The organism is Mycobacterium sp. 155 (genome assembly GCF_000373905.1).
GTDB lineage: Bacteria > Actinomycetota > Actinomycetes > Mycobacteriales > Mycobacteriaceae > Mycobacterium.
The window spans coordinates 1323312-1379652 of record NZ_KB892705.1; the positions used below are offsets into that span (position 1 = coordinate 1323312).

At 65.5% G+C, this 56341-nt stretch carries 57 protein-coding genes and 2 pseudogenes (1 of these 59 running past the window's edge); 29 read left to right on the forward strand and 30 right to left on the reverse strand.

Annotation, left to right across the window (positions count from 1 at the left end):
- Positions 1-302, reverse strand: the start of a protein-coding gene (locus tag B133_RS0106120; protein ID WP_026256038.1) for a hypothetical protein. It extends 331 nt beyond the left edge of the window; 302 of the gene's 633 nt are visible here — the first part of the coding sequence; it begins with the start codon at positions 300-302; its stop codon lies off the left edge, out of view.
- 238 nt (positions 303-540) lie between these two features.
- On the opposite strand from B133_RS0106120, the gene bfr reads away from it, so the two are divergent.
- Together bfr and B133_RS0106130 are read left to right on the forward strand one after the other, a co-directional pair.
- Positions 541-1020: a bacterioferritin gene (bfr, locus tag B133_RS0106125; protein ID WP_026256039.1), complete on the forward strand. Its 480-nt coding sequence runs from the start codon at positions 541-543 to the stop codon at positions 1018-1020.
- A 156-nt stretch (positions 1021-1176) separates the two neighbouring features.
- Complete coding sequence (locus tag B133_RS0106130) at positions 1177-3228, forward strand: MDR family MFS transporter (protein ID WP_018599842.1); 2052 nt, start codon at positions 1177-1179, stop codon at positions 3226-3228.
- 124 nt (positions 3229-3352) lie between these two features.
- On the opposite strand, the gene B133_RS0106135 is transcribed toward B133_RS0106130, so the two are convergent.
- Positions 3353-4279, reverse strand: a complete 927-nt coding sequence (locus B133_RS0106135) for an SDR family oxidoreductase (protein ID WP_018599843.1) — start codon at positions 4277-4279, stop codon at positions 3353-3355.
- A 101-nt stretch (positions 4280-4380) separates the two neighbouring features.
- On the opposite strand from B133_RS0106135, the gene B133_RS0106140 reads away from it, so the two are divergent.
- From B133_RS0106140 to B133_RS0106160, 5 genes and pseudogenes are all read left to right on the forward strand, one after another.
- Complete coding sequence (locus B133_RS0106140; protein ID WP_018599844.1) at positions 4381-5292, forward strand: dienelactone hydrolase family protein; 912 nt, start codon at positions 4381-4383, stop codon at positions 5290-5292.
- A gap of 161 nt (positions 5293-5453) precedes the next feature.
- A pseudogene (locus tag B133_RS22415) lies at positions 5454-6389 on the forward strand (glycosyltransferase); the annotation flags it as partial.
- A gap of 60 nt (positions 6390-6449) precedes the next feature.
- Positions 6450-6830, forward strand: a complete 381-nt coding sequence (locus B133_RS0106150; RefSeq protein ID WP_018599846.1) for a cupredoxin domain-containing protein — start codon at positions 6450-6452, stop codon at positions 6828-6830.
- A 392-nt stretch (positions 6831-7222) separates the two neighbouring features.
- Positions 7223-7738, forward strand: coding sequence for a protein disulfide oxidoreductase (locus tag B133_RS0106155; protein WP_018599847.1), 516 nt, complete (start codon positions 7223-7225; stop codon positions 7736-7738).
- Positions 7739-7744: 6 nt separating this feature from the next.
- Positions 7745-8644 (forward strand): cytochrome c biogenesis CcdA family protein, encoded by a 900-nt coding sequence (locus B133_RS0106160; RefSeq protein ID WP_018599848.1) that lies wholly within the window; start codon positions 7745-7747, stop codon positions 8642-8644.
- On the opposite strand, the gene B133_RS0106165 is transcribed toward B133_RS0106160, so the two are convergent.
- Positions 8586-8912: a hypothetical protein gene (locus tag B133_RS0106165; protein WP_026256041.1), complete on the reverse strand. Its 327-nt coding sequence runs from the start codon at positions 8910-8912 to the stop codon at positions 8586-8588. The genes B133_RS0106160 and B133_RS0106165 overlap by 59 nt on opposite strands.
- Positions 8913-8929: 17 nt before the next feature.
- Positions 8930-9133, reverse strand: coding sequence for a hypothetical protein (locus B133_RS0106170; protein ID WP_018599850.1), 204 nt, complete (start codon positions 9131-9133; stop codon positions 8930-8932).
- A 280-nt stretch (positions 9134-9413) separates the two neighbouring features.
- On the opposite strand from B133_RS0106170, the gene B133_RS0106175 reads away from it, so the two are divergent.
- Both B133_RS0106175 and B133_RS0106180 read left to right on the forward strand, forming a co-directional pair.
- Positions 9414-10364 (forward strand): threonine/serine dehydratase, encoded by a 951-nt coding sequence (locus B133_RS0106175; protein ID WP_026256042.1) that lies wholly within the window; start codon positions 9414-9416, stop codon positions 10362-10364.
- Positions 10365-10679: 315 nt separating this feature from the next.
- Positions 10680-11465, forward strand: coding sequence for a L,D-transpeptidase family protein (locus B133_RS0106180; protein WP_018599852.1), 786 nt, complete (start codon positions 10680-10682; stop codon positions 11463-11465).
- A 255-nt stretch (positions 11466-11720) separates the two neighbouring features.
- Here B133_RS0106180 and B133_RS0106185 read toward each other — a convergent pair whose 3' ends face one another.
- The gene (locus tag B133_RS0106185; RefSeq protein WP_018599853.1) at positions 11721-11999 is read right to left on the reverse strand and encodes a hypothetical protein; all 279 of its coding nucleotides are present in this window, start codon (positions 11997-11999) and stop codon (positions 11721-11723) included.
- Positions 12000-12202: 203 nt separating this feature from the next.
- Between B133_RS0106185 and B133_RS0106190 the strand changes: the two genes are divergently transcribed.
- From B133_RS0106190 to B133_RS0106210, 5 genes are all read left to right on the forward strand, one after another.
- Positions 12203-12850, forward strand: coding sequence for a hypothetical protein (locus tag B133_RS0106190; RefSeq protein WP_157625792.1), 648 nt, complete (start codon positions 12203-12205; stop codon positions 12848-12850).
- Between the two features lie 292 nt (positions 12851-13142).
- A complete protein-coding gene (locus B133_RS0106195; RefSeq protein ID WP_018599855.1) occupies positions 13143-13895 on the forward strand; it encodes an HAD family phosphatase in 753 nt (250 codons plus the stop codon).
- A 412-nt stretch (positions 13896-14307) separates the two neighbouring features.
- Positions 14308-17031 carry a sugar-binding domain-containing protein gene (locus B133_RS0106200; RefSeq protein WP_018599856.1) on the forward strand — a complete coding sequence of 908 codons (2724 nt, stop codon included), beginning with the start codon at positions 14308-14310 and terminating at the stop codon, positions 17029-17031.
- Positions 17032-17040: 9 nt separating this feature from the next.
- Positions 17041-17265: a hypothetical protein gene (locus B133_RS0106205; protein WP_018599857.1), complete on the forward strand. Its 225-nt coding sequence runs from the start codon at positions 17041-17043 to the stop codon at positions 17263-17265.
- A 77-nt stretch (positions 17266-17342) separates the two neighbouring features.
- The gene (locus B133_RS0106210; RefSeq protein WP_026256043.1) at positions 17343-18626 is read left to right on the forward strand and encodes a competence/damage-inducible protein A; all 1284 of its coding nucleotides are present in this window, start codon (positions 17343-17345) and stop codon (positions 18624-18626) included.
- A gap of 21 nt (positions 18627-18647) precedes the next feature.
- On the opposite strand, the gene B133_RS0106215 is transcribed toward B133_RS0106210, so the two are convergent.
- The 7 genes from B133_RS0106215 to B133_RS0106250 form a co-directional block, all read right to left on the reverse strand.
- Entirely contained in the window at positions 18648-20039 is a 1392-nt protein-coding gene (locus tag B133_RS0106215; RefSeq protein ID WP_018599859.1) for an aminotransferase class V-fold PLP-dependent enzyme, read from the reverse strand.
- 44 nt (positions 20040-20083) lie between these two features.
- A complete protein-coding gene (gene yaaA / locus B133_RS0106220; protein ID WP_018599860.1) occupies positions 20084-20830 on the reverse strand; it encodes a peroxide stress protein YaaA in 747 nt (248 codons plus the stop codon).
- Positions 20831-20965: 135 nt separating this feature from the next.
- The gene (locus tag B133_RS0106230) at positions 20966-23875 is read right to left on the reverse strand and encodes an RND family transporter (RefSeq protein ID WP_018599862.1); all 2910 of its coding nucleotides are present in this window, start codon (positions 23873-23875) and stop codon (positions 20966-20968) included.
- Complete coding sequence (locus B133_RS0106235) at positions 23872-24345, reverse strand: MmpS family protein (RefSeq protein ID WP_081618276.1); 474 nt, start codon at positions 24343-24345, stop codon at positions 23872-23874. Before B133_RS0106235 ends, B133_RS0106230 begins: the two co-directional genes overlap by 4 nt.
- Positions 24346-24660: 315 nt before the next feature.
- Entirely contained in the window at positions 24661-25125 is a 465-nt protein-coding gene (locus B133_RS0106240; protein ID WP_026256046.1) for a DUF5078 domain-containing protein, read from the reverse strand.
- Positions 25126-25171: 46 nt separating this feature from the next.
- Positions 25172-25507 carry a DUF732 domain-containing protein gene (locus B133_RS0106245; RefSeq protein WP_018599865.1) on the reverse strand — a complete coding sequence of 112 codons (336 nt, stop codon included), beginning with the start codon at positions 25505-25507 and terminating at the stop codon, positions 25172-25174.
- Between the two features lie 84 nt (positions 25508-25591).
- Complete coding sequence (locus B133_RS0106250) at positions 25592-26740, reverse strand: alkaline phosphatase family protein (RefSeq protein ID WP_018599866.1); 1149 nt, start codon at positions 26738-26740, stop codon at positions 25592-25594.
- Between the two features lie 45 nt (positions 26741-26785).
- On the opposite strand from B133_RS0106250, the gene B133_RS0106255 reads away from it, so the two are divergent.
- The 4 genes from B133_RS0106255 to B133_RS0106270 all read left to right on the forward strand — a co-directional run bounded on the left by B133_RS0106255 (position 26786) and on the right by B133_RS0106270 (position 30635).
- Positions 26786-27304: a hypothetical protein gene (locus tag B133_RS0106255; RefSeq protein ID WP_026256047.1), complete on the forward strand. Its 519-nt coding sequence runs from the start codon at positions 26786-26788 to the stop codon at positions 27302-27304.
- Between the two features lie 291 nt (positions 27305-27595).
- A complete protein-coding gene (locus tag B133_RS0106260; RefSeq protein WP_018599868.1) occupies positions 27596-28810 on the forward strand; it encodes an acyltransferase in 1215 nt (404 codons plus the stop codon).
- 152 nt (positions 28811-28962) lie between these two features.
- The gene (locus tag B133_RS0106265; protein WP_026256049.1) at positions 28963-29649 is read left to right on the forward strand and encodes a GDSL lipase; all 687 of its coding nucleotides are present in this window, start codon (positions 28963-28965) and stop codon (positions 29647-29649) included.
- A gap of 32 nt (positions 29650-29681) precedes the next feature.
- Positions 29682-30635, forward strand: coding sequence for an enolase C-terminal domain-like protein (locus B133_RS0106270; protein ID WP_018599870.1), 954 nt, complete (start codon positions 29682-29684; stop codon positions 30633-30635).
- A 6-nt stretch (positions 30636-30641) separates the two neighbouring features.
- On the opposite strand, the gene B133_RS0106275 is transcribed toward B133_RS0106270, so the two are convergent.
- A complete protein-coding gene (locus B133_RS0106275; protein WP_026256050.1) occupies positions 30642-31535 on the reverse strand; it encodes an aminoglycoside phosphotransferase family protein in 894 nt (297 codons plus the stop codon).
- Positions 31536-31595: 60 nt separating this feature from the next.
- Between B133_RS0106275 and tpx the strand changes: the two genes are divergently transcribed.
- Positions 31596-32090 carry a thiol peroxidase gene (tpx, locus tag B133_RS0106280; RefSeq protein WP_018599872.1) on the forward strand — a complete coding sequence of 165 codons (495 nt, stop codon included), beginning with the start codon at positions 31596-31598 and terminating at the stop codon, positions 32088-32090.
- Positions 32091-32144: 54 nt separating this feature from the next.
- On the opposite strand, the gene tenA is transcribed toward tpx, so the two are convergent.
- The gene (gene tenA, locus B133_RS0106285; RefSeq protein ID WP_018599873.1) at positions 32145-32819 is read right to left on the reverse strand and encodes a thiaminase II; all 675 of its coding nucleotides are present in this window, start codon (positions 32817-32819) and stop codon (positions 32145-32147) included.
- A 272-nt stretch (positions 32820-33091) separates the two neighbouring features.
- Here tenA and ripD point away from each other — a divergent pair, with 272 nt between their 5' ends.
- A complete protein-coding gene (gene ripD, locus B133_RS0106290; protein WP_018599874.1) occupies positions 33092-33712 on the forward strand; it encodes an NlpC/P60 family peptidoglycan-binding protein RipD in 621 nt (206 codons plus the stop codon).
- Between the two features lie 181 nt (positions 33713-33893).
- Here the strand turns inward: ripD and B133_RS0106295 are convergent, their stop codons facing one another.
- From B133_RS0106295 to B133_RS0106315, 5 genes are all read right to left on the reverse strand, one after another.
- Positions 33894-34538: a CPBP family intramembrane glutamic endopeptidase gene (locus tag B133_RS0106295; protein ID WP_232423351.1), complete on the reverse strand. Its 645-nt coding sequence runs from the start codon at positions 34536-34538 to the stop codon at positions 33894-33896.
- 110 nt (positions 34539-34648) lie between these two features.
- Positions 34649-35278: a uracil phosphoribosyltransferase gene (upp, locus tag B133_RS0106300; RefSeq protein ID WP_018599876.1), complete on the reverse strand. Its 630-nt coding sequence runs from the start codon at positions 35276-35278 to the stop codon at positions 34649-34651.
- Between the two features lie 10 nt (positions 35279-35288).
- The gene (locus B133_RS0106305) at positions 35289-36515 is read right to left on the reverse strand and encodes a URC4/urg3 family protein (protein WP_018599877.1); all 1227 of its coding nucleotides are present in this window, start codon (positions 36513-36515) and stop codon (positions 35289-35291) included.
- The gene (locus B133_RS0106310) at positions 36512-37792 is read right to left on the reverse strand and encodes a GTP cyclohydrolase II (RefSeq protein WP_018599878.1); all 1281 of its coding nucleotides are present in this window, start codon (positions 37790-37792) and stop codon (positions 36512-36514) included. The genes B133_RS0106305 and B133_RS0106310 overlap by 4 nt, the downstream gene beginning before the upstream one ends.
- A 201-nt stretch (positions 37793-37993) precedes the next feature.
- The gene (locus tag B133_RS0106315) at positions 37994-38764 is read right to left on the reverse strand and encodes a DUF899 domain-containing protein (protein ID WP_018599879.1); all 771 of its coding nucleotides are present in this window, start codon (positions 38762-38764) and stop codon (positions 37994-37996) included.
- Between the two features lie 81 nt (positions 38765-38845).
- Between B133_RS0106315 and B133_RS0106320 the strand changes: the two genes are divergently transcribed.
- The 5 genes from B133_RS0106320 (at position 38846) to B133_RS0106340 (ending at position 43717) form a co-directional block, all read left to right on the forward strand.
- Positions 38846-39178, forward strand: coding sequence for a helix-turn-helix transcriptional regulator (locus tag B133_RS0106320; protein ID WP_026256053.1), 333 nt, complete (start codon positions 38846-38848; stop codon positions 39176-39178).
- A complete protein-coding gene (locus B133_RS0106325) occupies positions 39175-39615 on the forward strand; it encodes an SRPBCC domain-containing protein (protein ID WP_018599881.1) in 441 nt (146 codons plus the stop codon). Before B133_RS0106320 ends, B133_RS0106325 begins: the two co-directional genes overlap by 4 nt.
- Positions 39616-39676: 61 nt before the next feature.
- The gene (locus B133_RS0106330) at positions 39677-40609 is read left to right on the forward strand and encodes a PHB depolymerase family esterase (RefSeq protein ID WP_018599882.1); all 933 of its coding nucleotides are present in this window, start codon (positions 39677-39679) and stop codon (positions 40607-40609) included.
- A 68-nt stretch (positions 40610-40677) separates the two neighbouring features.
- The gene (locus B133_RS0106335; RefSeq protein ID WP_018599883.1) at positions 40678-42498 is read left to right on the forward strand and encodes a fatty acyl-AMP ligase; all 1821 of its coding nucleotides are present in this window, start codon (positions 40678-40680) and stop codon (positions 42496-42498) included.
- Positions 42499-42640: 142 nt separating this feature from the next.
- Positions 42641-43717 carry a low specificity L-threonine aldolase gene (locus B133_RS0106340; RefSeq protein WP_018599884.1) on the forward strand — a complete coding sequence of 359 codons (1077 nt, stop codon included), beginning with the start codon at positions 42641-42643 and terminating at the stop codon, positions 43715-43717.
- Positions 43718-43810: 93 nt separating this feature from the next.
- Here the strand turns inward: B133_RS0106340 and B133_RS0106345 are convergent, their stop codons facing one another.
- Positions 43811-44062 (reverse strand): hypothetical protein, encoded by a 252-nt coding sequence (locus tag B133_RS0106345; protein ID WP_018599885.1) that lies wholly within the window; start codon positions 44060-44062, stop codon positions 43811-43813.
- Positions 44063-44262: 200 nt separating this feature from the next.
- Between B133_RS0106345 and B133_RS0106350 the strand changes: the two are divergent.
- From B133_RS0106350 to B133_RS0106360, 4 genes and pseudogenes are all read left to right on the forward strand, one after another.
- Positions 44263-44671, forward strand: a pseudogene (locus tag B133_RS0106350) (YciI family protein).
- A gap of 330 nt (positions 44672-45001) precedes the next feature.
- Positions 45002-45595 (forward strand): hypothetical protein, encoded by a 594-nt coding sequence (locus B133_RS23565; protein ID WP_369751485.1) that lies wholly within the window; start codon positions 45002-45004, stop codon positions 45593-45595.
- 537 nt (positions 45596-46132) lie between these two features.
- Positions 46133-46543, forward strand: coding sequence for a transglycosylase family protein (locus B133_RS0106355; protein ID WP_018599887.1), 411 nt, complete (start codon positions 46133-46135; stop codon positions 46541-46543).
- Positions 46544-46728: 185 nt separating this feature from the next.
- Positions 46729-47313, forward strand: coding sequence for a hypothetical protein (locus tag B133_RS0106360; protein ID WP_018599888.1), 585 nt, complete (start codon positions 46729-46731; stop codon positions 47311-47313).
- A 160-nt stretch (positions 47314-47473) separates the two neighbouring features.
- Here the strand turns inward: B133_RS0106360 and B133_RS0106365 are convergent, their stop codons facing one another.
- The 10 genes from B133_RS0106365 to B133_RS0106410 all read right to left on the reverse strand — a co-directional run bounded on the left by B133_RS0106365 (position 47474) and on the right by B133_RS0106410 (position 55813).
- Positions 47474-47800, reverse strand: a complete 327-nt coding sequence (locus B133_RS0106365; RefSeq protein ID WP_018599889.1) for a hypothetical protein — start codon at positions 47798-47800, stop codon at positions 47474-47476.
- Complete coding sequence (locus B133_RS0106370; RefSeq protein ID WP_026256055.1) at positions 47800-48180, reverse strand: heme-binding protein; 381 nt, start codon at positions 48178-48180, stop codon at positions 47800-47802. The genes B133_RS0106365 and B133_RS0106370 overlap by 1 nt, the downstream gene beginning before the upstream one ends.
- 193 nt (positions 48181-48373) lie before the next feature.
- A complete protein-coding gene (locus B133_RS0106375; protein WP_026256056.1) occupies positions 48374-49516 on the reverse strand; it encodes a zinc-dependent alcohol dehydrogenase family protein in 1143 nt (380 codons plus the stop codon).
- Positions 49517-49594: 78 nt separating this feature from the next.
- The gene (locus B133_RS0106380) at positions 49595-51040 is read right to left on the reverse strand and encodes a cytosine permease (protein ID WP_018599892.1); all 1446 of its coding nucleotides are present in this window, start codon (positions 51038-51040) and stop codon (positions 49595-49597) included.
- Between the two features lie 123 nt (positions 51041-51163).
- Positions 51164-52207 carry an LLM class flavin-dependent oxidoreductase gene (locus B133_RS0106385; protein ID WP_018599893.1) on the reverse strand — a complete coding sequence of 348 codons (1044 nt, stop codon included), beginning with the start codon at positions 52205-52207 and terminating at the stop codon, positions 51164-51166.
- Positions 52207-52413, reverse strand: coding sequence for a tautomerase family protein (locus B133_RS0106390; RefSeq protein WP_018599894.1), 207 nt, complete (start codon positions 52411-52413; stop codon positions 52207-52209). Before B133_RS0106390 ends, B133_RS0106385 begins: the two co-directional genes overlap by 1 nt.
- A 1-nt stretch (position 52414) precedes the next feature.
- The gene (locus B133_RS0106395; RefSeq protein ID WP_018599895.1) at positions 52415-53902 is read right to left on the reverse strand and encodes an aldehyde dehydrogenase; all 1488 of its coding nucleotides are present in this window, start codon (positions 53900-53902) and stop codon (positions 52415-52417) included.
- Complete coding sequence (locus B133_RS0106400) at positions 53895-54638, reverse strand: alpha/beta fold hydrolase (RefSeq protein ID WP_018599896.1); 744 nt, start codon at positions 54636-54638, stop codon at positions 53895-53897. Before B133_RS0106400 ends, B133_RS0106395 begins: the two co-directional genes overlap by 8 nt.
- 6 nt (positions 54639-54644) lie before the next feature.
- On the reverse strand, positions 54645-55196 hold the full coding sequence (locus B133_RS0106405) for an amino acid synthesis family protein (protein WP_018599897.1): 552 nt from the start codon (positions 55194-55196) through the stop codon (positions 54645-54647).
- Positions 55193-55813, reverse strand: a complete 621-nt coding sequence (locus B133_RS0106410) for an amino acid synthesis family protein (protein WP_018599898.1) — start codon at positions 55811-55813, stop codon at positions 55193-55195. The genes B133_RS0106405 and B133_RS0106410 overlap by 4 nt, the downstream gene beginning before the upstream one ends.
- Between the last annotated feature and the right edge of the window lie 528 nt (positions 55814-56341).

Sequence of the window (56341 nt, forward strand, 5' to 3'; positions counted from 1 at the left end):
AGGTCGATTTTCTCCACCACCTCCCCGCCGAATATCGGCGGGATGTCTTCGACCCCGGATATGTCGAACCATTCGAAGATGGCCGGTGAACGTAATATATCGCGAATTGACCGGGCATTACGGATACCAATGGTCACCAGAACCCGCCCGGGCTCCCAAATCGACGTGTAGAGCACCACGTGATGTGCCCCGATGGTCAGTAATCTCGAACGATGTTTCTTCATCCATTTCCACATCTGTTCGACATCGTCGAGCCGGAAATCGCAGCTCAAAATGAGCGAGTGCAAATCGAACTCACGCATTTCTTCTCGCGATTCCTGTCCGTCGGCCGGCATGTTAGCCGAGTCTAACCTTACTTAGGACAGGCAGTCCAGTGTTCGAGGTCCGATGGGTCGACGGGTTCGACAGGGGCGGGTATTCCGCCCGAAAAATATGCAACTGTACTCAAAATCGGTGCGTCCATCGGGAGTTTCTGCAGTAGATTGGCAATGCACGGCAAACAGCAACGCTTGAACAGCCCTCAAGTGCTTAGGAGTGACGATGCAAGGGGATCCGGACGTTCTGAAATTGCTGAATGAGCAATTGACGAGCGAGCTCACAGCCATTAATCAGTATTTTTTACATTCCAAGATGCAGGACAGCTGGGGATTTACAGAACTGGCCAGTCATACACGCTCGGAATCATTCGAAGAAATGCAGCACGCAGAGGTGATCACTGATCGTATTCTGCTGTTGAATGGACTGCCGAACTATCAGCGGTTGTCCTCGCTGCGCATCGGGCAGACGTTGCGGGAGCAATTCGAGGCGGATCTGGCCATCGAATACGAGGTGGTCGAGCGGCTCAAGCCCGGCATCATCATGTGCCGTGAGAAGCAGGACGCCGTGACGGCCAACCTGTTCGAGAAGATTCTGGGTGACGAGGAAGGTCACATCGACTACCTGGAAACGCAGCTGGAACTCATGGACAAGCTGGGTGATGCGCTCTACGCCGCGCAGTGCGTCTCCCGGCCGCCGCAGTAACCTTCAGCCGCCACGCTTGTCGCCGCCTCGGATGTCCGGTTCAGTACCGGAGGTCCGAGGCGGTTTACGTCTGTGTCGCGCCTCACGGTAACTTTCATAGGCAACCTAACGATATGACGTCTGGACCGACTGTCCTGCCGTCGGCGAAAGGATGTCATGACAAGCGCACCGACCACCGCGGAACCGCAGCCAAGCAGCGGTGTTCTGCTGAGCCTGCGCCGCCGCAACCTCGTCTTCATCGCGGTGCTGCTCGGCATGTTGCTCGCCGCCTTGGATCAGACCATCGTGGCGACCGCGCTGCCAACCGTCGTCGCCGATCTCGGCGGCGCGGGCCATCAGTCCTGGGTGGTGACCAGCTATTTGTTGGCCTCCACGATCGTCACCGCCGTGGTGGGCAAGGTCGGCGACATCTTCGGCCGCAAGGCGGTATTCCAGGCCGCGGTGGTGTTCTTCCTGGTCGGTTCGGTGCTGTGCGGTGCGTCGGGCTCGATGGCCATGCTGGTGGCGTCCCGTGCACTACAGGGCATCGGCGGCGGCGCGATCATGGTCACCGCCACCGCGCTTATCGGCGAGGTCATCCCGCTACGTGACCGAGGCCGCTATCAGGGCATGCTCGGCGCTGTCTTCGGAGTCACCACGGTGATCGGCCCGCTGCTCGGCGGGTTCTTCACCGATCACCTGAGTTGGCGCTGGGCGTTCTGGGTCAACGTCCCGGTCGGCATCGTGGTATTCCTCGTCGCCGCGGGCACCATCCCGGCGCTGACCCGCGCCGGCCGTCCGGTAATCGACTACCTCGGAATCATCCTCGTCGGGCTGGGCGCGTCCGGCCTCACGCTGGCCACCAGCTGGGGCGGCGGCGAATACCCTTGGGCATCGCCGGTCATCATCGGCTTGTTCATCGGGTCGGCGATCGCTCTGGTCGCTTTTGTTCGCGTGGAAACCCGTGCGGCCGAACCGATCCTGCCCATGCGCCTGTTCGCCAGCCCGGTGTTCTCGGTGTGTTGTGTGCTGTCGTTCATCGTCGGTTTCGCGATGCTCGGCGCGTTGACCTTCATGCCCACGTTCATGCAGTTCGTCAACGGTGTCTCAGCCACCGAATCGGGGCTGCGCACGCTGCCCATGGTGGCGGGGCTGCTCATCACCTCGACCGGCAGCGGCGCCATCGTCAGCCGCACGGGCCGCTACAAGATCTTCCCGGTCGCCGGCACCGCGGTGATGACGATCGCGTTCGTGTTGCTGTCCCGGATGGACGCGGCCACGCCCACGCCGCTGCAGTCGCTGTACCTGTTCATCCTCGGTATCGGCATCGGCATGTGCATGCAGGTGCTCATCCTGACCGTGCAGAACACCGCGAAGTTCGCCGATCTCGGCGTGGCGACATCTGGCGTGACGTTCTTCCGGACCATCGGCAGCTCCTTCGGTGCGGCCATCTTCGGCTCGCTTTTCACCAACTTCCTGTCGGGTCGCCTTCCGGGCGCATTGGCGGCTAGTGGTGCGCCGGCAGCGGCCGGGGCCTCGCCCAAGGTGCTGCATGAGCTGCCTGCCCAGGTGGCCGCGCCCATCGTGGACGCGTATGCCGGTGCCCTGGGCAACGTGTTCCTGTGCGCGGCACCGGTCGCACTGGTCGGGTTTGTCGTGGCGTTGTTCCTCAAGGAGGTGCCGCTGCAGGAGATGGATGCGAGCGTGGCGGTCGATCTCGGTGAGGGGTTCGGCATGCCCAGCGCCGAGTCGGCCGAGAAGGTGCTGGAGACCGCGATCAGCAGGCTGATGCGTAACTCCCGCGACATCCGGTTACGTACCGTCGCCGGGTCGCCGGGCTGTGAACTCGACGTCGCCAGATTGTGGGCCCTGCTGCAGATCTACCGGCAGAGCCAGGTGTTCGGCTCGGCCCGGCTCACCGAGATCGCCGAGCGATTACGCGTTCCCCACGAGGTCCTCGAACCCACCTTCGACACGCTGGTCGCCGACGGGTACGTGCTCCGTGCCGGAGATCAGCTTTGGTTGACGCAGCGCGGGCTGAGCCAGGTTGATGCGGTATCGGCGGCTCTGGTGGGACGGATCGTCGAAAAGCTGGCCACGTCACCGTCATTCGAGGGAAGACCGGACCGTGATCAGGTCGAGGCCGCGCTCGAGCGCATCGCACACCGGGTGCTGGCGCAGCGGGACTGGGGTGACGATAATGTGGAGTCGCTTGCGGCCAAGCACTAGAACCTGTTCCGGCGATCGCCCGGTTTGCGGGCTGACAATCGTATCCTCAACTGGCACCGTCGAATTCGCTGATCTGCATGGCCAGGTCGGAGGGGCGGTGCTGGGGTGAATCGATGACCGGCGGTTATATCGGTGCCCAGGCATCCGGCCGGCGGCCGTCCAGATCGGTGAACCCGTATTGCCTGGCCAGTTCGACTGAGCTGACCGAATGCTGATTCCACCGGGCCCGGGCGGGATCGGCGGCGATGGCGGCGACGCCCCTGCCGACGAATCGGGGGGTCTCGGATTCGGTGAACCCTGGTGGGGCCATCGGGTAACCGTCGGCGCGTAGCGGATCCAGGGCGGTGCGCCAATTCGCCTCGGTGACACCGTAGTTGTCCAGCATCATCTCCGAGCGCAACCAGCCCGGGGTGACGGCGACCGCCGTGGCACCGAACACGGCGAGCTCGAAACCGTGACTGAATGCCAACCGGTTGACCGCATTCTTCACCAGGTCGTAGAACACCGACAAGCGGTAGTTCTCGACATTGAATTCCGTTGTACCATCGGTTATTTCGACTAGAAGTCCGCCGGTCTTGGTGGTCAACAGGGGCAACAGGCAGTGCGACGTGATCAGATGTGTGTCGAGGCCCAGACGCAAGATGCGCAGTCCGTCGTCGAGATCGTGTTGCCACATCGGCTGGCCCCACGTGGCCGGAGCGCCCTTCAGGATCTCGGCGCCCCAGATGTCGTTGACCAGGATGTCGATACTGCCGAAGTCGCGGTCGAGACGTTCGGCGAGCGCCCGGACCTGCGGGATGTCGAGGTGGTCGACCTGGATCGGGATGCCCGTGCCGCCGACCGCACAGACCAGTTCGGCGGTCTCCTCGATCGTTTCAGGGCGGTCGTAGTCGGACAGGCGACTGCCGGACACGCTGCTGCGCCCAGTGCAGACCACCGTGGCACCCGCCTCACCCAGTGCCATGGCGATGCCCCGGCCCGCACCTCGTGTCGCACCCGCGACCACCGCGACACGGCCCCGCAGCGCATTCGGATCCGGCGTCCATACCATCCGATGAGTATCGCGCCCGACGGCCGTTGACCACCGCGGTTCAGTGAACACCGCGGTTCAGCATTGTTGCGGTTCAAGCATTACCGCGCATACTGGCGAAGATGACCCCGCTACAGCGCTACATTGCAGAGGAAATCGCCACCGACCACGTGGACGGCCTGCTGTCCCGGCGCGAGGCTCTGCGCCGGCTGGCCCTCATCGGCATGGGCACGGCCGCCGCCACCGCGTTGATCGCCGCATGCAGTGAACAGAAGCCGGCCGGTGGGCCGACAACTTCATCATCACCGACCGCGACGGGTACCACCGAGGCGCCGCCGGGTTCGGCCGGTGCCTTGCCCACCGCCCCAGTCACCTGGGCGGGTCCGTCCGGCCAACTTCAAGGTGCCTGGGCTGCGGCCCCGCAACCCCGAGGAGGGGTCCTCGTAGTCCACGAGAACAAAGGACTCAACGACTGGGTGCGTTCTGTCGCAGGACGTTTCGCAGGCATCGGCTACTCGGCGCTCGCGATCGACCTGTTGTCGGCCCAGGGGGGAACCGGGGCGTTCGCCGACCCGGCCGGAGCCACCGCAGCGCTGAGCAAGATCACACCCGAAGAGTTCATCGCCAACCTCAAGTCCGGCGTCGATGAACTCGCTCGCCGCGTCCCCGACCACAAACTCGCCGCCGTCGGCTTCTGTATGGGCGGCGGGCTGGTCTGGCAACTGCTGGCCGCAGGCACACCCCAACTGGCCGCAGCAGTGCCGTTCTACGGGCCGGCCCCGGACAACCCGGACTTCTCCGGTTCCCGCCAGGCGGCTGTGCTCGCCTTCTACGGTGCACAGGATCAACGGGTGACCAGTACTGAGCCCGTGGTCCGCGCTGCGCTCGAAAAGGCCGGCATGGTGCACGACCTCATCACCGAACCCGACGCCAACCATGCTTTCTTCAACGACACGGGGGATCGCTACAACCCCGCTGCGGCGGCCGACGCCTGGCGCCGCGTCCAGGACTGGTTCAACCAGCACCTCGGCTGATTGCCCGCCGGAGTTCCATCCCGCGCGCCTCGGCACCGCTTTGCCACCGCTTTGTCACGCCAGTGTGGCGCTCGACCCCGAGCGCCACACTGGCGTGACAAAGGCTCGCGATAACCGACGAGCCGGACCTGAAACGGGAGTTCAGCGCGTGTGCAGCCAACGGATGGGGCCGTGCCGTGCTGCCCGGCCCGGTCACCGCGCTGCTGCGCGAATTGGAGCCCGACGCGCTGGAGGTGTCCGACAGGCTGACCCTGCGCTCGCTCGGGCCGTGGGGGCGTCGCCAGCACGTCGCGACTGTGATGATCTCCCATGAACGCCTGGATCGTCTGGTCGGACAGGTACTTCCGCGGTCCATGGCCCGGGCGGTGGCCAACTTCGCCAACCGCCGCACCGCGGCGAACTACGACGCGGTGGTGTGCACGACGGCGTTCGCCCGCGAAGAGTTCGACCGGATCGGCGCGGTCAACGTCGCCACTGTGCCGCTCGGTGTCGATCTCGAGCAGTTCCACCCGCGGCGGCACAGCGAGCAGGTGCGCCGCCGGTGGGCCGTACCGCAGCAAACCCTGCTGGTGCACTGCGGCAGGCTCTCGGTTGAGAAACATGCCCATCGAAGTATCGAAGCCGTTGCTGCACTGCGTGATTCCGGTGTCGACGCGCGCCTGGTGGTGGTCGGGGAAGGGCCGTTGCGGGCCCGGCTGGAACGCCAGGCGGCGCGATTGCCGGTCGATTTCACCGGCTACGTTGGCTGTCGCGACACTGTGGCGACCATCCTGGCGTCGGCCGACGTCGCGCTCGCCCCCGGTCCGCACGAAACCTTCGGCCTAGCCGCGCTGGAGGCCCTGGCCTGCGGCACCCCCGCGGTGGTGTCACGAACCTCGGCGCTGGCCGAGATCCTCACGTCCGACAGCGGCGCGATGGCCGACAACGATTCCGGAGCCATCGCACATGCGGTGACCTCGGTGATCAGCCGCCCGGAATCGCTACGCCGCAGCAGTGCGCGCCAGCGTGCCGAGCAGTTCACCTGGCCGCGGGCTGCCGCAAGGATGCTTGACGTACTCGGTGCCTGGAACGCCGCCGGGTATCTGGCCGACCCGTGACCCGACGGTTGACGCGGGGTAGATAATCGTAGTGGTTTGATGACACCCTCAGGGAGCGTGATGAATCGCATCGTGGTGTGCTGTGCGGCGGCGGTACTGGCATTCGGAGCCGTCGCATGTTCGAACTCGCAGCCTTCCGCCGGGCATGACTCCGAAACGGCCACGGGCAGCCCGGTGCCCGCACCGGCTCCGGGAACACCCGTCATCACAATCGCCGGAATGGGGTTCAGCGCGCCGCTCACCGTAGCCCCCGGAACACAGATCACGATCGTCAACGATGACGAGGTCGCGCACACGGTGACCTCACTTACCAAGGGGCTGTTCGACGTCCATGTGGCCGGCAAGCAACGTGCGCTTCTCACCGCGCCTTCGGACCCGGGCGAATACGGCTTCGATTGCACCTACCACCCGGCGATGGTAAGCAACTTGATCGTCAAGTAGGAGCCAGCTCTCGGCGAGCCAGCGCAAGGCCTTTCACCATGAGCAAGCGCGACTATTGGTTGTGGGATCCCACATCGTCTCCAAGCTAGCCGCGGCGCCGGGCCATTGGGGGATGGCCGCAACGGGCCGCCACCATGGGGCTGGGGCCCGCCGCCACCGCTTCAGTGGCGGGGCGGACCATTGCCGCCGACCGTCAACTACTGGGGTTACAACCTGAATCCTGCGTGGGACGCCGGTTCCCGGCAGTGGGGCGTCTGGTTGTTCGGCATGTTCATCCCGATCCTCGGCGTCAGTTTCAGGCTCCATCTTGAACCAGGATGTGCTTACCGTCGTGGTAACAGGTGTGTGAGCACCTGCATGCACGCTGCACCTTGAGCCGAGGAGATGGTGCCATGAGTACGCGATTCTGGCGGCGACAAAGAACGTTCACCGCGGGCCTGGCCGCCGCGCTGTCGGCGGTTGTGCTCGGGCTGGCCCTGGTGGCCCCGCCCGCCGCCGTCGCCGATGACCGGATGCAATTCGCCGGGACCACATTGTCGGGCGCTCCGTTCGACGGCTCCACGTTGGCCGGGCACCCCGCAGTGCTGTGGTTCTGGACGCCGTGGTGTCCGTTCTGCAACGCCGAAGCCCCCGGGGTCAGCGCGGTGTCGGCCGCCAATCCGGACGTGACCTTCGTCGGTGTGGCGGCGCATTCCGACGTCGGGGCGATGCAGGCCTTCGTCAACAAGTACCACCTGAACTTCACCAATCTGAACGACGCCGACGGCTCGATCTGGGCTCGCTACAACGTGCCGTGGCAACCGGCCTATGTGTTCTACCGGGCCGACGGATCCTCGACGTTCGTGAACAACCCGACATCGGCCATGCCGCAGGACGAGTTGGCCGCGCGGGTGGCCGCTCTCCGCTGATGCCGCATGGGTGGTGAACTGCTGGGGCTGGCGTTCGGCGCCGGCCTCGTCGCGGCGTTGAATCCGTGTGGATTCGCTTTGTTGCCTGGGTATCTCGCACTCGTCGTGCGCGGGTCCGCCGATACCGGGTGGCCGGCGTCGGTGCGGCGGGCGTTACTCGCAACTGCCGCGATGACAGCCGGATTCGTCACGGTGTTCGGGGTTTTCGCCGCGCTGACGATAGCGATGGCCAGCGCGGTCCAGCGCTACCTGCCCTACGTCACGGTGTTGATCGGACTGGTCCTGCTCGGTCTGGGATGCTGGCTGTTGGCGGGCCGGCACCTGGGCCTGCTTATGGGAAACACCCTGAAGCGTCACGTCAATTGGGCGCCGACCGCACGCCTGGGGTCCATGTTCGGCTACGGCGTCGGCTACGCAGTGGCGTCGCTGTCCTGCACCGTCGGGCCGTTCCTCGCCGCGACCGGCGCAGGGTTCCGATCGGGCACGATCCTGCGCGGTGTGGCCGTATTCGCCGCGTACGCGGCCGGGTTCATGGTGATCGTCGGGGCGCTGGCCCTCGCCGCGGCGTTGGCCAGCACCGTGGTAGTCGAGCGGATGCGGCGAATTGTGCCGTATGCGAACAGGATCAGCGGCGCGCTGCTGATCGTGGTCGGGACCTACGTCGGGTACTACGGGCTCTATGAGATACGGCTGTTCGGCGCCGGCGGGTCACCCGATGACCCGGTGATCGCGGCGGCCGGGCGGGTGCAGGGCACCATCGCGGGCTGGGTCCATCAGCACGGCGCGTGGCCGTGGTTGGCGACGCTGGCCGTACTGGTGGTCTGCGGCGCGGTGTGGCGGCTTGCCGTCAGGCGCGCCGCGAAACGTCGCCCCGCAGATCCGGCCACGGTGGGCGACGGACCATAGCCACCGTCGCGAGCGTGGCCGCGATCAGACCGATCAGCTCGCCCATCAGAGCGATGCGGGTGGCGTCCACCGCAGGAACCCAGATCGGGGTGCCGTTCTTGATCACGAACACACCGAGCGCGCGGGCACCCCGGCCGCCGTCGCGTCGGTGGCGCACCTTGGACACCGGGATCACCGTGGTTCCGTCGGGGGTCTGGTAAGGCTCCCCGAACAATCGGTCGGGATCGCCATCGGTGGATAGGGCTTCCAGTGCGTCAGGCATTCGCATGCCGGCGTCCTTTCGGGTCAGCGGTCGAAATCCAGATCGTCGTCGATCGGTACGACAGTGGCCTGCTCGATGAGGTCCGCCTCGTCGGCGTCGGCATCAGGGGATATCCGGATCCGGCTGGATTCGGACATGTCGTCGTCGATATTGACGGGCGTGAGTTGTTCGACTGCATCAGCCTCGGGTGCGTCGTCGTCGAACGCCCCGTTGTCGGCATAGGTCATGATCGTTCCTCCCCGATCGGCCGGCGATGACCATCCCGATTGTCCTACCGGTGCCGGGATGATTCAACGGTGCGGGTCAGCGGGCCGGGAACCCGGGTTCGGCGCCGGCGGCATGCGGCCATACCAGCCGGTGGATCATGCCCGCTCTCCCATGGAGCGACAGCGCCGCCGCAGTCGGAGCCGCACCCCAATTCGATCAAAGTTATTGGTGCGCAGGCTATCCCGCCAGCCCGACACCCGGGCGCCAGCAACTATTTGGCCGGGGTGAAGATTTGGAGTCGTGAGACTCGTGACGATCGACGATATACGCGGTGCCGCCGAGCGCATCGCGGCCGACGTGATCCGCACCCCGCTGCTGCCTGCCGCATGGGCCGACCCTGACCGCCCGCTGTGGATCAAGCCCGAGAATCTGCAGCCCATGGGTGCTTTCAAGATCCGCGGCGCGTTCAACGCGCTCGGCCGGCTGGATCCAGGGGTGCGGGCTAGGGGAGTCGTGGCGTATTCCAGCGGCAACCACGCCCAGGCGGTCGCCTGTGCGGCGGCAAGTTACGGCGTCGTCGCGCATATCGTGATGCCCGAGGAGACCCCAGCCGTCAAGGTCGACGCGACCCGGGGCTATGGCGCGGACGTGGTGCTGTGCGCGGCTGGTCAGCGCGAGCGGGTGGCCGCCGAAGTCGTCGAACGCACCGGCGGGGTGCTGATACCGCCGTTCGACCACCTCGACGTCATCGCCGGGCAGGGCACGGTCGGGCTGGAGATCGCCGAAGACCTCCCCGGAGTCGCGACCGTGCTTATCCCGATCAGCGGCGGCGGCCTGGCGTCCGGTATCGGCACGGCCGTGCGTGCGCTGTGCCCACGAGCCAAGATATTCGGGGTCGAACCGGAACTCGCAGCTGACACCGCCGAAGCGCTGGACAGCGGTCATCTGGTAGATTGGCCTGTGGCACAACGCAATCGGACCATAGCCGACGGGCTGAGGTCCACTCCGTCGGCGTTGACCTTCGCGCATCTGCAGCACGTACTCGACGGCGTCATCACCGTCACCGAGGACGAGATTCGTGCCGCCATACGGGAATTGGCCTACCGGGCGCATCTGGTCGTCGAGCCAAGCGGGGCCGTCGCACTTGCCGGCTACCACCGCGGGCAGCTCCCCAAGGGGCCCGCGGTGGTTATCGTCTCCGGCGGAAACATCGAACCGGCGTTACTGAGAGCCATTTTTGCCGATGGCTAGTGCATACCCTCCATCGAGTGTGGCTGTCACGCCGACCCTGCCGCTCAGCCGAAGGCGGGACTCGGAGTCCGGCTTCGACGGGGCCGATCCGGCTGCCGGCAATTACCGAGCCGGTTTCGGTAACCGGTGCTTCAGCGCGACCCGATGTTGCTGGTCGCACGTGACGGCGGGTGCTCCGTGGACGGGTGAAACGTTTGTGCGCCGCGCGCCGATGCAGTAACTGTGAATCGCTGCCTCCGGGAATCCCATGTGACGCTTACTGGCCTCGGCCTGTGTATACCGCGGGCGGCCGCGCGAACGAACTACACTGCAGTGATGCTGAACGCCTCGTCGCCCGGTTCTCGAACCGTGCTTGGATCGGTCCGAAAAGTGTTTGCGGTGATCGGTATCGCCATGCTCGCCACCGCCGCGTCGGTTAATGTCGCGGCGGCTGCCGTCAGCACCCCGAACCCGGTGGCCAGCGTCGAGCCGTCAGCGGGCTCCGTCGTAGGGGTGGCCTACCCGATCACGGTGACGTTCAGCCAGCCGGTCATCGACCGGGGTGCGGCCGAGCACGGCCTGCGGGTGTCGACCTCTGCGGCGAGCACCCCGACCGGGAAGTTCACCTGGTTGAGCGACGACGTCATGCGGTGGACCCCGGATCAGTTCTACCCGGGTCACTCCACCGTCTCGGTCGTCGCTGAGGGCTTCAAGACCACTTTCGAGACCGGGGCCACCGTGCTCGGTGTGGCCAATATCAGCGCTCACACTTTCACCGTCAGCATCGACGGCGAAGTTGCGCGCACCATGCCCGCGTCGATGGGCAAGCCTAAGCATCCGACCCCGGTCGGTTCCTTCACCGCACTGTCGAAAGAGAAGACGGTGGTGATGGATTCGCGCACCATCGGGATCCCATTGAGCGATCCGGAGGGCTACAAGCTGACCGTCAACGACGCGGTCCGAGTGACTTGGGGCGGGGTGTACGTGCATTCAGCACCGTGGTCGGTGGCACAGCAGGGCAATTCGAACGTCAGCCACGGCTGCATCAACCTGAGCCCGGACAACGCGGCGTGGTATTTCAACACCGTCAGCATTGGTGATCCGATCGTCATCAACGCCTGACGGCCACGTCGCGACGCAGTCTGCCGATTAGGTGGTGGGGTGCTCAGCGACGCCCTGTCGCAGAGCCGTTCCGGCGTTGGCCTGCAACAGATTTCCAGGCCCGCTGTCGTCAGCGATCGGTTCCGTTCTCGCGGAGGAACTTCCAACGCTGACGCTAGCCGCGCAGCAGTATGGTCCGGCTGGCGTCCGTGCCGCCAAATCCCACGGACGATCTCGTCGGCCGCGGGTGGTCGGGCGTTTCTCCTTGAACAGTTCCTATTGGTCGCGGAACTTGGTGAAGGCCATCATGTCCTCGGTGATCGAGTTACGGGTCACCTCGTTGCTGGCCACCGCCAGCAGGATCGGGAGATGCCGTCCTCGCAGTCTGGGACAGCGACGTCTTCTCCTAGCTGGGGAAGACGTCGCCGCACAGGGAGACCACCGGATCGGCGCCGGTCTCCGCATCTGCGCGAGCTCGTCGACCGGTAGGCGCTCGGCGCGGATGTCGGGATCGGTGAAGTCGAATCCGGCGGGAGATTCTAAGGTCAGCACCATGGCCTGTTGACTCCTCGCAACGACGTTGTGTAGTGATACCGCTCCTTGTGACACCCCAGGTGGAACGGTATGCGGCGGTTGTAGAACTCGAAAAGTCGTCAGTTTTGGAATGCGTTCCGATTCGGCTGGTGTAACGAATGACTGGCATCGCCGATGTACCCAGCGCTACCATCAGCCCCTGGAGTAACAGCGAGAGGCCACCGATGACTGTCGACATCCGAAAGCTTGCGTCCGCGGCTGCGTGCTGCGTGTCGGCTCCCGTCGTCGCGCTGATGATCGCGGCGGCGGCATCAGCCGATCCGGGCTTGCCGGTACCGCCCCCGGATCCCGGCGCCGTACCGGCGCCGCAGGCGGCCGATCCGGCGGCCCCGACGCCGTTGGCTGCCGATCCAGCGGCCCCCGCACCGTTGGCGGGCGATCCGGCGGCCCCGACACCGTTGGCCGCCCCGCCAACGGGCACCCCGCATCTGGCCAGTCCGGACGCGCTGCCGCCGGGGTCGACGATGGATCCCAACGCAGGGGACGCGGACCGTCCCAATGTGAGCTATCTCAAGGATCTGTGGCACGCGGTCCAGAACAACGACATCAGCGGTAAGCAGGCGCTGCTGCTCGGTCTCGCGCAGCGCAACATGAGCACCCCGATCCCGGATCAGGCACCCGGCCCAAATGTGCCGCTCTCACCGGGCGAACCGGCGCCGCAGGGCGCACCGGAGCCGAACACCATGGCGCCCGCAGGCCCCGTCCTGCCCGGTGGGTCTGCGCCTGCGGCACCGGCGAACCCGTTTGCTCCGCCACCACCAGCAAACTCGCCACCTCCGCCGCCGGTTGATCCAGCTCCGCCGCTGCCCTGATCACCGCTCGCGGGATTCAGCCCACAGGGGCGCTTGCTACGGCTGCCATCAGTTCGCCGGGGACCGCTCCTGCGCTCAACAGTCCGGCCATGGGCGTCGGCGTAGTCGAACTGACCGCTACGACGATGCGGATCCAGAACGAAATCGACTGAAACGTGTTCTAGTTTAGTGTTCTGAGGTGCGGCACTTAGACGGAATGGCCCAAACTGCGGCCGACGATGCGTCATCCGGGTAGGTGTCCGACCTATTGAGGATTGGCCGGATCGTGGCTCGGCTTGGTCTACTTGTCTTCATGGGTCGGATATTGTCGCCACCCGAATCGCTGGCCGAAATCGGCGAAGGTTCAGGTGGTGCGAGGGTGGGGGCATTCTTCGATCTTGACGGAACGCTAGTCGACGGATTCACCGCCAGCGCTCACGCCGGGTACCGGATCCGCAATCGACAGGCCGCGCTCGGCGAGATCCTGGGGATCATCGAAGCTTCGGTGCGTTACCGACTGGGCCGGATGCCGTTCGAGAGGCTCCTCGTGCGAGCTGCCGGATATCTGCGGGGCGAGTCGTTGCGAGAACTCGACGAGTTGGGGGAGCAGCTGTTCACCCGGCGCATCCTCGAACGGGTCTACCCCCACATGCGCGAGGTGGTCCGGCGCCACCAGGAGCGTGGTCACACCGTAGTGATGAGTTCGTCGGCGCTGACCATCCACGCCGAGCCCGTCGCGCGTCACCTCGGCATCGACCATGTGCTGTGCAACCATTTCGAAACCGACGCCGACGGACTGCTGACCGGTAACGTGGTCCTGCCGATCGTGTGGGGTGCCCGTAAAGCCGATGCAGTGCAGCGGTTTTGCGAAGATAAGGCCGTCGAGCTGCAGCGCAGTTACTTCTATGCCGACGGTGGCGAAGACGGTGCGTTGATGCGGCTGGTGGGTCGGCCCCGGCCGGTCAACCCCAGGCCGGGTCTCGCCTCGGTGGCAGCGGAGCATGACTGGCCGGTGCTGACCGTGGAGCGGGCCCGCACCGCGCCTTTGCCACCAGGCTGGGCCTAACCGCCCGCGTTCGACGACCGGTCGACCATCGATGAAAAATACCGTCGCGCAGCGGAATTCATCGACGCAGTCCGGGCACTACGGGATCCTGGGACGACGACGCGGTGCTGGCCGACAAGACCGCCATCGACCGCCGCCGCGCCTAGACGTGCCGCTGCCGCGTGCAGCCGCACCGCGTCGGTGATGGCCTCGGGTGGCGCCCATGGCGCAGTACACTGCGCGGTCCGGCTTGGTCAACGAGGTCGCACACAAGTTTTGAAGGTGCACCGCCCGCGCGGGCGGGTGTGCGTCGCGGCAGAATGACCGGGCGGCCGCCCGCCGCACTGGTCCCGAGGAGCCACCCATTTCCAGCCCGAAACGTCGCGTCGGCCCGCTCATCGCGGGTGTCGTCGTCACGCTGCTGCTGCTGTCGGTGTGTGTCACCGATCTGCCCGTGTTCGCCCGGCCGGAGCCACCGTCGGGTCGTATCGAGCTTTCCCAGGGCTGGCAGCTGACCTCTGCGCGGGATGTGAAGGCCGGGGGCGCGGAGATCTCCGCGGCCGGATTCCGCGGGGACAGCTGGCACCAGGTGGAGCACATGCCCGCCACGGTGCTACAGGCGCTGGAGGACGACGGCACCTACCCGAACCTGTATTACGGCGAGAACCTGACCGACGTCCCCGACGATCTGTACCGCCAGGACTGGTGGTATCGGACCACGTTCACGGCACCGGCAGGCAGCTCGAGCTATCGCATCGAGTTCCCCGGCATCAACTACCGGGCCGAAGTGTGGCTCAACGGCAGGCAGATCGCCGGCAGCTCCGAAGTGGTCGGCATGTACACCGCCCACGAACTCGATGTCACACCGTGGCTCAACCAGGGCGGTCAGAACAACCTGGCCGTCAAGGTCACCCCGGAGCAGGCCCTTCAGGACATCAACGGCGTCGAACTCGCCGACAGCTGGTGGGACTGGATCAACTGGAACCGGATCGGCTACCAGGGCCCGGGCAAGAACCCGCTGCGCGGTAATTCCTTTGTCGCCGACCGCAACGCAGGCATCTTCAAACCGGTGTACTTGAGCTACTCCGGTACGGGCGTCCTCAGCGACCCGATGGTGACCACCGAGCTGCCGCTGCCATCGACCGACACGGCCCGGCTCACCGTCTACAGCGACGTCCGCAATACGTCGTCGACCACGCTGCGCGGGGTGGTGCGCGCCACGATCAGCCGGTCGGGCAAGCCGGATATCACCCTGGAACAGCCGGTCACCCTCGGTGCGGGGGAGCGCCGGGAGGTGAAATTCGATCCGGACTCCTACGCCGCGCTGACGGTGCACAACCCGGATCTGTGGTGGCCCTACACCATGGGCGATCCCAATCTGTACAACCTGCACCTGGAGTTCCGGCAGTATGGCCGGGCCACCGACACCGACGACTCGCGGTTCGGTATCCGGACCATCACCCAGCATCGTGACGACGACGAGCAGTACCCGAACCTGGGCCGCGGCGGCAGCTTCTACCTCACCGTCAATGGCAAGGATCTGCTGGTGCGCGGCGCCGCATATACCCCCGACCTGTTGTTCCGGTACGACCCGCAACGTGAGGACGCCATCCTCGCCTACGTGCGTGACATGGGCCTGAACATGCTGCGGCTGGAGGGGAAGTTCCCGGGCGACAACATCATCCAACGTGCGGACGAGCTAGGCATCCCGCTGATGTACGGCTGGATGTGCTGCAATCAGTGGGAGAAGTGGTCGCAGTGGGATGCCGAGGACCACCGCGTCGCCAACGAAAGCCTGCGCTCGCAGCTGCTCACCTTGCGCGGTCACCCGTCGGCGTTCATCTGGGCCAACGGCAGCGACGGCAAGCCACCGCAGTCGGTGCTCGACGCCTATCACGGCATCCTGGCCGAACTGCACTGGCCCAACGCCGTGGTCGACACGGTGTCGTCACTGGCCCGCGACGGCGACGGTCAGCCCGACTGGGACGGCATCCACATGGCGGGCCCGTACACCTGGCGCCCACCCAGCTACTGGTTCAGCGGCGGGTATCAGGCCACCCGCGGGTCGAACGCCGAGCAGGGCGACAACGAGAACATTCCGCCGTTTGCGAGCCTGCGGAAATTCATTCCGCCGGACAAGCTGTGGCCGATCAACGACACCTGGTACTTCCACGCCGGGGCCAACCCCAGCAACAACGCGCTGGAGAGCATCCGCACCGCGGTGATGCGGCGGTACGGATCCTCGCCCAATGCAGAGGAATTTGCGCGCAAGGCACAGTTGGCGCACTACGAGTCCACCCGCGCCCAGTTCGAGGCGTTCGCGGCGATGGGCTGGGCGAACCACAAGATGACGATCTACTGGATGCTCAACAACCACTGGCCGTCGTTCTTCGGGCACCTCTTCGACTACTACCTTCGGCCTGGCGGCGCCTACTTCGGTGCCAAGAAGGGGCTGCGGCCGCTGTCGGTGGTGTTCGATTCCTTCGCCACCGGCGACCACAACACGGCCAACGTCACGGTGGTCAACCAGTCGCCTGCCGAGCAGCACGGCCTGCACGTGCGGGTGCGGACCTACGATCTGGCCGGCCGGGTACGTGACGACCGCACCACGGACACCATCTCTGTACCGTCCGGCGGCGCGGTACAGGCCCTGGCGCTGCCACACGTGGTCCGCGACTCGCGGGTGTTCTTCGTTCGGTGCGAACTGCTCGATGCGTCGGGCGACGTCGTCACTGAAAACACCTACTGGCAGTCGCAACAGCGCGACGACGTTGGCAACCAGATGAACGACCAGGCCTTCGACCTCGCCCAGACCAGCTGGGCCGACATGACCCCGCTCAACACGATGCCGCCGGCATTCCCACAGGTCAGCGCCTCGCGCTCAGTCGGTCCCGACCGTACCGTGGTGGCAATCCGCCTGCACAATCCCACCCGCCAGATCGCGTTCTTCGACCGAGCCGAGATTACCGAGACCCACGACGGTGACGAGATCCTGCCCATCGAGTACTCCGACAATTACGTCACCGTCTATCCGGGTGAAACAGTGGTGCTGACCGGCACCATCACCGGTACGGAACCGCAGGCCAACTGGGTGCGGGTCACCGGTTACAACTCCGCACCCGTGACCGTGCCGATCGACCAGTCCAGCCGCCGATAGGATCACCTGATGACGACGACCGATGAGCGCCGCGATCTGTCCCAGGTGGCCGAGTCCAGCGGCTGGTCGCGCCGTGATGTCGACCGCGTGGATATCTATCGGCGTGGCGACGATCGGATCCGGGTGATCTGGCAAGGATCGAGCGCGATCAGCGGCGCCAGCCGGTTCCAGGACGACATCATGGTCACCTACACGCGCGACCTGTCGACGGTGAACAGCTGGCTCAAGCGCTGAATCGCCGACGGCGTCAATCGGCCGCGGCGGGGCAGTGCGGGTTCTGACCCGAATACGGCTGCGTAGTGTGCATCGGTGTGAGCGCACGCGCAGGCATCGTGGTGACCGGAACCGAAGTTCTCACCGGACGCGTCCAGGACCGCAACGGGCCGTGGATTGCCGACCGGCTGCTCGAACTGGGTGTTGAACTCGCCCACATCACCATCTGTGGTGACCGTCCCCGGGACATTGCCGCACAACTGCGGTTTCTAGCCACAGAGGGAGTGGACCTGATCGTCACCAGCGGCGGGTTGGGTCCCACCGCCGACGACCTGACGGTGGCGACCGTCGCCGAATTCTGTGGTCGCGAGCTGGTGCTGGACACCGAGATCGAGGAACAGATCGCGGCGATCTTGCGTCGGCTCATGGCGGGGCGCGGCGTCTTCTCGGAAGTCGACTTCGAGGCGGTGCGGGCAGCCAACCGCAAGCAGGCCCTGGTTCCCGCCGGCGCGGAGATCCTCGAACCGGTCGGTACCGCACCCGGCGTCGTGGTTCCCGGAACACCGACCGTCATCGTGCTGCCCGGTCCGCCCCGCGAACTGCAGCCGATGTGGTCTGCGGCGATCGCGACGGCGGCTGCGCAGCAGGCGATCGCGCAGCGCACCGTCTATCGCCAGGACATGGTGCGCATGTTCGGGCTCGCCGAGTCCGGCCTGGCCGAAACCCTGAGGGAAGCCGAGCGTGACATCGCCGGGTTCGCCGACCTGGAAATCACCACGTGTCTGCGCCGAGGCGAGCTGGAGATCGTCACCCGTTACGAGCCGGCGGCCGCCGACACATACGCCCAACTGGTCAAGATGCTGCGGGACCGCCACGCCAACACGCTGTTCTCCGAGGATGGTTCTACGGTCGATGAACAGGTGGCCGCACTGCTGGCCGGTCGTCGCGTCGCAACTGCGGAATCGTGCACCGCGGGCCTCCTGGCGGCGCGGTTGACCGAGCGGGCGGGCGCATCGGCCTATGTCGCCGGCGGGGTCGTCGCCTACGCCAACGAGGCCAAAACCCGACTGCTGCAGGTCGATCAGGAGCTGCTTGCCGAGCATGGTGCGGTCTCCGAGCCGGTGGCTGTGGCGATGGCTGCCGGGGCACTGCGCAGCTTCGAGGCCGACACCGCGGTGGCGATCACCGGTATCGCCGGTCCGGGCGGTGGCAGCGCGGACAAGCCCGTCGGCACGGTGTGCTTCGCCGTGCAGCTTGCGGGTGGGGAGGCCGTCACCCGCACACTCCGGTTGCCGGGCGACCGTACCGACGTCCGGGAACGTTCCACCACGGTGGCGATGCACATGTTGCGGCGGGTGTTGCAAGGCTCCAGCGTCGGGTGACTGCGGCCGAATCCGGTCACCTCATCGCGGTGTGCTCAGCACGCGCCGGATTGCCGCGGCCGACCGGTCGACGTCGTCGTCGGTGGTCGCCCAGTTCGAGAAGGACACCCGTAATACGTACCGACCCTGCCACGTGGTCCCACCGAGCCAGCAGGTGCCGTCGGCCTGGATCGCCGCCACTGCGCGCCGGTTAGCTTCATCGCCACCGGGGAGCCGAACCAGAACCTGGTTGAGCACTACGGCATTGAGTATTTCGGTGCCGGGGATTTCGGCGAGCAGTGCCGCCATCCGCCGGGCCTGCGCGCAGTTGCGTTCCACGAGTTCGGCCACTCCGGCCCGGCCGAGCGAGCGCAGCGCCGCATAGACGGGGACAGCACGGGCGCGCCGGGAACTTTCCGGCACATAGTTCGTGTTGTCCCGCTGGCCGGCGTCGGCGACAAGGTAGGGACCCGCGAGCCCGGTCGCGGCCAGGTGTGCTTGCTGGTCGGCGACGATCGCCATCGCACTGTCGTAGGGCACATTGAGCCACTTGTGGGCGTCGACGGCCCACGAATCCGCGCGGCTGGCGCCCGCGGTGAGGTGCCTGTTCGACGGGGAGGCCGCGGCCCACAGCCCGAAGGCCCCGTCGACATGCAGCCATGCGTCGTGGGCTGCGCACACATCGGCGATAGCGTCGAGATCGTCGAAGGCGCCGGTCGACACGTTGCCGGCTTGCGCGCATACGATCGTCGGTCCGGCACCGCGACTGAGGGTTTCGTCGAGGGCATCCGGCTGCATTCGGCCCTGGTCGTCGGCGCGTACCCGGGCGGCCGTGCCCTCGCCGAGCCCGAGGAATCTCAAGGCCGTGTGGATGGTCACGTGGGCCTGCTCGCCGCACAGTACCCGGACCCGCGGTGCCCCGATCAATCCGTCGCGGCCGACATCCCAGCCGGCTCGGGCGAGGACCGCATGACGGGCCGCCGCCAGGCCGGTGGTGTTGGCGGCCTGTGCGCCTGTGACGAATCCAACGCCGGCGTCGGGCGGCAACCCCAGCAGGTCCAAAACCCACCCGCCAGCCACTTCTTCGATCGCGGCCGCGGCGGGGGACAGCGAGTGGAATGCTGCGCACTGGTCCCATGCCGACACCAACCAGTCGGCTGCCAGTGCGGCCGGTAGGGCACCTCCGACGACGAAGCCGAAATGCCGGGGTCCGGCGCTGGCGACCAGCCCGGCCTCGGTGCCGGCGGCCAGTGCGTCAATGACGGCAGTGGGGTCTTCACCGTGTTCGGGCAGTGGGCCACCGAGGGCGGAGCGCACGGTTGACGCGTCGACTCGTGCCGCCACCGGACGCTCGTCGAGCCCTGTCAGGAATGTCTCGGCGTGGGCAAGGGCGGTTCGCAATACGGCTGTGCGAGCGAGCGACGGGATCGACATGGCCCGACCATACGGTTTCCGGTGGATTCCAGCGAAGGTGCGCCTCAGGCCGGCACCACGACCGTCAACTCGTCACCGTCGCGTTCGACGCGCATGTCGGCGCGGCGAGCGACGGCGGCCACCGCGGCGGCGTCGTTCGGTTCGGATCGGGAGCCGGCCAGCGTCCGCGCCAGCCGACCTTTGTGTGCCTTGTTGAAATGACTGACCACGCTTCGGTGTCCGTCGGCGTGTTGGGCGAGGACCTGGACGCGGACCGCTCCGGGTATACGGCCTAGCGCGGCGTACGAGCCCGAGCGTAGGTCGACGATCAGATGTTGGTCGGACAGTTCGGCGAGCACCGGCTCCAGGATCGGACGCCAGCGGGTGCTGAGCCCTGGCTGTCCGGGTAGTTTCGAGGTTGCCGACAGGCGGTAGGCGGGCACCTGGTCATCGGCGCGTAGCAAGCCGAACAGCGCCGATCCGACGGCGAGCCGGGCCCGCGCACGCTCAGCCGCTGCGCCGCGCAGCGAGCCGATGTCGAGCGCGTCGTACAGCACGCCGGTGTAACGGTGCATCGCCGGCAATGTTGGGGCCGAGCGGAGTTCGGCATTGCGCTCGATCTCCACGTCCTGCTTGGTCGAGAGCCCGAGGGCCCTGCGGCAGGCCGGAATGTCGGCGGAAAGCCCGATCAATTGGTCGAGCAGCTCCTCACGCAGCGGCGTGAGGGCCGTGGAGCTGAGCTGGTCCAGTCGCAGCGGCGGGCCGTCTCCGCCGGCGCGCTTGGTCTCCGACGGAGGCAGGAGCACGATCACACGGCGACGTTAGCCGAGTGATCGTGGTGCACGGCACCCCGATCGAATGTGATTCGTGTCAGGTCAGATTGGCATGGCAGCAGGGGCGTCGCCGCCTCCGCGTCCGCCGGCTGATCGCCCACCGCAGCGGCCGAATCAGGCCAGCGCGTCCGCTGTTTGCTTCTCCGCGGGCTTGGGCCATGGCGCCGGGACTGGCCGCTGGCGCACTTTCTGTGGCCACCAGAACCATTTTCCGAGTAGGGCGGCGATGGATGGGGTCATGAAGGAGCGGATGACGAGGGTGTCGAAGAGCAGGCCGAGGCCGATGGTGGTGCCGACTTGGCCGATGACGGCGAGTTCGCTGACGGCCATGGACATCATGGTGAAGGCGAAGACGAGGCCGGCGGAGGTGACTACTGAGCCGGTGCCGCCCATGGCGCGGATGATGCCGGTGTTGAGGCCGGCGTGGATTTCTTCTTTGAATCGGGAGACCAGGAGCAGGTTGTAGTCGGCGCCGACGGCCAGCAGGATGATCACGGACATGGCCAGGACCATCCAGTGCAGTTCGAGGCCGATGAGGTGTTGCCAGATGAGTACGGAGAGGCCGAAGGATGCGCCCAGTGAGATGACGACGGTGCCGACGATGACGGCGGCGGCGACGACGCTGCGGGTGATGATGAGCATGATGATGAAGATCAGGCAGAGTGAGGCGATGCCGGCGATCAGCAGGTCGTAGTTGGCGCCCTCCTGCATGTCCTTGAAGGTCGCGGCGGTACCGCCGAGGTAGATCTTCGAGCCCTCCAGTGGCGTGCCTTTGATGGCTTCCTTGGCGGCCTGCTTGATCGGTTCGATATGGGAGATGCCTTCGGGGCTCATCGGATCGCCTTCGTGGCTGATGATGAACCGCACCGCATGCCCGTCCGGGGACAGGAACATTTTCATGCCGCGTTTGAAATTCGGGTTGTTGAAGGTCTCCGGCGGCAGATAGAACGAATCGTCGTTCTTCGAAGCGTCGAAGGCCTGGCCCATGGCCGTCTGGTCCTTCATCATCGCTTCCATCTGATCCTGTAGCCCACCCATCGTGGCCTGCATCGTCAGCATCATGGTCTTCATCGTCTTCATGGTCGCGATCATCGGCGGCATGATCTTGACCATCTGCGGCATCAGTACATCGAGGTGATCCAAGTCCGGCATCAGCTTCTGGATGTCGTCGGTCATGGTGTCGATGCCGTCAAGGGTGTCGAAGATCGACCGCATCGACCAGCAGACCGGGATGTCGAAGCAGTGCGGCTCCCAGTACAGGTAGTTGCGGATGGGCCGGAAGAAATCGTCGAAATCCGCGATGTGATCCCGCAATTCAGCGACGTCCGCGACCATCACATGCATCTTGCCGACCATGCTGTGCGTGGTGTCCGCCATTTCCTGAGTCAGCTTGACCATGGCTTCCATGGTGTCGATGGAGACCTGCATCTCGTCGGCCATCTTCAACATGTCTTTCATGCGGTCCTGCATGTACTTCATGTTCATCATCTGGGTGGTGCCCTGCATGCTGATCTGGAACGGGATCGAGGTGTGCTCGATCGGCGTGCCCTGCGGGCGGGTGATCGCCTGTACGCGGGAGATGCCCGGCACCTGGAAGATACGTTTGGCGATCCGATCGATGACGAGGAAGTCGGCTGAGTTGCGCAGATCGTGGTCGCTCTCGATGAGCAGCAGCTCGGGGTTCATCCGGGCCTGGGAGAAGTGCCGGTCGGCGACCGCGTACCCGGTGTTGGCCGGCAGATCTGTGGGCATGTATTTGCGGTCGTTATAGCTGGTCCGGTACCCCGGCAGGGTCAGCAGTCCGATGAGGGAGAGTGCGATGGTGGCGATCAGGATCGGCCCGGGCCAGCGCACCACCGCGGCGCCGATCTTGCGCCAGCCGCGGATGCGCATGGCGCGCTTGGGTTCCAAGGTTTTGCCGAATTTCGTGGCGACGGTAATCATCGCCGGGCCCATCGTGAGCGCCGCGACGACCACCGTGACCATGCCGATGGCCAGCGGGATACCCAGCGTCTGGAAATAGGGCAATCGGGTGAAGTGCAGGCAGAAGGTGGCACCCGCGATGGTCAGGCCCGAACCCAGGATGACGTGGGCCGTGCCGTGGAACATGGTGTAGTAGGCCGATTCTCGGTCTTCGCCGACGCTGCGGGCCTCTTGATATCGGCCGATGAGGAAGATCGCATAGTCCGTCGACGCCGCGATCGCCAGGGTCACCAATAGGTTGGTGGCGAATGTCGAAAGCCCGATGATGTTGTAGTAGCCCAGGAACGCGATGAGCCCGCGGGCCGCAGATAGTTCCAGCACCACCATCAGCAGCGTCAAGACGACGGTGACGATCGAGCGGTATACCAGGAGCAGCATGGTGATGATGACCGTGAAGGTGATCGCTTCGATCATCTGCATGCTGCGGTTACCGGCGAGCTGCTGATCGGCCAAAAGGGCGGCCGGGCCCGTGACGTAAGCGTGGACACCCGGTGGTGCTTGCACGCTCTTGACGATGTTTTCGGCGGCTTGGACCGATTCGTTGGCCAGTGCCTCGCCCTGGTTGCCGGCGGTGTAGACCTGCACGTAGGAGGCCTTGCCGTCGGAGCTCTGCGCGCCCGAGGCGGTCAGTGGGTCGCCCCAGAAGTCTTGGACGTGTTCGATGTGCTTGGTGTCGGCGCGCAGCTTGGCCACGATCTGGTCGTAATAGTCGTGCGCGGCCTGGTCGAGGGCATGGTCGCTCTCCAGCACGATCATGACCGAGCTGTTCGACTTGAATTCGTCGAAGACCTGGCCGACCCGTTTCATCGCGATCATCGACGACGCCTGATCGGGGCTCAACGAGACCGAGCGCATTTTCCCCACCTCTTCGAGCTGGGGGACGATCACGTTGAGTACCACGATGACGGCGATCCAGCCGAGGATGATCGGCAGTGCCAGGCGCCGGATCCACTTAGCGATACCGCTGCGCTCGGCGGCGTGCTGGGGCGGCGGGTTGGCCGGGAACACGTCGGTCGGCGCATCGTGGGTAGGGGTGCTCATGCAGATTTCACCAAGCAGAAAGTTTGGGCGTTGACGCCGGTGGAGGTGCGTTGATCTTTGAGTTCGTCGTCGACGGTGATCCGGCAGCTGATCGTGTCACCGTTGCCTTGGGCCACGATGTTGGGAAACACCGATGGTGCGGTGCTCTGCAGGCGCAGTGTCCAGGGCAGGGACACCCCGTCGATGCGTTGTGGTTGGGCGTCGAGGTCGAGGTAGTTGACGTCGGCGGTGGCGCCGGGTTCCCCGGTGATCTCGTAGACCACGACCTTGGGGTCGAACGGCTTGGTGTCGTCGACTTTCGCGCTGGCGATCCCTGAGCCGTCACCGGCTCCGAAGAAGGTACGGACCCGCATCACGGTGAACGTCCCGATCGCCACCACCACCACGATGAGCACCGGAATCCAGAACCGCCGGAGGATGCCGAACAGTGAAAACTGTTTGCGACGCGGCTTTTTCGTCTCGGTGCTCATCGCCGTCCGGTGGCGGAATGGCACACGGCAGGCACCGGACATCCGGCGGAGCTGTCAGTGCGAAACCGGATGTCGTCGCTGGCCTGCGCCATGTGCATTTCGTTGCGCCTCGTCATCGTTATCGTCAGCTGAATTAGGCGAGATATTAGCTTATTTAACAGAACTGCAAAACGGGTAGCTACCTGCGGGACCCCGACGTGACCGTGTTCATACCAAGCGCGGATCGTGATGCGAACAGACACGAACGCCGGTCAAGCCCTTGAAATGGAAAGCCCCCTGCGCGGAGTCGCAGGGGGGCCGACGAACCCGAGGGGTTTAATGCCAATCCCATACCGACATGTCGCCGGCCGGGTAGTTCGCGCAGACATCAGTCGTACGGGCGGCGACACCCTTGTTGTTGAAGAAAAGCTTCGCCCAGTTCGGCCACTTCCACGCCATGTTCTCATAGAACGCGTTGGTCGCGGTGTTCTCTGAGTACTGCCGGCGGCCGGCGTAATCCAGCGAGAAGAACCAGTGGATTCGGTCCTGCGTCTCCTGCTGCAGCTCGGGCGCCTTGTTGTTGTAGTCGATCATGTATCGCTCGTAGTACACGGGCTCGACGTCCCGGGCGGCGGCCATGATCTGCTCCGCGGTACAGGTGGTCTTGAGGATCCGGTTTGGGATCGGGTAGTCATCGGTGGCGTCTGCGGACGCCATACCTGGCGCCGCGGCCAGGCTGCCCGCCACGGCACACGCGGCGACACCGGCACGGATCAGATTGGTCACCCGACGTGGTCGCATAACGTTCATGTATCGCTCCGAGTCTGAGATCTGGATTGGCTGACAATCAGCCCTGATGCGCTGCCACCTGGTCGATCACCGGCTGCAGATCGGGGCAGTAGAAGTTGATGGCTGTCCCCAGGAACTGCCAAGCCTGCGCGGTGGTGCTGTCCTTTGCCAAGTTCGTGGCGACGAACTTGGCCGACTGGTAAGCGTCGTGGTCCACCCCGTTGTGCAGCCGTTTGCACGCGATCTTGGCGATCCAGGCGTTGTAGTCACGTTGTCCGTAAATACCGAAGGTGTGCAGCTGGTTGGCGAAGTCGGTGTCGATCTCGGCATGTGCCGGAGCGGCGAATGCGATCGCGGCGGCTGCGCCGACTGCTGCCAGGCCTGCAAGCTTCATGCGCTGAATCTTAGATCATCTAATACAGAATTGGGACAGCAAGCCTCCGCTTACCGGATTCCGAATCAGCGCCGCCAACGCTGTTCAGCCGTACGCCAACAACAGCGGAATCCGTTGTTCGGCGCTGGTCAATGAGCCGTGCTGCCCGATAAGAGAAGACTCGATCGGTTCGGTCGTGCGCCGTAACAATGCCGCCGAGCCGCGTGCCGCGACGACGACATCGCCGATTCTCCCGCGCACCGCGTCACGGACGTGGGCCCCGAACCAGCCGGCGGCGATGGCTTCATCTCGGCCCAGCACCCACGCCGTGTCGTCGAGCGCCTCCCGCCACTGCGCCACGACGTCGTCGCCCGCGCCGGCGACCGTGTAGATGTGGCGGGCCCGAGCTTCACCGCCGATGTCCTGCACGCCTGCCAACAGATCCGGACGCGTATCGAGGTCGACCACCGCGCTGGGATCGACCGCGACCATCCCGTGGTCGGCGACGACGGCGAGCAGGGCACCACGCGGCAAAGCGTCGACAATCGACTCCACCAGCTTGTCGACCTGGCGTAATTGCATGCGCCAGGCCGGTGAACCTGGCCCGTGCAGATGCCCGACGAGGTCGAGTTCGCCGTGATAGCCGTAACAGAAGCCGCCGCGGGCCACGGCGTCGCTCACCCCGGCGGCGAGCTCACCGAGGGCGTGTACTCCGACATAGCGGGCGCCCCGTAGGACGGCTCGGGTCAGTCCTGACCCGGCGAATTCCGCGCCCGAGACGACGCTCACCGCGACTCCAGCGGCCGCGGCCCGCTCGAATGTGGTGGGCAGTGGCTGCAGTTCCTCGGGGCGGACGCGTTCACGCAGGTCCTCGCCGCGCGGGTGCGGGCGCCACCGCAGGGCATTCAGCACAAGGACGTCGGAAGCGTCGGGCACCCGGAACGACATGCCCACCAGACCGTGTTCGCCTGACCGGCATCCGGTACCGATGGCCGCCAAGCCGGCTGCAGTGGTGGAAGGGAAGCCGACCTGCAGCGTCTTCCCGCGCAACCCGGCCAACACCGGCGCATCACCGGCGTGGGCGTCCAGCAGTTCGGCGCCGAGCCCGTCGACCAGCAGAACGCAGGCACCGCGCGCCGGGCCGGGCAGCTCGAGGCGGCGGGAATCGAAGCCCGTCACCCCGAGGGTGCTCAACACTGCCGGCACCACATCGGCGAGTGCGGGCGCATCGGGATCCAGGTGTGGCGCATCCACGTTGCGAGCTTCCCACACCGATCGACCCCGGTACGCTGGCGTGCTATGAGGCCGATGAGAGCAGCGATCCTCGCCGCGACCCTTGCTGCGGCCGGGGCTGGAATGTTCAGCGGTGTCGCCACCGCTGACCCCGCCGCACCCAATCCGCCGGCGCCGCCCGTGGCTCCGGACCCGAACACATCGCCGGCGCCGGCCGGCGCTCTGGCCACCAGCATCGACCATGACGGCACTTTCGTCGTCGGCAAGGACATCGCGCCGGGCACCTACGCCTCGGCGGGCCCCGTCGGCGATGGCGCGTGCTACTGGAAGCGGATCGGTGACGATCAGAATCCGATCATCGACAATGCGATGACGAAGAAGCCCCAGACGGTGGCGATCGAGCCGACAGACAAGGCGTTCAAGACCAGCGGCTGCCAGGCATGGACGTTGACAGACGCGCCCGCCGACGCCCAGCCGGCTGGTGGGCTATCGGCGCTGATCGCCGGAGCCCAACTGCGCGGCTGGCTGAACACCGTGAACAACGGTGCGCGTCAGTACGACGGATCGCAGGTCCCGACACCCTGACAAATCGGGTGTAGCCGACACGCCGAGGCCGTGCGCGGCGATCCACGCGAGCGGGCTGTAAATCGGTTGATCGTTTTGCTGCGCAAGCGGATCCGGTTGGTGTTCAGGGCTATCGGGCGCTGGTTCAGCAAGTACACAGGAACATGGACGCGCGGCCGAAGCGCCGCCGCTGCTAGTCTGCGAAGGCTGCCGGTCGCCCGGTTGTGGGAGCCTTCCCCCTCGGCCAGCCACGGCGCATGATGCGGGCGAATCGGTGAGTGGACACGTAAATCGGCAAGGATACGGACCAAAGTGGCGCGCGGCGCAGAGATCAAGGCCCTCACCGGACTGCGCATCGTCGCAGCCGTGTGGGTCGTGCTGTTCCACTTCCGCCCATTGCTCTATGAGGTGGCGCCAAATACCACCAAGGCGCTGGCGCCCGTGCTCAACTGCGGGGCCCAAGGCGTCGATCTGTTCTTCATCCTCAGTGGCTTCGTGCTGACCTGGAACTACTTTGATCAGATGGGGCCATCCTGGTCCACTCGCGCCACGCTGCATTTCCTGTGGCTGAGGCTGTCGCGGGTCTGGCCGGTGTATCTGGTCACCCTGCACCTGGCCGCACTGTGGGTGATCTTCACCCTCAACGTCGGGCATATCCCGACCGAGGACGTCAGCCCATACAGCGCGGTCAGCTACTTCCGACAGTTCTTCCTCATCCAGCTGTGGTTCCAGCCCTATTTCGACGGGTCCAGCTGGGACGGCCCGGCCTGGTCGATCAGCGCAGAATGGTTGGCCTACCTATTGTTCGGGGTGTTGATCCTGGTGGTGTTCCGGGTCGCCCGGGCCACCCGTGCGCGCAGCCTGGCGCTGCTGGCGATCGCCGCATCGACGCCTCCCGTGGTGCTGATGATGGTCAGCGGGCACATCTATACGCCGTGGAGCTGGCTGCCGAGAATCGTCATGCAGTTCACCGCGGGTGCGTTGGCCTGCGCGGCAGTGCGCAAGTTGGACCTCGGTGACACGGCCCGTCGCCGTGCCGGCTACCTGTCGATTGCTTTGATTGCACTGGTTGTCACCGGGCTGTACTTCTTCGACGCGCACCCGCTGAACACCGTGGGTGACGCCGGTGGTCTCGTCGACCTGCTTTTCGTACCGCTGATCGTGGTGCTGGCGGTAGGCACCGGCAGCCTGCCCGCCCTGCTGTCCACCCGGCTGCTGGTCTACGGCGGGCAGATCTCCTTCGGCCTCTACATGGTGCATGAGCTTGTCCATACCGCCTGGATATGGACGGTCAAGCAGTTCGAGCTCACGCTGACGCCCACCCTGTCGGGCAAGGTCACCGTGCTCGGCCTGATGGCCTTGTCGGTTCTCGGGGCGATCCTGCTCTATCACATCGTCGAAGAACCGGCCCGCCGCTGGATGCGCCGCATGGTCGACATCAGGCCTGCGGAGCCACCCAACAGATTGCACCGGATCGATAGCGAGCTCGAGGCCCGTCCCGCCGGTGTTTCAGCTCGCGCCGGATAGATGCACGAAGTAGCGAAACAGCCTGTGCCGCAGGTTGTAATGGTCCCGTTATCAGCGTGTCACCGTGGCCGGGGTAGCCTTCCTCGGGCAGTCCGTCGGCCTGCCGTGATCGTGGTGCGGGACACGTCGTCTCACCGGCAGTGGAGGTAGCAGTGAGTCGTCTTTTCACGTTCGTCCTCTCACTTGGTCTCCTGGCGGGAGTGGTCGCCCACACCCCCGTCGAGCGGTTCACGACGTCGGGCCTGGATCCGCACCTGAATCACATCGCGGTGATCGGCGACTCGTACACCACGGGGACCGACGAAGGTGGTCTGGGTCCGAAAGGTTGGTCCAGCCTCGCGTGGAGTGAGCTGGCCCACCGCGGCGTACAGCTGAACGCTGACGTGGTCGCTGAAGGGGGTGCGGGATATGTGGCCAGGGGCAACCGAGGCAGCGTCTTCGGGGATCTGACGGCCCGGGCCGTGAAACCCGACGACACATTGGTGGTGTTCTTCGGATCACGCAACGACAAGGACATAGACCCAGCCGCGATCACCATGATGAGCCACAACGCGTTTACGCTTGCGCAACACATCGCGCCGTCGGCCAAACTGCTGGTCGTCGGGCCGCCGTGGGTGTCGGCCGATGTGCCACCCTCGATCCTGGGCATTCGCGACATCCTCAAATCTCAGGCTCACGACGTGGGCGCAGTGTTTTTCGACCCCATCGAAGATGGCTGGTTCTTCGACCGGCCCGACCTCATCGCGAGCGACGGCATTCACCCCACTGACGCCGGGCATGCTTATATGGCCGACCGACTGGCCCCGCTCATCAGCAAGCAGCTGCCGCGCGGTCTCTGATCCGATCGGGCGTCGGCTAGCGTCACCTGCTTGTGCAGACCCTGATCGACTTCGACAGCTCTCCGGTGTTCGCGATTCCTCTGCGCGACGGCAGCGCCATCCATGAGGGCGTGCTGGTCGAGGGCCCACAGGGCTGGGGCGAGTTCAGCCCGCCGTCCGCCGCCGCCCCCCGGACGCTGGTGCGCTGGCTGACCGCGGCGACTGAGGCCGGCACCGTGGGCTGGCCCGATCCGGTCCGCGGTCGGATACCGATCGCTGCCACCGTGCCCGCCGTCGATCCGGCCCGCGCCCATGAGATCGCTTTGGCGGCGGGCTGCCGGTTCGCGGTGGTAGAGGTCGGCACCGCGCTCGCCGATGACATCGCGCGGGTGGCCGCAGTGCGTGACGCGGTCGGGCCCGACGGAGCAGTCCGCTGCGATGCCAAGGGGCGGTGGGATGTCGAGACCGCGGTGACCGCGATCGCGGCCCTCGATCACGCGGCCGGCGGGCTCGAATTCGTTGTGCAACCCTGCCGCGCCGTCACCGACGGTGCACGTGTGCGGACCCGGGTCGAGGTGCGCGTCGCGGTGGACATGTCTCTGCTCGGAGCTGCGGGGCACGAGGTGCACGATGCCGCCGACATCGCCGTGCTGTCGTGCGGCCCGCTCGGCGGCGCTCGACGAGCCTTACGGGTGGCCGAGACGACGGGGCTGCCGTGTGTCGTCACGTCGAGTGTGCAGACCAGCATCGGCATCATGGCCGGGCTCGCACTCGCGGGTGCTTTACCGGAGTTGCCCTTCGCATGTGAGCTCGGCGGCCGTTCGCTGCTCGTGGACGACATGGTCGCCGAGTCGCGTTCGCTGCGGGTCCTGGACGGCTTCCTGCCGGTTGCACCGATGCCTCCGGCACCCCAACCGGAGTTGATCGAACGTTACGCCGTCACCAACCCGCAGCGGATCGCGTGGTGGCGCGACCGCATCCGCACGGCCACCCAGCTGGGGAGCTGAGCGCGATCAGTCCTGCACGGCCTTGGCCATGGTCACGCAGGTGGTCAGCCAGTCCGTGTCGGGCTTGTCCTGCTCGGTCAACTCCCACATCGCGTTGTGCATCGCTCGCACGATCACCCAGGCCCGGGCCCGATCGACGTCCAGCTCGGCGGCGTCGACCAAGGTGTAGAACCGGCGCCGGACCCCGTCGCGGACGTAACCGGTCAGCTCGTCCCACCGGTTCCACAGCATCGGTGCGATCTCGTAGTGCGGATCGCCGTTGACCGGTTTCGGGTCGATCACCAGCCACGGTTCCCGCTCGGCGCCCAGGACGTTGTCGTAGTGCAGATCGCTGTGGATGAGCGTTGCCGAGCTCTCGGGGTCGGCGCCGAGCTCGGCGCCCAGGGTGATGGCCTGCTCCACCATGCGGCGTGGCACCGGGGCGTTGCGGGGGAGTGCCGTCAGGTCTGCGGTCCAGCGTTCGACGAATCCGGATAGCGGGCGTAGTTGCGGCAGTGCCGGGACGTGGATCCGACGGTACAGCGATGCGACGATCTCGCACGCCTCAATGTCCCAGAGCGCGTTGAGATCTCGGGTATGCAACCGCTCCAGCAGCAGGGCCCGCCGGTGCGGCTCGGCGCGGAGCAACCGGACTGTGCCGTTGCCGCCCCACCGGCGCAACGCGAGGTGTTCGTGCTCGGACTCCTCGTCGGGCAATGCCATCTTGAGCACCGCAGCGCCGTGGTCGCGGGTGCGCACGGGCAGCACGACCGAGCAGAAACCGTGCATGGCATCGCCGTCGAGGGTGAGTTCCCAGTCATCGAGCTGGGCCCGCAGCAGGCGAGGCAGCCGGTCGACCCAGTCCTGCCACTGCGGTCCACGCGCGGCCATCGCACGCACCCCGTCGGGCAGATCGATCATCGACCCCATGGTCGCACCCCGGCCTGCCTGGCCTGCCGCCGGCTTTGACAGACTGTGTACATGGCACAGATAACCCTGCGTGGAAACCCCATCAACACCGTGGGCGAGCTGCCCGCCGTCGGATCGCCGGCGCCCAGCTTCACCCTCACCGGCACTGATCTCGGCCCCGTCACCAGCGAGCAGTTCCGCGACAAGGCCGTGCTGCTGAACATCTTCCCGTCGATCGACACCGGGACCTGCGCCACGAGCGTGCGTACCTTCAACGAGAAGGCCGCCGCCAGTGGCGCAACCGTGGTGTGTGTCTCGAAGGACCTGCCGTTCGCGCAGAGCCGTTTCTGCGGCGCCGAGGGCATCGAGAACGTCACCACCGCGTCGGCCTTCCGGGACGGCTTCGGTGAGGACTACGGCATCACCATCGCCGACGGTCCGATGGCCGGTCTGTTCGGTCGCGCCGTCGTGGTGATCGGCGCCGACGGCAATGTCGCCTACACAGAGTTGGTGCCCGAGATCGCCGACGAGCCGAACTACGACGCCGCACTGGCCGCCCTGAAGTAAGCGTTTGATTGCGCGGTGCCCGCCTGCGATGCCCGGCGGGCACCGGGCAGCCGGTCAGACCGGCCAGCCCTCGCGCCGGTATCCGGCGTCGAAGAACATCCATTCATAGCGCGCAGTCTGCGTGAAATGCGCCCGCGCGACAGCCTCCTCCGCCGTGGTCAGGGTCGGCCCGACACGGTCGGTCAGGGCCAGCACTTCCGAGACGGTGGCGGCAAAGGCCTCGCCGCCGTAACTGTCGATCCAGCGCTGATAGCGCGAGTCAATCGATCCCAGGGTGGCCAGTTCGGTCCCCACCCGCGCGTAGATCCAGTAGCACGGCAGCACCGCGGCCAGGCCGTCGGCGAAGCTGCCGCTGTACACGGTTGCAAGCAGATAGCTGGTGTACGCCTGGGTGGTCGGCGCCACGGGTTCGGCGTTCAGTGTTGCCGGGTCCAGTCCAAGTTCGGGCAATAGCTGGGTGTGCAGTTCCAATTCCACATCGAACACTTCGGCGGCGTGCCGCGAGAACATTGCGGTGTCGGTCAGCGTCGGTGCCTTCGCCGCGACGATCGCCAGTGCGCGCGCATAGTCCCGCAGGTAGTGAACATCCTGGGCGACGTAGTGGGCGAAAGCCTTTTCGTCGAGACTGCCGTCGGTGAGCCCCGTGATGAAGGGATGGGCCATGATCGCCGTGAAGGTGTCGTCGATGTCGTTCCACAGCCGGGTCGACCAGCTTGTCGTCGCGTTCATGACCGCTATCTTGTCAGGTCCCTGGACGCTGTGAGAAAAATTGTTGCAGCACAACATGGTTCGACAGTGTGATCCCCGGGTTGTTGCGGCTTGCCGGCAAGTTCCCCGGCCGCGTGGAGTCACCGTTCGGTCACGGTACTGCATCTCATTAGCGTTGTGCCACATGGAAATTGGGCAAGCAGCAAATTCGCCGGTACAAATAGTTGTGGTGGCTGCTGTCGACAGACAGTCAGCCTCAGATGGCACTGGATCGAAGAGAGTTGAAGAAGCCGATGAAGCGCACGTATGCCTTGATGGTCAGCCTGGCCCTGCTGCTGGCGGCCCCCGGACTGGCGTCCGCCGACCCGTACCAGCGGCCAGCCGGCAACCAGAAGTTCATCGAACAGGTTATCTCCCGGGCACTTTCGCAGCGTGGCGTGCCGTTTGTCTACGGTGGAGGTGACTCCAACGGGCCCACCCGCGGTGTTGTCCGTGACGCGGCCGTGGCCACCGCGAATCCGGCGTTGCCGGGCGCCGCCGGACCGGTTCTGGCACCCACCACGCCGGCTTCTCCCGGGCTGTTCCCCGGCCTGCTGGGTCTCGGCGTCACTCCCGCCGCACCTGCCGCCCCCGACGTCGTCGGTTTCGACGCCTCCGGTCTCATCGTGTACTCGTTCGCCGGTGTCGGCGTGAAGTTGCCGCGGTCCTCCGGTGAGCAGTACAAGGTCGGTCAGAAGGTCGCGCCCGCGCAGGCGGCTCCCGGCGACCTGATCTTCTACGGTCCGGAGGGCACACAGAGCGTGGCCTTGTTCATCGGAAATGGTCAGATGGTCGAGACCACCGACCGGGGTGTGGCGGTGTCGCCGGTGCGCACCAACGGCATGACCCCCTACCTGGTCCGCATCATCGCCTGAGGCGTGCGGTGGCACCGAATCGGTGTCAGCTGCACGGCGCAACCTCTCCGTGGTGTTGGGTCAGACACGTCGAAGGGCAGACCGCGATGAACCAGCCACCCGCGACCACGCGAACCGTATTTCCCGGCATCAGTTCCCGGGCCTGGGGTATGCCGCCGACCGCACCGCACTGACCGGCGAATCAGCCCGTGGGTATCGCCCCGGCGAGGCCGAGCATCACCACGATGCCCGGCAGCAGATTGGTCACCTGATGCGCGGCGATACCGGCGAGCAGGCTATTGGTGAAAAACCGGGCCAGCGCGAGCGGAACGGCTATCACCAGAAGCAGCGGAAAGCGCTCGAATTCCAGGTGGGCCAGCGCGAACACCACCGTGCTGACTCCGAGCGCCACCCATCGTCCCCAGCGCTGTTCGAGTGCACCCCACAGCAGACCCCGGTAGAGGATCTCCTCGCAGACCGGCCCGATGACGACGATGACGACGAAAACCAGCACGGCCACCGGCCAGGAGGCCCGCACCCCGCCGAACACCTCGCCCACCGCGGAGTTCGCGTCCGGCCCGGTGATCGAGCTGTACAGCATCGCCGCCGGCAGCGTGACGAACAGCCCACAAATCCCGAACGCGACTCCGATGCCCCAATCCCGCCATGACCAGTGCATCCGGAAGTCAATTCGTGGTCCGTTGCCGCGTACCCGGGCGATGAGCAAGGCCAGGCCGGCTGCGGCCAGCGTCGGCGCCGCCACGGCAAGTGCCAGGGTTGCCGCCTGCGGCGGTCCGTCGCGGGTGAACGCCACGACGAATGCCGCCGAGATGAGCAGGTAGGCCATCTCGGCAATGACGAAAGCCCCCAGGCCCCAACGATGCCGTGGCAATTCCCTATCGACTGTGAGTTCCGGCGCGACTTCGCTGTCACCCGGCCCGGTTTCGGCGGCCACGGTTACTTGGTTCCGAAGATGCGGTCGCCGGCATCGCCGAGGCCCGGCACGATGTAGCCGTCGGCGTCGAGTTCGCGGTCCAGTGCCGCGGTATAGATCGCGACATCGGGATGTGCCGATTGCATCGCGGCGACGCCTTCAGGGCAGGTCAGCAGGCAGACGAACTTGATCGACTTCGGTTGGTATTCCTTGAGCCGGTCGATGGCAGCCACCGCGGAATTGCCGGTGGCCAGCATCGGGTCGACCACCACCACGTCGCGTTCCTGCAGGTCGCTCGGCATCTTGAAGTAGTACTCCACGGCGACAAGGGTCTTCGGGTCCCGGTATAAACCGATATGGCCGACACGCGCGCTTGGAACGACGTTGAGCATGCCGTCGAGGATGCCGCTGCCGGCCCGCAGGATGGACACAAAAACTAGTTTCTTGCCGTCGATCACCGAGCCTTTGGTTGATTCCAGTGGCGTGTCGATTTCGATCTCGTGCATCGGGACGTCGCGCAGCACCTCGTAGGCCATCAGCATCGAGATCTCGGTAAGCAGTTGTCGGAAACCCTTGGTGGACACCTCTTTTTGTCGCATCATGGTGAGCTTGTGCTGGACCAGGGGATGGTCGACGATGTGCAGATTGCTCATGCTGCCCTCCTTAGAAGACCGTGCCGTCGCTGCTGACGGCCAGCGGCGGCCGGCCGGCCCGCAGCCGTCCGGCCAGTCGCCGCCCGGCTGCCCAGGTACCGCCTTCGAGCACACAGGCCAACGGCAGTCGCTCTGCGCCGGCGCCGAGTCGTGTCCGTACCTGCGCGGCGAGTTCGTCGAGCAGCGCGACGGTAAGGGCACGCCACTCCACCACGAGTTCGTCTCCGACAGACCACGTACGCGCCGCCCACTCGGGCTTCCGGAGTTGCAACACCGCGGTGTCGAGCAGGAGACCGCCATTGCGGTACTCGGGCAGCCCGGTCAGTGCCTCCAGGCCGCTCACGTGCACGCCGGCCCATTCGAGCGGTTCTAGCAGCGAGTAGGTCAACCATTGCGACAGCTTGTGGAACGGCATCCAGCCCCACGACGGTCCGTCGCCGGGCACCGCGGGGTGAGGCCAGCAGTCGCCGAGGGGTTGGCCGTCTATAGCGTTGTCGGCCAACCAGATACCGGAAAGTGATGTCAACAGCCGACTCAAGATGGTGTGGGCGGTGACGGTTGGGCCGCCGAGAGTGTCGAATAGCCCGCCGGGGCGGCCCGGCTGTCCGAACACCTCGGGTTGGGCCGCCAGTGCGGCACCCAGGCGATGCAACAACTGCACCCGGCCGTCGAGTCCGACGAGGGGATTGTGCGAATCCACCTGGAACGCCCGCGCGAGTGCATCGGGTTGCAGGGTGGCAAGCCCGATGGCGTCGGCCTGCCACGGTCGTGTTGGGTCGCTGGAGAACGTTCCGTCGAGGAATGCGTGCCAGCTCGCCACTGCGAGCCCTTCGGAGCGGGCGAAGCGTTGGCCGGTGACGGTTTCGCGGTACTGCCAGCTGGGCCCGGCGCCGGCGTCGAGCAGGACGCTGATCACAGTTAGATCGATGAGTGTTCTGGCCCGTTTCGCGGGGACCAGATCCGCCAGGCGGGCGTCGAGTTCGGCCTTACGGTCTAAGCCGCCGGCCTCGAAGTGGCGCCATCGGCTGTGATACGGGATGCGCAGATCGGGGTACCGCTCGCGGGTGACCGAGACGACCTCGGCAACCGCGTGGGGCAGCGCATCGTCGTCGACCACGAACCACGGTGAGCGGCCCGCCCGGGCCCGTTGCAGCAGGACACCCGCCCGTTCGCGGATCGCGCCGGTGGTGCGCAGGGTGGCGACCGCGGCGTCGGTCTCCGTGTCGGCGGCGGTCATGACGACAGACCGCGGCCCTTGGCGATCTTCAGTTCCTCGGCGTCGGGTACGGGTCCGGGCGTGAAATAGCCGGCGGCCATCTTCGCGTCGATCTCGACACGAGCGTCCGCGGGGATCAGCTCGTCGGGGATGTTCACCCGTTCGCCGACCTCGATGCCGGATCCGGTGATGGCGTCGTACTTCATGTTGCTCATGGATACCAGGCGATGGATCTTGCGGATGCCCAGCCAGTGCAGCACATCGGGCATGAGTTCCTGGAACCGCATATCCTGCACTCCGGCAACACATTCGGTTCGGGTGAAATAGGCCTCTGCGGTGTCGCCCCCCTCCTGACGCTTGCGGGCGTTGTAGACCAGGAATTTGGTGACCTCACCGAGTGCGCGGCCCTCTTTGCGGGAGTAGGCGACCAGGCCGACGCCGCCACGCTGGACGCCGCGGATGCATTCCTCGATTGCGTGGGTGAGATACGGCCGGCAGGTACAGATGTCGGATCCGAAGACGTCTGACCCGTTGCACTCGTCGTGGACCCGGGCAGTCAATTCGACGCCCACGTCGGCCAGATCGCGCGGGGCGCCGAAAATGTAGACGGTCTGCCCGCCGATCGGCGGCAGGAACACCTCGAGATCACCACGGGTGACGAGCTCGGGGTACATGCCGCCGGTCTCCTCGAACAACACGCGGCGCAGGTCGTTTTCACTGCACCCGAACCGTGCCGCGACACCGGGCAGATACCAGACCGGCTCGATCGCGGCCTTGGTGACCAGCGCGGCGCCGCTGGGTAACAGGACCCGTCCGTCGGGCTGGAGCCGGCCCTTGGCAACAGCCTCGGCGATCTCCGGAACGATCACATGGGCCTTGGTCACGGCGATGGTAGGACGGATGTCGTAGCCGGCGGTCAGCTCGGCGGCGAACGCCTCGGCGACCATCGCCCCCCACGGATCCAGGCTCACGATCGTGGCCGGATCGCTCCACTGCGGGTAAGGCCCGATCACATCGGTGGGCGCGGTGTTGGTCAGATCTGCCCGGTGTTCGCGCGAGAGCGCTCCGGCCGCCACGGCCAGGGCGCGGTACACGCTGTAAGACCCGCTGTGGGTGCCGATTACATTGCGGTGGGCACGCGTGGTCGTCGTTCCGATGACGGGGCCACGCTCAGCGGCGGTCGGCGCGCCCCAGTGGATGGTCAACGCATCGGCCGCACCGCTGTGCGAGGTCAGCCGGATGTGCCGGGCCGGGCCGCGGCTCGGCACCGGAGCGGCAGAGCCTGAATCCACCACCATGACCGTCGCCCCTTTCTGTGGCGCTAGGCCTCCAGTCAACCCCGAATTATCCGGCCGCGCAGCGGCATCGCCGCAGTGTGATGGGATTGTCAGGTACAAAGGGCTGGCGGATCGGACCGTTGCTCAATCCTTACCTCGACGGTTCAGATCTCGAACCGGCGAACGTCGCACGGTATCTGGATCGCACGCGAACCGCTGAGCTCACCGACCGGCTTCACACTGGCACGCAGCCGGCCGGGGGTCATCGGGGTCGGTCGGGTCCGGGTCGCCGAACCACCTGGACGGTTCATGGTTGCCGTATTCGTCGTGCCAGTCCCACCATTCGTACGGTGCGGTCTGGGGGTAACCGTCGGGCGAGTCCTCCCAGGTCTCCTGGCGGCCTAAAGCTGTCATGTCGAGGAACGCCCAGGTGTTGACGAACACCTCGTCGCCGCGGTTGTTGATGAAGTAGGTGCGGAAGACGCGGTCGCCGGCACGGATGAATGCGTTGGTGCCGTGCCATTGGTCCACTCCGAAGTCGACATCGAAGGCACGTCCGGAATCTTTGTCGGCAACGATGGTGTACCAGGGGATGTTCCAGCCCATCCGCATCTTGATCCGTGCGATGTCGCCCTGCGAGCCGCGCGAGGCGTACACCAGCGTGGTATTGCGGGCGTTGAGGTGGGCGAGGTTGCCGATGTGGTCGGCCATCAATGAGCAACCGACACAACCATGTTCGGGCCAGCCGTGCACTCCCGGGTCGACGAATGCGCGATAGATAATGAGTTGGCGCCGGCCGTCGAACAGGTCGAGCAGCGTGACAATCCCGTCTGGGCCGTCGAATTCGTAGTCCGGGCGTACCCGGGTCCACGGCATGCGGCGGCGCGCAGCAGCCAGTTCATCTCGAGCCCGGGTGAATTCCTTTTCGCGAACCAGCATCTGCTGGTATGTGGCATTCCATTCCTGTGCGGTGACGATCGGCGGAGTCTTCATCGTGTGCTCCTCATGAAATTAAACAATATGGTTGAATATTTGTTTTTCAGCACACCACGCCAGGCGGATATAGTCAACAACATGGTTGAAGATCGGGTGTTGGACCGGGCGTATGCGGCGCTTGCCGACCCCACGCGCAGGCTGCTGTTGGAGACGCTGCGCGAAGGGGACGCCAGGATCACCGATCTGGCTGCCCCGTTACCCATGACGTTCGCCGGAGTGTCCCGCCATATCGGGGTACTGGAGTCTGCCGGGCTGGTCCGGCGTGAGGTGCGTGGCCGGGAGCACTGGTTGTCGCTGCAACCGGACGGGCTGACGCTGGCCCAGCGATGGATCAACGAGCAGACCGAATTCTGGTCTGTGCGCACGGATGCGCTGGCCGAGCGGTTGCGGCGAAAGAAGGGCGGTCGATGAGCACCGAGACGGTGGTGGTCCGGGTGCAACGGGTCATGCCCGCTACGCCGGAGGTGGTGTTCGACGAATGGCTCGATCCGGAGGCGCTGCGGGAGTGGATGTGCCCGCGCCCGTCACGGTGTGTGGCGGTAGAGGTGGAGCCCCGGGTCGGCGGCAGAGTGCGGTTCGACGTCGACCATCTGGGCTCCAGCGTGCTGATCACCGGGCAATTTTTGACCATTGATCGACCGCGTCTGTTGAGCTTCACCTGGAGCAACTCGAACTGGTCGGATCCCACCGCGTCCAGCGTCGTCAACGTCACCTTCGCGCCGGTAGGGGACGATCAGACCCTCATGTCCATCGAGCATTCCCTGCTGCCGTCCGAGGAATTCGAGAGCTTCCACAACGGCTGGATCCTCACCTTCGAGCAGTTGGCGGCCGTGTTGCAGCGCCGCTGACAACCCGGTCATCTCAGCCAACTCCCGGCTTGGTCGGACGGATTCGGGCATATTGGCACCCATGCGGCTCGCCTTCGGACGTATCGGCCCGGTGATCGCCACTGCCGTCGTGGTTCTCGCGGTGCTTGTACCGGGGGCGACGGCGTCGGCGACTCCGACGTCATGGGCGGCAGCCCAGATCGACTACGGCGGGTTGGCCCGCAGTTACGAATTACATGTCCCGGCCGGCGTCGACCATCCGTCCGGATTGGTGGTGAATCTGCACGCCGCGGGCGCGACCGGCCGGGACCAGGCCGCGCTGACCCACTACGACGCCGTCGCCGATGCGCACGGATTCATCGTGGTGTACCCCGACGGGATCGATCTGAGCTGGGCCGACGGCCGCGGTGCCTCGGTGCCCGACCGGCAAGGGATCGATGATGTCGGCTTCATCTCCGCGCTGGTCGAGCAGCTGGTCGCCGACTATCAGGTTGACCGAGGCCGGGTGTTCGCGACGGGCCTGTCGGCCGGTGGATTCATGGCGAACCGGTTGGCGTGCGACCGCCCGGACCTGTTCGCTGCGATCGCTCCGGTCGGTGGGACCCTCGGCATCGACGTGGGCTGCAACCCGTCCCGACCGGTGTCGGTCTTGGCCACCGATGGAACTGCGGACCCGATCGTGCCGTTCGACGGCGGGGCCATGACCGGCCGTGGCGGCGCCAGCGACATCCTCTCCGCCCCGGCCCTGGTCGACCGGTGGCGCCAGGTGAACGACTGTCCCGGCGTCCCCGCGCAGGAGGACCTTCCGGCGACCGGTGACGGCACCAGTACACAACGCATGACCTATGCGCCGTGCGCGCAGGGCACCGCGGTGGTGTTCATGCGAGTCGACGGCGGTGGCCACACATGGCCCGGTGCCCCAGAGATCCTGCCAGTGCAGGCCGTCGGCCCGGCCAGCCACGGGTTCGACGCGTCGGAGGAGTCTTGGCAGTTCTTCGACAGCCACGCGAGGTAGCGCCGACGGGCCGCGGCGAGCCCGCGCAGCACACCGGGCCGGTCCGCACCGCGCCTTAGACTGCCTCCATGGCTTTTGAGGCACCGGAAGGTCTGTTGCGGATCGAGGATTGCCTCGACGCTCACGGCGAGGTCGTGCTACCGCCGGACGTCAACTTGATATCGCTGATCGAGCGCAACATCGCCAATGTCGGCGACACCATCGCCTACCGCTATCTCGATCACAGCCGGTCGGACGGCGATATCACCGAGCTGACGTGGACCCAACTCGGTGTTCGGTTGCGTGCCATCGGAGCGCATCTGCAACGGATCACCGGACGCGGTGAGCGCGTCGCGATCCTCGCGCCGCAGGGCCTCGACTACATCGCGGGGTTTTTCGGGGCGATCAAGGCGGGCATGATCGCGGTCCCGTTGTTCGCCCCGGAACTGCAGGGTCACGCCGAACGGCTGGAGACCGCGTTGCTCGACGCGCAGCCCGCGGTGATCCTGACGACGACGGTCGCGAGCCCGGCGGTCGCCGACTTCCTCGCGACCCTGCCGGCCGAGCGCCGACCTCAGGTCGTGTGCATCGACGAGATCCCCGATGCAGCGGGGGAGATGTTCGCCTCGGTGGTGATCGACGCAGGCGACGTCTCGCATCTGCAGTACACCTCGGGCTCGACGCGGCCCCCGGTCGGCATCGAGATCACCCACCGCGCGGTCGGCACCAACCTGCTGCAGATGATCCTGTCGATCGATCTGCTCGATCGAAATACGCACGGGGTCAGCTGGTTACCGCTCTACCACGACATGGGGCTGTCCATGATCGGCTTTCCCGCCGTCTACGGTGGGCACTCCACCCTCATGTCGCCGACCGCCTTCATCCGTCGTCCCCAGCGGTGGATCCGCGCGTTGTCCGACGAGTCGCGGCACAGTCGGGTGATCACCGCGGCACCCAACTTCGCCTACGAGTGGACAGCGCAGCGGGGCCTGCCCGCGCCGGGCGACGACATCGACCTGAGCAACGTGGTGCTCATCATCGGGTCCGAACCGGTCAGCATGGGCGCGATCACCACATTCAACAAGGCGTTCGCGCCGTACGGGTTGCCTGCCACGGCATTCAAACCCTCGTACGGGATCGCCGAGGCGACGCTGTTCGTGTCGACCATCGCCCCGCAGGCGCAGGCGACCGTCACCTATTTCGATCGCGAACAACTCGCCGCCGGCCGTGCGGTGCCGGTCGCGGCTGACGCGGTGAGCGCCGTCGCACATGTGGCCTGCGGTCAGATCGCACGCAGCCTGCGAGCCGTCATCGTCGACCCCGCGACCGCGGCCGAACTGCCGGACGGTTCGGTCGGCGAAATCTGGTTGCACGGCAACAACATTGGCCGCGGTTACTGGGCCTTGCCCGACGAATCGCGAGCGACCTTCGGCGCTTTACTGCAGAGCCGCCTTACCGCGAACAGCCACGCCGACGGTGCAAATACGGAGGGCTCGTGGCTGCGCACCGGAGATCTCGGGGTGTACCTCGATGGTGAGCTCTACGTCACCGGCCGCGTGGCCGACCTCATCGTCATCGCCGGAGGGCAGCACTATCCGCAGGACATCGAGGCGACGGTGGCCGATGCGTCACCGATCGTGCGGCACGGCCACGTCGCGGCGTTCGCAGTCGACGAAAACACCTCGGCGGACACTGGATTGGTCATCATCGCTGAACGAGCTACCGGCACTGGGCGCATCGACCCCGAGCCGGCGGTCGAGGCGATCCGGACGGCAGTAGCGAACCGGCACGGTCTGTTGGCCACCGACGTGAGACTCATCCCGGCCGGCGCGATCCCGCGCACCACCAGCGGCAAGCTGGCCCGGCGCGCCTGCCGTGCCCAGTATCTGGCGGGGGAGCTCGGCGGGTAGCGCCCGTCGGGGGTGCGGGGCGTGCGTAAGCGCTCGTCAGGGGTAGCGCCGGGTTGATGCTGAAAGCGATTTGTTTTCAATATGTTTCGTCATATCAGTCGGATGAACGCCGAACCGTGCGCCGCCGATGCAAAGATGAAGTGTGGCGATCTTTCCCATCCATGACGGCCAATGGCGTGGCTTCGCGAGCGACAACTACGCCGGTGTACACCCGGAGGTTCTGGCGGCGATCTCCGCGGCTAACGGCGGTCACCAGGTGGCCTACGGAGGTGACCGATACACCGCGCGGTTACAGGACGTCATCCGCGAATACTTCGGTGAGCGGGCCGAAGCGTTTCCCGTCTTCAACGGCACCGGTGCGAACGTTGTCGCACTCACGAGCCTGCTCCCACGGTGGGGTGCGGTCGTGGCAGCTACCACGGCGCACATCAACACCGACGAGGCCGGCGCCCCGGAACGCATGACGGGTATCAAGCTCCTCACCGTGCCCACCCCGGACGGCAAGCTCACGCCGGATTTGGTGGCTCGCGAGGCGTGGGGTTGGGGTGATGAACACCGGGCTCAGCCCTTGGCCGTGAGCATCACCCAGAGCACGGAGCTGGGCACCGTCTATACATCCGCCGAGGTGCGCGCACTCGCCGACTTCGCCCACGAACGCGGTATGACGGTACACATGGACGGCTCCCGGCTGTGGAACGCCGCAGCGGCGCTCGGCGTGCCATTCCGGGAGTTCACCACTGACGCCGGGGTGGACATTCTCAGTCTCGGCGGCACCAAGAACGGACTACTCGGCGTGGAAGCGGTGGTGGTGCCGGCCGCAGATCCCGCGGCGGGCCTGGTCTTCCTGCGAAAGCTCACGATGCAGCTCGCGAGCAAGATGCGTTTCGCTTCGGTGCAACTTCTCGCCTTGTTCGACGACGACTTGGGCTTGCGCAGTGCGGCGCACGCCAACGCCATGGCGGCGCGGCTGCGGTCCGCGCTCGAGGCCGGGATCGCCGACGGGGCGCTTCGGGGGCTGACGTTCACTCAGCCCAGCCAATCGAATGCGGTCTTCGCCACGCTGCCCACAGATATCGCCGACCGGATCCGTGAGCGTGTGCGGTTCTACGATTGGGACCGTGCTCGCGGTGAGGTGCGCTGGATGACCGCCTGGGACACCACGGAAGCCGACGTCGATCGATTCGTCACCGTCATCCGCGACGAATTTGGCAGCCACTGAATCTGCATGCGGAAGTCAAACAGCCCCAACGCATTTCGCCTGAACTGCGTGAGCACTCTCGTCACCTCTTCCGGTGGCGGTCGGGTCCGCGGATCAGGTGAGTGCGATGAATCCGCCGTTGATCCAGACGCCCCAATGGCCGCCCGAACCCCAGTCCCACCACACGACCGGCTGGCCCTCCCACATCTGCGCCGGCTTACGCGGCGCCCAGGCCGGTGCCTCAAGCGACGGCGGCGGCGCTGCAGGGTCGGCGCTCGCGGTGGCGGCGCCCAGCCCGATTGCTGAGCCGGCGATTGCACCCGCGACCGCGACGGCCGCCAGAGCGCTCTTGCGGGTGAGGATCATGTTTTACGTACCTCGGCGGTTGGGACTGAAGTCGGACACCTGAAGCTTAACCAATCTAAGCGATCGGTAGGCGGCTGAGTCGTAGGGCCAATCCCGAGAAAATTCGAACGACTGATCTCGAGAACGTCGTCGCGGTTCGGTCCCAGGGGTAACCAAACAACTAGGGTCGCTCAGCGAGTAGACCAGAACGGAGAAACTTCGTGGCCAAGTACCTGCTGCTCAAGCACTACCGGGGCGCGCCTGCGGCTGTCAACGACGTGCCGATGGATCAGTGGACGCCGGCCGAGATCGAAGCGCACATCGCATACATGAACGATTTTGCGGCTCGCCTGGAAACCAGTGGCGAGTACGTCGGCGGCCAGGCCCTGGCGCCCGAGGGTGCATGGGTCCGCTACGGCGGCGTGGGCAAACCGCCCGTGACCGACGGCTCCTTCGCCGAGACGAAAGATCTGATCGCGGGCTGGATGATCATCGACGTCGAGTCATACGACCGAGCGATCGAGCTGGCCGGCGAGTTGTCCGCTGCGCCCGGTGCCGGTGGCGAGCCGATCCACGAATGGCTTGAGGTCCGTCCGTTCCTTGACTCACGCGCCGGCTGTCACTGAGTAGCTGCCCGACGCCGCGCGGACGCCGGCGGCGGGATGTCGACGCATAGTTACTCGCACAAGCGATCGAGCGACATTGCCACGGTGGCAAGGGTTTACGCCCGCGGCCGCGGCTCAGGCGCAGAAATCGGCACGGCCGGTGACCCGTACCCGTGCGCTCAGTCCGTGTATGGGCGCCTGAGCACATTCGACGTGAGATGGGCGCGTCTGGTCGATATGTGCAACCATAACCTCTAAGCTCGGCTCATTTCTCGTGGTCGAGGGCAAGAACAGACTCCCACAGGGAACAGAGAGGACCGCCGGATCGATGACCCAGCGCCGCGCCACACTCTCCATCAACACTGTGAAGTTCGCGATCGCAGGAGTGGCCGCCGTCGGTGCCGTTCTGGGCCCCGTCGGATCGGCGCTGGCGGATCCTGCGGATCCGGGCCCTACGCCCAGTCCGTCAGATCCGGCCGTCGCGGCGCCCGGGCAAGTAGTGGTGTCCAACGACGGCCCCGCAGGTCCACCTCCTGCGCCACCCGTCGGTCCGCCGCAGGTCCCTGAGATCGCGAATCCGGTGTACGGCTCAGGCCAGTACGGTTCAGGCCCGATCGGGTCGCTGCGAGATCTGTGGCACCAGGCCCGCGACCCATCGCCTCTCCAGGATCCCGATGTGGCCGGCGGTGTTGCGCCACCGCCTGGTGCGGGGCCTGCGCCGAAACTGCCACCCGGATACATATCGATCAACGCGCCGGGTTCTGAGACTCCGGTGACAGCACCTGCTCCTGGCAGTGCGCCGGCTGGGCCGGCGCTACCGCCCGGCTATTACCCATTGAACGGTCCGCCGCCACCCGGCTATGAGTACAACGGACCGGGTGGTCAGTCTCCCGCGCCGGGCACTCCGGCGCCGGCGGGGCAGGTTCCTGCGGCTGTTCCGGCGCCCTGACGGTTCAGCTTCGCTCCATTCCTGCTCAGGCGCCCATCGTTTCGGGTGCTCGAGTCGTATCTTGTTGCCAACGCTAGGTCGCGTCGCCGAGGACCCTGAAGGTGCGCTTCACCCGGATCGTGCCGACGCACTCTGACGGGGCAGCTGAATAACAGCAGTCACATCTGCCCCATATCTCACAGCAGTAACAACATTCATTTTTGTCACTGCTATAACTCTGGGTATTGTGCGTATCAAGTTAACCAATTGTCACATCCTGCCGGGCAAATTATGTGATTGATGGGATCCCTGAGGCGTTCAGTGCTGATCTGACCTCTCGATGTCGTGACCTGCTGATTCGGGTGTTATCGCATCCTCATTGGCCTCATTTGACGCATAACTATTAAATAAACTCATAGAACATAATTAGACTCGATAGCACGCCTGATTAACTCGAGCCTCATCGGTAAACTCTGTATCACGATGGAGGGCGGGAAGGTGTCTCGTCCTTGCCTTTACCGGCGTGCGCCTTGAGCGCACGGCCATGAGGGGATCGACATGCTCGTGCGAAAGATCGTCACGGTGCTCGCGATCATCGGTGCGATCGCCGCGGCCCAAACGTTCCTGCAAGTGGCGACCGCCGACGCGGAACCCAACTGGGACGCGATGGCTCAATGTGAATCGGGCGGGAATTGGTCGGCCGACACCGGCAACGGCTTCTATGGCGGGCTGCAGTTCACGCCGGCCACGTGGGCGGCCAACGGTGGAACGGGTTCGCCCGCGGCGGCACCCCGGGCTGAGCAGATCAGGGTGGCACGGAACGTGCTGCAGACACAGGGGCTGAGCGCGTGGCCCGTGTGTGGCGGCCCGGCCGGCACCGCTTCGGGCACTTGTCGTTCCATGGTGGCTTGGATTCCCATCGGGCGCCTGCCGCGGTTGTGCACCCTGCTGCTCAACCCGTTTGCCTGACTCGCACCCAGTCGTGTGGCTGGCGCCTGCCGCGGGTCGCTCAGCGGCGCAATCTCACAGCACCTGATTTTTGGCTGAGAGATTGGATTAGATAGATCACCTCGGTAAGTAATCGATATATCGTGATATTGACGCGATGCAGCGTTGTACCGAGCAGTAGGACACCTCACGAGAGGGAGGCAGACATGTTTGACGGTGGAGGATTCCCCGGTGGATTCGGTTTCGGTGGAGCTGGTTTCGGCCCCTTCGGTGGCGGTTGCGGCGGCCCAGGATTCGGTGGGCCGGGTTTCGGCGGCCATGGCTTTGGCCTGGGCTTCGGCAGGGCCAAGGTCGCGGCTGCGGCAACGGCGGCGTTGTTGCTTGATGGACCAGCCGATGCTGCGGAGATCACCCGACGGGTGTCCGAGGCGACTGACGGCGCGTTCACCCCGCCCGACGGGGCCGCGGAGGTCGGCATCGGGCTGTTGGCGGGTCGAGGCGTGGTCACGGTCGAAGATGGTGTGGCGACGCTGACCGAATTCGGAGAGAACATCCTGGCGTGGCGGGGCATCAACAGCGATACCGCCCATGCATTCTTGGCGCAGATGTCGAAGTTCGGCGGTGTTCTCAAGTTGCGCAAGGAGTTCCTCGAGGTTGCCGGTCTGGCCCGCACGATCATGTGGACCGGGACGGACGAGCAGAAGGAGAAGCTCGAGGAGGCGAGGAACACGATCCTGGCCGCTGTTACCGAGGCCAAGCGGTCGCTCTACGCGGCGTTGGCTCAAGGCTGACTCGACAGCATTTCGGCGCGGCTGTGCACCGTGCGCGGCCGCGCCGAAACCGGCCTCAGGATTCTGGGTCCGGAAGGCTGGGATCGTCGGCGCGGTGCGCAAACGCGTCGAACTCGATGGCCGGCGTTAAGCGGGCAATTGCGAAATCGAAACCCGAGGGTCAGCGGCACCCGTTGGCGCTGACCCAGCGCCCGTTGTAGCCGACACAGCCTGTGACGGGCGGGGGTGGGGGAGGCGGCGGGGGTACGTCTTCGGGCAGCGGCGCGTAGGCGGCTGGAGGCGGGGCGTAGGGAGCGATCGCGCCAGCGATGTTGGTGCAGCCGCTGACGTTGATCCGCCGGCCGGCACCGACGCAGACGTCTGCCGTGGCGGCGCCGGCGGGAGTGATGAAGACGATGGCACCGGGAACGGCGACGACGGCCAGTGCCGCAGCGACCCAGGATCGGTGAGAGTTCAGTCTGGTCAACGCTTTCAACGTCGTGAACATTATTGTCCTAGCAGTGGCTGATCAGGTTCGGACATTCCACAGCGGTCGCGGAAGTCTGTGAGTGGTTGGCGAATACCCAGTAGCTCTGAGTGCGCCTGCGGATTGTTGTCGAAGAACGTGCGCACCTGGTCGGCGACTTGGTCGCGCGGTTGATCGTGCAACCCGGTGTAGAAGTCGTTGACCTCCGGATGGGTGAACAGATAGACAGAGACGGATGCGGCGACGCCCGCCGAGACGCCGGCCAGATCTGCTGCCGTGCAGTTCGGTACGTCTTCCGGTTCTGCCTCCGCCGTCGCCGGCATGAGCAAGCACGCCATCAGCGCTGCGGCGCCCCCTGCGAGCAGCGCTGCCCGTGGGGCAATCGAAGAAGTCACTGGCATGGCGGACTTTTCCTTCCCTATGGGTGCACTGATCTCAAACTCCAGCGCGACGCAGGAGGATTATACGGGTCCGAGGCCCGTGCAGATCCCGAATCATGCTGGCATTGCTGTACCTTCGTCGATTGCAGGCACAGGAACAGCGGGAAGCCGCGGACACGCCACGGCGTGGTCATCGCTCCCCACGGCTTAGCACTTACAGCGTGACGACTTGCCGAATTGCCTGTCCGTCGTGGAGACGGTCGAAGCCGTCGTTGATTTCGTCAAGTTCGAGCGTTCTGGTGAGCAGCCGGTTGACCGGGAGTCGGCCGCGCTGGTACAGGCTTATGTAGCGAGGAATGTCCCGATTCGGGACGGCGGTGCCGATATAGCTGCCTCGAAGGGTGCGCTCTTCGGCGACCAGAGTGACGGGCGCCAGCGGCATGGTTGCATTCGGCGCCGGCAGGCCGGCGGTCACAGTTGTTCCTCCGCGGCGGGTCATGCGGTAGGCGAGGTCGAGGGCTCTGGTCGAGCCAGAGAAATCGAAGGCATAGTCCACACCGCCGCCGGTCGCGTCGATGACCTGCCGTGCGGCGTCGGGGTCACCGGCATTGACGGCGTGGGTGGCACCGAGTTCGCGTGCGAACGCCAACTTCTCGTCAGACCGGGTGACCGCCACAATCGTGCGTGCGCCGGCAGCAACCGCACCGAGCAGCGCCGCCAATCCGACGCCGCCGAGACCGATCACCGCGCTCGACGACCCGGCCGGCATCCGTGAGGTGTTGATCACCGCGCCGACGCCGGTGAGTATGGCGCATCCGAACAGGGCAGCTTCCACCAACGGCAGTTCGGGATCGACCTTGACCAGGGAGCGGCGGGAAACCGTGGCGTACTCGGCGAATCCCGATACTCCGAGGTGGTGATTGACCGGGGTGCCATCCTGGCGCTGCAGCCGACGGGCGCCGGATAGCAGGGTGCCCGCACCGTTGGCTGCGGCGCCCGGCTCACATAGCGCTGGGCGACCTTCGGTACAGGGCTCGCAATGGCCGCACGACGGGACGAAGACAAACACGACATGGTCACCTGGCTTGAGGTCATCTCTGCCGACACCACCGGCCGTGGGTCCCACCTCTTCCACGATGCCGGCAGCTTCGTGGCCCAACGCCATTGGCATCGGCCGCGGGCGGCTTCCGTTGATGACAGACAGATCTGAGTGACACAGTCCCGCGGCCTTGACGCGTACCAGCACCTCGCCCGGGCCGGGCGCCTGCAACTGGAGTTTTTCGATCGTCAAGGGTTTGGACGACGCATACGGCGGGGTGGCGCCCATGGCATCTAGAACGGCTGCTCTGATCTCCACGAATTGCGTTACTTTCCTGAGACTGGTGTCGTCGTCAACGAACTAGCTGACTCGCGGGATGTAGGGGTCTCGACGGACCTACGTATGCGGGTGCTGGTCCCGGAGAACCGGATTTTTTGTGTGCCACAGCGGAGGTAGCCGGTTGAGGAAGATGAACGCGATTCCACCGACCACGAACCCGATGACGTATGAAAGGTCGCCCCACTCAGGGTGTTTGGCTGCGATGGGGCCGGTGAAGAACGCCAGCTGCCAGAACGGCATGGATGCCACGACGCCGATGAGCCATGCGACAAATCCCCACTCCAAGATTCGCCGAGAGTCGTAGAGTTCGGCGATCTTGGACCGGTCGTGACGATGGTTGAGGACGTAGTCCAGAAGCAGCAGGGCGCCGAATGGGGCGATCATGTAGGAACTCAAGAACAGGAACGTCTTGAACTTGTTCTCGAAGTCTTCGTCCGCCCAGAGGGCGATGACGTAGGCGATCACGCAGATGAAGACGACTCCGGTGGTACGGCTGACGGGTATCCGCAGTGTCTGAATGGAGATCGCCCCGCCGTAGACGTTGAGGAAGTTCTGCGAGAACGACGACAGCAACACAGCCATCAGCGCGATGACGGCGAAGGGGCCGGCGGTGAGGCGGTGGAGCGCCTCGATCGGGCTCTCTCCCGCTGTGGCGAAGTGGCCCAGAATCGCGCCGGTGATGCCCAGCCAAGACAGCGACAGGAAGTTGCCCGCGAATGTCCAGAGCCCGCTGGCACGGTTGACGTGATCCTCGTCGGGGAGATAGCGGGAGTAGTCCGACGCGAACGGCCACCAGGCAATGAGGAAGGACAGGAAGAACCCGGCGAACGTAATCCAGCCGCCGACGGGACCAACCCATCCTTTCGCATCCGGGTTGGCGGGGAACGAACCGGACCAGCCGCGGGAGAGCGACACGATTGTGATCAGCAAAAAGCCAAAGAACAGCACCACGGCAAGGATGCGTTCGAGGAAGTGAATCATGTTGTACCCGTACACGGCCACCGTGAGCTGCAGGCTGACGAGCACGAGGGCGGTCAGCCAGAACGGGATGAACGGCATCAGGGCGTGTGCCGCCTGTGCGCCGAGGATGATCGTGACGGCGGCCCAGCCGATGCCGGCGAACACGTTGACGTAGGCGACCGGGACGAAGTTGCCGAAGAACCCCAGGGGCCCGCGGGCTTGGATCTGTTGGGGGACACCGAGTCTGCCACCCATCCTGGACATGATGCCCATTACGGCGGCTCCGACGAATGACCCCGCAATGATCGCGGTAATCGCCGAGACCAGCGATATGCCCATGCCGACCGCGGCGAAACCCAGCACCATGATGGGGAAGTTCATGCCGGCGGCAAACCAGATGAAGAACTGGGAGACAGCCTTCCCATGTCGCTCCGAGTCGGGGATCGCATCGGTGCTATAGGGCTCTACGGCTGCGATCTTATTTCGATAATGGAGGTCGGCGGTAACCTCACCGGTGGATGCGAGCGAAACGTCTTCACTCATTGGTCTGCCTTTCGGTCCTGCTTGCTGTCGGGCTACGAGTCAGTCGGTGGGTGGAGGAGGCCTGACTGCCACGACCGGCGGGAGTCAGCGGAGATTCGTTGTGAACGTGCGGAACAACGCGTATCAGTTGAAGGCGGGAACGACTTCTTTGATGAAAAGTTCAAGGGACTTGCGCTTTTCGTCGTGGGACATGCTGTTGTCGATCCAGAAGCTGAACTCGTCGACCCCGAGTTCGGAGTAGAAGCGCAGCCGTTCGATGACCTCGTCGGGCGTGCCGATCATCGCGGTACGGTGCAGGGACTCGAGTTCGAATTCGGGACGCCCGGCGAACTTCTCTTCGGGGCTGGGGTCGAGGAACCCGTTGACCGGCGTGGTCTTGTTGCCGAACCAGGCGTCGAAGGTGCGGTAGAACTTTGAGATCGCCGCGGCGGCCGGGCGCCAGCCGTCGGGATCGTCGGCGGAGTGAACATGGGTGTGGCGCAACACCATCAGTTCAGGTCGGGGCACCTCGGGGTGATTGGCGACAGCGGTGTCGAACTTGCGTTTGAGGTCGACAACTTCCTCGTCGCCTTTCATCAGCGGCGTGACCATCACATTGCACCCATTCGCCACCGCGAAGTCGTGGGAATCGGGATCGCGCGCGGCGATCCACATCGGCGGCGTCGGCTGCTGGATCGGCTTGGGCACGCTGGTTGAGGTGGGGAACTGCCAGATCTCGCCGTCATGGGCGTAGTCACCCTGCCAGAGCTTGCGTACCGCCGGCACCAGTTCGCGCAGGTACTTACCGCCTTCAGCCGCGGACAGCCCGGGCATCATGCGGTCGAACTCGAACTGGTAGGCGCCGCGCGCCAGCCCGACCTCCATGCGGCCGTCGCTGATCACGTCCAGCAGCGAGCATTCGCCGGCGACCCGGATCGGATTCCAGAACGGGGCGATGATGGTGCCCGCGCCCAGGCGGATCGTGCTGGTCTGGCCGGCCAGGTAAGCCAACAAGGGCATCGGGCTGGGCGAGATCGTGTACTCCATGGCGTGGTGCTCCCCGATCCACACCGTGCCGAATCCGCCGGCCTCGGCCATCAGGGACAGCTCGGCGAGATTCTCGAAGAGTTGCCGGTGACTCACCGACTCGTCCCATCGCTCCATGTGTACGAACAAGGAGAATCTCATCACGCACCACCTTTCTTACGATCCATCTCGGCGATGGTGACATCGCCTGTTGCCCAATGCGTTCGGGGTACTTCGCGGACGATGACCCGAATGTGCTCGGGTTGGGTGTTCACGGTCCGCAGCACGGCCTCGTGTACTTCGTGGATCATGGCTCGGATCTGGTCGTCCGAGCGACCAGCTGCGAGGGTGACCTCGACGAGTGGCATGTCAGCTCCGCATCACGAATGGGTCGGGAACCGGGCCCTCGTTGGTGTTGATCCACACGCTCTTGAGCCGGGTGTACTCCTTCATGGTCTCAGTACCGTGTTCAACGCCCACGCCGCTGCTCTTGAAGCCCTGGCGCGGCGACATCGGTGACATGGCCCGGTAGGTGTTAACCCAGATGGTGCCGGCATCCAGCCGCCCGGCCATGCGGTGTGCGCGCGCCAGGTTGGTGGTCCAGACGCCGGCGGCGAGGCCGTACTCTGTGTCGTTGGCCAATTGCACGACCTCGTCTTCGGTGTCGAACGGCATGATTGCCGCGACCGGACCGAAGATCTCTTCGCGGACCACCCGCATCTGGTTGTTGACGTCGACCAGAACCGTTGGTTCGTAAAAGAATCCGCCCAGTCCGGCATCGGTGGCGCGCCCGCCGGTGAGCACCCTCGCGCCTTCCTCACGGCCCAGGTCGACGTAAGAGGCCACCTTGTCGCGCTGGTCTTCGAAGGCCAGCGGACCGATTTCGGTGTCGTCGTCGAGCGGGTTGCCCATCCGGATGCTGCCGGCACGATCGGCAACCAGCTGCAAGAGCTCGTCGTAGATTGCGCGCTGCGCGAAGACGCGGCTGCCCGCGATGCAGGTCTGTCCGGCAGCGGCGAAAATGCCTGCGACCACACCCATTGCCGCGTTGGCGACATTGGCGTCATCGAACACGATGTTGGGGGATTTGCCGCCCAGCTCAAGTGTCGATCCGATGAACCGGCTCGCCGCCGATGCTGCGATGCGCGATCCGGTCGCAGTGCTACCGGTAAACGAGATCTTCGCCAGCCCAGGGTGATCCACCAGCGGCTGGCCGGCTTCGGCGCCGAACCCTGTGACGACGTTGACCGCGCCGGGCGGGAAGCCGGCCTCGATGACGAGCTCGGCCAGTCTCAGCACGGTCGCCGAAGTGTATTCGGACGGCTTGATCACCACGGTGTTGCCGGCACACAACGCAGGTGCCAGCTTGCTGGTGGTCAGCGTCAGCGGCGAGTTCCAGGGGGTGATCGCCCCGACCACACCGAGCGGTTCGCGCATGGTGTAGTTGAGCACTCGGCGGTCCGACGTGGGGACCACAGCGCCCTCGATCTTGTCGGCCAAACCCGCGTAGTAGTAGTAATACTCGGGCAACGTGGCCATCTGGCCGCGCATCTCGCGCAGCAACTTGCCGTTGTCGAGGGACTCCGAGCGGGCCAGTTCCTCGGCGTTCTCGCCGATCAGATCTGCGAGGCGGCGCAGCAGCCGCCCGCGTTTGGTCTGGCTAAGGTCACGCCACCGCGGGTCGAGGAACGCCTCGGTGGCAGCCGCCACCGAGGCATCGATGTCGGTCGCGTTGCCGCGGGCCGCCAGATACAACACGTCTCGGGTGGCAGGGTTCATGCTCGGGAAGTACTCACCGGATGCAGGCTCCACTGACTTTCCGCCGATGAAGTGCTGCAGCTTGCGGGGTTCAGACACGTGGGTAACCTCCGATGAATTTTCCGAAGAACGAGGACAGTGCGTCGACGAGTTCGCGTGGGCACTGGACCGGGAGCATGTGTCGCGCACCGGGGATGATGACCGCTTCGCAGCCGGGGATGGCGGCGGCAAGGCGTGACGTCATTTCAGGAGTGGAACCCGGATCGAGCTCACCCGTGACAGCGAGCGCCGGTACGGCGATGCGGTGTAATTCAGGGCCGACCTCGGCATCGCCGGTTGCGAACACTCGGTAGCAGTTCACAAAACTGTCCGGATCGTTGGCCAGCAGCGTCGCCTTCGTCTGTGCGATCTGGTCGGTGGCGACGTCGGTACCGTCGTACCAACGATGCAGGGACGCAGCCGAACTCGCTGCAAGGTCAGTGGCGGCGGTGTCGAGCCTGGCCAGTACCGCTGCCCGCTCCTCCGGAGTCCGTTGGCACACTGAGGCAACCGAGGTCAGCGACGCGACCAGCTCCGGTCGGTGCACGGCCAGATACTGCGCGACGAGTGCACCGAGGGAGAATCCGACCAGATGCGACCCGGCTGGGATCTCGTCGGCCACGCCGTTGGCCAAGTCCGCCAACGTTACTCCCGCCGGGACCGGTGGCCGGCTGCCGTGCCCGGGCAGGTCAGGAACCAGGACGGTGAACCGGTCGTCCAGCAGTGCAGTCACCGGCTGCCACACGGTGTGGTCGAGGCCCACCCCGTGCAGCAGAACCAGTGTCGGCCCGGTCATCGATCGTTACTTTTCGCTGCTCAGGGGAGCGAGACGCTGCTGTGGGCGACCTTGGGTAGCAGCTGCGAGCGCGATGACGATCTCGTCGGCGTGTGGAGCGTCGGCGATGCGCACCTCAATGGTCTGATGGTGCGACCGGATGGTGGCGTCGGTGATGTGCTTGAGCGGGATGTCGAAGACGACACCAGCTGGACTGCGCTTCTCGACAGCAGGCAATAGCGTCGTGGCGTTGGCGGCCTTGCGGAAGTGATCGCCGAACTTCAGCGTGTGGATAAGCCCCGAGCCATGCTCGATCTCGCCATTGAGGCCGACGATCGCTGCCTTGCCGTAGGCCTCCGCAGTACCTTCGAGAGCTTCCAGGACCAGGGGTGCCAGCAGCGCACCGACATCAGAGGCGGTCGCATCGATACCGGGAGCCAAGTCCTCGACGAAACCCTGTCCAGCCCAGGGATTTTCGATCACCGCGGCGACGACGGCGATGCGGGCCGGCGGGTTCACCTCACGTCCGCCCTCGGTGCGGATCTCCTCGACGACGGTGACGATCTTGCGCAGCTTCATGACAGGGCACTCTCCAGATTCTTGACGGTGACGGCAGGGTCAGTTTTGCGGTCCCCGATGCGGGGGTGGGGCCGTGGACCGGTCGATCCGGCGGCGATGATGACGATCTCGTCGGGGCGGGGCGCGTCGGACACCCTGGCGCTGACGGTCTGGTAATGGCTGCGGGTCGCGGCCTGTGTCTTGTGCCAGAGCGGAACGACCAGTGCCGCACCGGCTTCGGACCGGGTATCAGCGAAGCAGATGATCGATTCGCCCTCCAGGAACTCCCGCATGAGGTTGCCGAAGTAGGGGGTGTGGATCAGCGCGCCACCGTGCTCGATTTCTCCGGCATTACCGACGATGGCAGCCTTGCCGAACGCCTCGACTGCATCGACCCCACCGAGTGCCGCCACCAAACGATCACTCAGGAGTTGGGCGAGCACCGGAGCGATTCGGGTGACCTCCGGCTGAAGGTCACGTGACGGACCGGTTCCCAACCATGGATTGGCGATCACTGCGGCGACAGTGGCCTGCAGTGCCGGATTGGCCGGCCGTTCGCCGGCCTCAGTTACCACCGCCTCGCGATAGAGAACCAGCTTCCTTAACCCGATGCTGTCTTCGCGGCTACTCTCTTGCATGCCACAGCACAGTAGACCTCTGCTGGGTGTTGGTCAATAGTGTATTGGGCTTTTGCGTGGAAAGCTGATATGGGCGCTGGTGGACTAGCCGCAATGACGACTAAACGCGTTGAAACGCAGGGTTGTTCAATATCTATGCACGCCGCTCGGTGGAGGCCTCATTTGAGCGGCGGAAGGTCCGGCTGCGTTCGACTGTCATCACATTGACATGTGACTATGAGCTACGTTACATTTTGTTGTATGCAAGCTTGTCGGCTTTTCGCATGACTCGAGGGATCGCCATGTCTGGGCAGACTCGACGATCTTCGCGCTGCGACGGCAGGTGCTGTCGCACGATGTGCGAGCGGACAGGCTGGCTCTCCCCGCGACCGGCCCGCCGCAGGCCTTTGCACGAGTGTTCTGATCGTTGCGATCTTGATGACCTGGGTGTGTTTCTTTCCCCGGCGCGGAGCACCGAAGGGCTGCTGGTCTTCCTGGAGTACTTGGCTTTTGGCCCGTCGGACATCGCCGGGCCATGATGCAGTCAAT

Coding starts and splice junctions, on each gene's coding strand:
- bfr (WP_026256039.1), top strand. CDS start 541: ATGCAAGGGGATCCGGACGTTCTGAAATTGCTGAATGAGCAATTGACG.
- B133_RS0106130 (WP_018599842.1), top strand. CDS start 1,177: ATGACAAGCGCACCGACCACCGCGGAACCGCAGCCAAGCAGCGGTGTT.
- B133_RS0106135 (WP_018599843.1), bottom strand. CDS start 4,279: ATGGTATGGACGCCGGATCCGAATGCGCTGCGGGGCCGTGTCGCGGTG.
- B133_RS0106140 (WP_018599844.1), top strand. CDS start 4,381: ATGACCCCGCTACAGCGCTACATTGCAGAGGAAATCGCCACCGACCAC.
- B133_RS0106150 (WP_018599846.1), top strand. CDS start 6,450: ATGAATCGCATCGTGGTGTGCTGTGCGGCGGCGGTACTGGCATTCGGA.
- B133_RS0106155 (WP_018599847.1), top strand. CDS start 7,223: ATGAGTACGCGATTCTGGCGGCGACAAAGAACGTTCACCGCGGGCCTG.
- B133_RS0106160 (WP_018599848.1), top strand. CDS start 7,745: ATGGGTGGTGAACTGCTGGGGCTGGCGTTCGGCGCCGGCCTCGTCGCG.
- B133_RS0106165 (WP_026256041.1), bottom strand. CDS start 8,912: ATGCGAATGCCTGACGCACTGGAAGCCCTATCCACCGATGGCGATCCC.
- B133_RS0106170 (WP_018599850.1), bottom strand. CDS start 9,133: ATGACCTATGCCGACAACGGGGCGTTCGACGACGACGCACCCGAGGCT.
- B133_RS0106180 (WP_018599852.1), top strand. CDS start 10,680: ATGCTGAACGCCTCGTCGCCCGGTTCTCGAACCGTGCTTGGATCGGTC.
- B133_RS0106185 (WP_018599853.1), bottom strand. CDS start 11,999: ATGGTGCTGACCTTAGAATCTCCCGCCGGATTCGACTTCACCGATCCC.
- B133_RS0106190 (WP_157625792.1), top strand. CDS start 12,203: ATGACTGTCGACATCCGAAAGCTTGCGTCCGCGGCTGCGTGCTGCGTG.
- B133_RS0106195 (WP_018599855.1), top strand. CDS start 13,143: ATGGGTCGGATATTGTCGCCACCCGAATCGCTGGCCGAAATCGGCGAA.
- B133_RS0106205 (WP_018599857.1), top strand. CDS start 17,041: ATGACGACGACCGATGAGCGCCGCGATCTGTCCCAGGTGGCCGAGTCC.
- B133_RS0106215 (WP_018599859.1), bottom strand. CDS start 20,039: ATGTCGATCCCGTCGCTCGCTCGCACAGCCGTATTGCGAACCGCCCTT.
- B133_RS0106230 (WP_018599862.1), bottom strand. CDS start 23,875: ATGAGCACCCCTACCCACGATGCGCCGACCGACGTGTTCCCGGCCAAC.
- B133_RS0106235 (WP_081618276.1), bottom strand. CDS start 24,345: ATGAGCACCGAGACGAAAAAGCCGCGTCGCAAACAGTTTTCACTGTTC.
- B133_RS0106240 (WP_026256046.1), bottom strand. CDS start 25,125: ATGCGACCACGTCGGGTGACCAATCTGATCCGTGCCGGTGTCGCCGCG.
- B133_RS0106245 (WP_018599865.1), bottom strand. CDS start 25,507: ATGAAGCTTGCAGGCCTGGCAGCAGTCGGCGCAGCCGCCGCGATCGCA.
- B133_RS0106255 (WP_026256047.1), top strand. CDS start 26,786: ATGAGGCCGATGAGAGCAGCGATCCTCGCCGCGACCCTTGCTGCGGCC.
- B133_RS0106275 (WP_026256050.1), bottom strand. CDS start 31,535: ATGATCGATCTGCCCGACGGGGTGCGTGCGATGGCCGCGCGTGGACCG.
- tpx (WP_018599872.1), top strand. CDS start 31,596: ATGGCACAGATAACCCTGCGTGGAAACCCCATCAACACCGTGGGCGAG.
- tenA (WP_018599873.1), bottom strand. CDS start 32,819: ATGAACGCGACGACAAGCTGGTCGACCCGGCTGTGGAACGACATCGAC.
- ripD (WP_018599874.1), top strand. CDS start 33,092: ATGAAGCGCACGTATGCCTTGATGGTCAGCCTGGCCCTGCTGCTGGCG.
- B133_RS0106295 (WP_232423351.1), bottom strand. CDS start 34,538: ATGGCCTACCTGCTCATCTCGGCGGCATTCGTCGTGGCGTTCACCCGC.
- upp (WP_018599876.1), bottom strand. CDS start 35,278: ATGAGCAATCTGCACATCGTCGACCATCCCCTGGTCCAGCACAAGCTC.
- B133_RS0106305 (WP_018599877.1), bottom strand. CDS start 36,515: ATGACCGCCGCCGACACGGAGACCGACGCCGCGGTCGCCACCCTGCGC.
- B133_RS0106310 (WP_018599878.1), bottom strand. CDS start 37,792: ATGGTGGTGGATTCAGGCTCTGCCGCTCCGGTGCCGAGCCGCGGCCCG.
- B133_RS0106315 (WP_018599879.1), bottom strand. CDS start 38,764: ATGAAGACTCCGCCGATCGTCACCGCACAGGAATGGAATGCCACATAC.
- B133_RS0106320 (WP_026256053.1), top strand. CDS start 38,846: ATGGTTGAAGATCGGGTGTTGGACCGGGCGTATGCGGCGCTTGCCGAC.
- B133_RS0106325 (WP_018599881.1), top strand. CDS start 39,175: ATGAGCACCGAGACGGTGGTGGTCCGGGTGCAACGGGTCATGCCCGCT.
- B133_RS0106330 (WP_018599882.1), top strand. CDS start 39,677: ATGCGGCTCGCCTTCGGACGTATCGGCCCGGTGATCGCCACTGCCGTC.
- B133_RS0106335 (WP_018599883.1), top strand. CDS start 40,678: ATGGCTTTTGAGGCACCGGAAGGTCTGTTGCGGATCGAGGATTGCCTC.
- B133_RS0106345 (WP_018599885.1), bottom strand. CDS start 44,062: ATGATCCTCACCCGCAAGAGCGCTCTGGCGGCCGTCGCGGTCGCGGGT.
- B133_RS0106355 (WP_018599887.1), top strand. CDS start 46,133: ATGCTCGTGCGAAAGATCGTCACGGTGCTCGCGATCATCGGTGCGATC.
- B133_RS0106360 (WP_018599888.1), top strand. CDS start 46,729: ATGTTTGACGGTGGAGGATTCCCCGGTGGATTCGGTTTCGGTGGAGCT.
- B133_RS0106365 (WP_018599889.1), bottom strand. CDS start 47,800: ATGTTCACGACGTTGAAAGCGTTGACCAGACTGAACTCTCACCGATCC.
- B133_RS0106370 (WP_026256055.1), bottom strand. CDS start 48,180: ATGCCAGTGACTTCTTCGATTGCCCCACGGGCAGCGCTGCTCGCAGGG.
- B133_RS0106380 (WP_018599892.1), bottom strand. CDS start 51,040: ATGAGTGAAGACGTTTCGCTCGCATCCACCGGTGAGGTTACCGCCGAC.
- B133_RS0106385 (WP_018599893.1), bottom strand. CDS start 52,207: ATGAGATTCTCCTTGTTCGTACACATGGAGCGATGGGACGAGTCGGTG.
- B133_RS0106390 (WP_018599894.1), bottom strand. CDS start 52,413: ATGCCACTCGTCGAGGTCACCCTCGCAGCTGGTCGCTCGGACGACCAG.
- B133_RS0106400 (WP_018599896.1), bottom strand. CDS start 54,638: ATGACCGGGCCGACACTGGTTCTGCTGCACGGGGTGGGCCTCGACCAC.
- B133_RS0106405 (WP_018599897.1), bottom strand. CDS start 55,196: ATGAAGCTGCGCAAGATCGTCACCGTCGTCGAGGAGATCCGCACCGAG.
- B133_RS0106410 (WP_018599898.1), bottom strand. CDS start 55,813: ATGCAAGAGAGTAGCCGCGAAGACAGCATCGGGTTAAGGAAGCTGGTT.